Source organism: Neoroseomonas terrae (assembly GCF_018129025.1).
Taxonomy (GTDB): Bacteria; Pseudomonadota; Alphaproteobacteria; order Acetobacterales; family Acetobacteraceae; genus Neoroseomonas; species Neoroseomonas terrae.
On sequence record NZ_JAAEDI010000003.1, the window covers coordinates 1 to 57,148 of the forward strand.

At 66.0% G+C, this 57,148-nt stretch carries 53 protein-coding genes and 2 pseudogenes (1 of these 55 cut by a window edge); 16 read left to right on the plus strand and 39 right to left on the minus strand.

What is annotated here, in order from left to right; translation table 11 throughout:
• From GXW78_RS02710 to GXW78_RS02735, 6 genes are all read left to right on the plus strand, one after another.
• Positions 1-1,858 (plus strand): CHAT domain-containing protein (locus GXW78_RS02710; RefSeq protein ID WP_211865859.1); only part of this gene is annotated, 1,858 nt, incomplete at its 5' end.
• Positions 1,859-1,978: 120 nt separating this feature from the next.
• Positions 1,979-2,668 (plus strand): 5-formyltetrahydrofolate cyclo-ligase, encoded by a 690-nt coding sequence (locus tag GXW78_RS02715; RefSeq protein ID WP_211865861.1) that lies wholly within the window; start codon positions 1,979-1,981, stop codon positions 2,666-2,668.
• A complete protein-coding gene (locus GXW78_RS02720; protein ID WP_211865863.1) occupies positions 2,665-3,132 on the plus strand; it encodes a PAS domain-containing protein in 468 nt (155 codons plus the stop codon). The genes GXW78_RS02715 and GXW78_RS02720 overlap by 4 nt, the downstream gene beginning before the upstream one ends.
• Positions 3,133-3,389: 257 nt before the next feature.
• A complete protein-coding gene (locus GXW78_RS02725) occupies positions 3,390-3,692 on the plus strand; it encodes a hypothetical protein (RefSeq protein WP_211865866.1) in 303 nt (100 codons plus the stop codon).
• Between the two features lie 424 nt (positions 3,693-4,116).
• The gene (locus GXW78_RS02730) at positions 4,117-4,926 is read left to right on the plus strand and encodes a class I SAM-dependent methyltransferase (protein WP_211865868.1); all 810 of its coding nucleotides are present in this window, start codon (positions 4,117-4,119) and stop codon (positions 4,924-4,926) included.
• A gap of 4 nt (positions 4,927-4,930) precedes the next feature.
• Positions 4,931-6,097 (plus strand): acyltransferase family protein, encoded by a 1,167-nt coding sequence (locus GXW78_RS02735; protein ID WP_211865870.1) that lies wholly within the window; start codon positions 4,931-4,933, stop codon positions 6,095-6,097.
• A gap of 23 nt (positions 6,098-6,120) precedes the next feature.
• On the opposite strand, the gene GXW78_RS02740 is transcribed toward GXW78_RS02735, so the two are convergent.
• The 4 genes from GXW78_RS02740 to GXW78_RS02755 form a co-directional block, all read right to left on the minus strand.
• A complete protein-coding gene (locus GXW78_RS02740; RefSeq protein ID WP_211865872.1) occupies positions 6,121-7,128 on the minus strand; it encodes a hypothetical protein in 1,008 nt (335 codons plus the stop codon).
• Between the two features lie 2 nt (positions 7,129-7,130).
• Complete coding sequence (locus GXW78_RS02745) at positions 7,131-8,771, minus strand: hypothetical protein (RefSeq protein WP_211865874.1); 1,641 nt, start codon at positions 8,769-8,771, stop codon at positions 7,131-7,133.
• Positions 8,768-10,573 (minus strand): FkbM family methyltransferase, encoded by a 1,806-nt coding sequence (locus tag GXW78_RS02750; RefSeq protein WP_211865876.1) that lies wholly within the window; start codon positions 10,571-10,573, stop codon positions 8,768-8,770. Before GXW78_RS02750 ends, GXW78_RS02745 begins: the two co-directional genes overlap by 4 nt.
• Positions 10,574-10,652: 79 nt before the next feature.
• On the minus strand, positions 10,653-11,639 hold the full coding sequence (locus tag GXW78_RS02755; RefSeq protein ID WP_211865878.1) for a class I SAM-dependent methyltransferase: 987 nt from the start codon (positions 11,637-11,639) through the stop codon (positions 10,653-10,655).
• A 270-nt stretch (positions 11,640-11,909) separates the two neighbouring features.
• Here GXW78_RS02755 and GXW78_RS28570 point away from each other — a divergent pair, with 270 nt between their 5' ends.
• The 4 genes from GXW78_RS28570 to GXW78_RS02770 all read left to right on the plus strand — a co-directional run bounded on the left by GXW78_RS28570 (position 11,910) and on the right by GXW78_RS02770 (position 15,454).
• Positions 11,910-12,332, plus strand: coding sequence for a DUF2946 family protein (locus tag GXW78_RS28570; protein WP_408904164.1), 423 nt, complete (start codon positions 11,910-11,912; stop codon positions 12,330-12,332).
• Positions 12,333-12,459: 127 nt separating this feature from the next.
• Entirely contained in the window at positions 12,460-13,584 is a 1,125-nt protein-coding gene (locus GXW78_RS02760) for an ABC transporter substrate-binding protein (RefSeq protein WP_211865880.1), read from the plus strand.
• The gene (locus GXW78_RS02765) at positions 13,572-14,627 is read left to right on the plus strand and encodes a FecCD family ABC transporter permease (RefSeq protein ID WP_211865882.1); all 1,056 of its coding nucleotides are present in this window, start codon (positions 13,572-13,574) and stop codon (positions 14,625-14,627) included. The genes GXW78_RS02760 and GXW78_RS02765 overlap by 13 nt, the downstream gene beginning before the upstream one ends.
• 14 nt (positions 14,628-14,641) lie before the next feature.
• A complete protein-coding gene (locus GXW78_RS02770) occupies positions 14,642-15,454 on the plus strand; it encodes an ABC transporter ATP-binding protein (protein ID WP_246521808.1) in 813 nt (270 codons plus the stop codon).
• Between the two features lie 282 nt (positions 15,455-15,736).
• Here GXW78_RS02770 and GXW78_RS02775 read toward each other — a convergent pair whose 3' ends face one another.
• Positions 15,737-16,849: a LysR family transcriptional regulator gene (locus GXW78_RS02775; protein ID WP_211865884.1), complete on the minus strand. Its 1,113-nt coding sequence runs from the start codon at positions 16,847-16,849 to the stop codon at positions 15,737-15,739.
• A gap of 116 nt (positions 16,850-16,965) precedes the next feature.
• Between GXW78_RS02775 and GXW78_RS02780 the strand changes: the two genes are divergently transcribed.
• Positions 16,966-17,979 carry a TauD/TfdA family dioxygenase gene (locus GXW78_RS02780; protein ID WP_211865886.1) on the plus strand — a complete coding sequence of 338 codons (1,014 nt, stop codon included), beginning with the start codon at positions 16,966-16,968 and terminating at the stop codon, positions 17,977-17,979.
• A complete protein-coding gene (locus GXW78_RS02785; RefSeq protein ID WP_211865888.1) occupies positions 17,979-19,541 on the plus strand; it encodes an ABC transporter substrate-binding protein in 1,563 nt (520 codons plus the stop codon). Before GXW78_RS02780 ends, GXW78_RS02785 begins: the two co-directional genes overlap by 1 nt.
• Positions 19,542-19,833: 292 nt before the next feature.
• On the opposite strand, the gene GXW78_RS02790 is transcribed toward GXW78_RS02785, so the two are convergent.
• The 5 genes from GXW78_RS02790 to GXW78_RS02810 are packed head-to-tail and all read right to left on the minus strand — an operon-like array spanning position 19,834 to position 26,388.
• A complete protein-coding gene (locus GXW78_RS02790; RefSeq protein WP_338147668.1) occupies positions 19,834-21,243 on the minus strand; it encodes an LLM class flavin-dependent oxidoreductase in 1,410 nt (469 codons plus the stop codon).
• Positions 21,179-22,522, minus strand: a complete 1,344-nt coding sequence (locus GXW78_RS02795; RefSeq protein ID WP_211865891.1) for an LLM class flavin-dependent oxidoreductase — start codon at positions 22,520-22,522, stop codon at positions 21,179-21,181. The genes GXW78_RS02790 and GXW78_RS02795 overlap by 65 nt, the downstream gene beginning before the upstream one ends.
• A gap of 10 nt (positions 22,523-22,532) precedes the next feature.
• On the minus strand, positions 22,533-23,609 hold the full coding sequence (locus GXW78_RS02800) for an ABC transporter substrate-binding protein (RefSeq protein WP_211865892.1): 1,077 nt from the start codon (positions 23,607-23,609) through the stop codon (positions 22,533-22,535).
• Between the two features lie 17 nt (positions 23,610-23,626).
• Entirely contained in the window at positions 23,627-25,312 is a 1,686-nt protein-coding gene (locus GXW78_RS02805) for an ABC transporter permease (protein WP_211865893.1), read from the minus strand.
• Positions 25,309-26,388, minus strand: coding sequence for an ABC transporter ATP-binding protein (locus tag GXW78_RS02810; protein ID WP_211865894.1), 1,080 nt, complete (start codon positions 26,386-26,388; stop codon positions 25,309-25,311). Before GXW78_RS02810 ends, GXW78_RS02805 begins: the two co-directional genes overlap by 4 nt.
• Positions 26,389-26,585: 197 nt before the next feature.
• Between GXW78_RS02810 and GXW78_RS02815 the strand changes: the two genes are divergently transcribed.
• Positions 26,586-27,476, plus strand: coding sequence for a LysR family transcriptional regulator (locus GXW78_RS02815; RefSeq protein WP_211865895.1), 891 nt, complete (start codon positions 26,586-26,588; stop codon positions 27,474-27,476).
• Between the two features lie 259 nt (positions 27,477-27,735).
• Here GXW78_RS02815 and GXW78_RS02820 read toward each other — a convergent pair whose 3' ends face one another.
• The 15 genes and pseudogenes from GXW78_RS02820 to GXW78_RS02890 all read right to left on the minus strand — a co-directional run bounded on the left by GXW78_RS02820 (position 27,736) and on the right by GXW78_RS02890 (position 41,468).
• Positions 27,736-28,977 (minus strand): ArsB/NhaD family transporter, encoded by a 1,242-nt coding sequence (locus GXW78_RS02820; RefSeq protein WP_211865896.1) that lies wholly within the window; start codon positions 28,975-28,977, stop codon positions 27,736-27,738.
• A gap of 96 nt (positions 28,978-29,073) precedes the next feature.
• The gene (locus GXW78_RS02825; RefSeq protein ID WP_211865898.1) at positions 29,074-30,315 is read right to left on the minus strand and encodes an ammonium transporter; all 1,242 of its coding nucleotides are present in this window, start codon (positions 30,313-30,315) and stop codon (positions 29,074-29,076) included.
• 37 nt (positions 30,316-30,352) lie between these two features.
• Positions 30,353-31,348, minus strand: coding sequence for an urea transporter (gene yut, locus GXW78_RS02830; RefSeq protein ID WP_211865900.1), 996 nt, complete (start codon positions 31,346-31,348; stop codon positions 30,353-30,355).
• Between the two features lie 7 nt (positions 31,349-31,355).
• Positions 31,356-32,291 (minus strand): urease accessory protein UreD, encoded by a 936-nt coding sequence (locus tag GXW78_RS02835; RefSeq protein WP_211865902.1) that lies wholly within the window; start codon positions 32,289-32,291, stop codon positions 31,356-31,358.
• A 4-nt stretch (positions 32,292-32,295) separates the two neighbouring features.
• Positions 32,296-32,946, minus strand: a complete 651-nt coding sequence (gene ureG, locus GXW78_RS02840) for an urease accessory protein UreG (protein ID WP_211865904.1) — start codon at positions 32,944-32,946, stop codon at positions 32,296-32,298.
• Between the two features lie 9 nt (positions 32,947-32,955).
• Positions 32,956-33,636: an urease accessory protein UreF gene (locus GXW78_RS02845; RefSeq protein ID WP_211865906.1), complete on the minus strand. Its 681-nt coding sequence runs from the start codon at positions 33,634-33,636 to the stop codon at positions 32,956-32,958.
• Positions 33,637-33,683: 47 nt separating this feature from the next.
• Positions 33,684-34,307 carry an urease accessory protein UreE gene (locus GXW78_RS02850; RefSeq protein ID WP_211865908.1) on the minus strand — a complete coding sequence of 208 codons (624 nt, stop codon included), beginning with the start codon at positions 34,305-34,307 and terminating at the stop codon, positions 33,684-33,686.
• Between the two features lie 25 nt (positions 34,308-34,332).
• Positions 34,333-34,704, minus strand: a complete 372-nt coding sequence (locus tag GXW78_RS02855) for a CrcB family protein (protein ID WP_272876784.1) — start codon at positions 34,702-34,704, stop codon at positions 34,333-34,335.
• Between the two features lie 23 nt (positions 34,705-34,727).
• Positions 34,728-35,111 carry a FluC/FEX family fluoride channel gene (locus GXW78_RS02860; protein ID WP_211865912.1) on the minus strand — a complete coding sequence of 128 codons (384 nt, stop codon included), beginning with the start codon at positions 35,109-35,111 and terminating at the stop codon, positions 34,728-34,730.
• Between the two features lie 61 nt (positions 35,112-35,172).
• Positions 35,173-36,891, minus strand: a complete 1,719-nt coding sequence (locus GXW78_RS02865) for an urease subunit alpha (protein ID WP_211865914.1) — start codon at positions 36,889-36,891, stop codon at positions 35,173-35,175.
• Between the two features lie 117 nt (positions 36,892-37,008).
• Positions 37,009-37,326: pseudogene (locus tag GXW78_RS02870) on the minus strand (urease subunit beta); the annotation flags it as partial.
• A gap of 18 nt (positions 37,327-37,344) precedes the next feature.
• Entirely contained in the window at positions 37,345-37,647 is a 303-nt protein-coding gene (locus tag GXW78_RS02875; RefSeq protein WP_211865918.1) for an urease subunit gamma, read from the minus strand.
• Between the two features lie 645 nt (positions 37,648-38,292).
• Positions 38,293-39,192 (minus strand): alpha/beta hydrolase family protein, encoded by a 900-nt coding sequence (locus tag GXW78_RS02880; RefSeq protein ID WP_211865920.1) that lies wholly within the window; start codon positions 39,190-39,192, stop codon positions 38,293-38,295.
• A gap of 66 nt (positions 39,193-39,258) precedes the next feature.
• Positions 39,259-40,041, minus strand: a complete 783-nt coding sequence (locus GXW78_RS02885) for an SDR family NAD(P)-dependent oxidoreductase (protein WP_338147677.1) — start codon at positions 40,039-40,041, stop codon at positions 39,259-39,261.
• Positions 40,042-40,241: 200 nt separating this feature from the next.
• The gene (locus tag GXW78_RS02890; RefSeq protein ID WP_211865922.1) at positions 40,242-41,468 is read right to left on the minus strand and encodes an MFS transporter; all 1,227 of its coding nucleotides are present in this window, start codon (positions 41,466-41,468) and stop codon (positions 40,242-40,244) included.
• A gap of 152 nt (positions 41,469-41,620) precedes the next feature.
• On the opposite strand from GXW78_RS02890, the gene GXW78_RS02895 reads away from it, so the two are divergent.
• Positions 41,621-42,565 (plus strand): LysR family transcriptional regulator, encoded by a 945-nt coding sequence (locus GXW78_RS02895; RefSeq protein ID WP_246521811.1) that lies wholly within the window; start codon positions 41,621-41,623, stop codon positions 42,563-42,565.
• Here GXW78_RS02895 and GXW78_RS02900 read toward each other — a convergent pair.
• From GXW78_RS02900 to GXW78_RS02925, 7 genes and pseudogenes are all read right to left on the minus strand, one after another.
• Complete coding sequence (locus GXW78_RS02900; RefSeq protein WP_211865923.1) at positions 42,533-43,042, minus strand: LysE family translocator; 510 nt, start codon at positions 43,040-43,042, stop codon at positions 42,533-42,535. The genes GXW78_RS02895 and GXW78_RS02900 overlap by 33 nt on opposite strands.
• Positions 43,043-43,145: 103 nt before the next feature.
• Positions 43,146-43,400 (minus strand): DUF1127 domain-containing protein, encoded by a 255-nt coding sequence (locus GXW78_RS02905; protein WP_246521812.1) that lies wholly within the window; start codon positions 43,398-43,400, stop codon positions 43,146-43,148.
• Positions 43,401-44,320: 920 nt separating this feature from the next.
• On the minus strand, positions 44,321-44,971 hold the full coding sequence (locus tag GXW78_RS28695; RefSeq protein WP_456307071.1) for a zinc-binding dehydrogenase: 651 nt from the start codon (positions 44,969-44,971) through the stop codon (positions 44,321-44,323).
• A gap of 122 nt (positions 44,972-45,093) precedes the next feature.
• Positions 45,094-45,492: pseudogene (locus GXW78_RS28700) on the minus strand (alcohol dehydrogenase catalytic domain-containing protein); the annotation flags it as partial.
• Positions 45,492-46,406, minus strand: coding sequence for a hypothetical protein (locus GXW78_RS02915; RefSeq protein ID WP_211865925.1), 915 nt, complete (start codon positions 46,404-46,406; stop codon positions 45,492-45,494). The gene GXW78_RS02915 and the pseudogene GXW78_RS28700, both read right to left, overlap by 1 nt.
• 23 nt (positions 46,407-46,429) lie before the next feature.
• Entirely contained in the window at positions 46,430-47,353 is a 924-nt protein-coding gene (locus GXW78_RS02920; protein ID WP_211865927.1) for a manganese catalase family protein, read from the minus strand.
• 954 nt (positions 47,354-48,307) lie between these two features.
• The gene (locus tag GXW78_RS02925) at positions 48,308-49,528 is read right to left on the minus strand and encodes an MFS transporter (protein WP_338147669.1); all 1,221 of its coding nucleotides are present in this window, start codon (positions 49,526-49,528) and stop codon (positions 48,308-48,310) included.
• Positions 49,529-49,710: 182 nt separating this feature from the next.
• Between GXW78_RS02925 and GXW78_RS02930 the strand changes: the two genes are divergently transcribed.
• A complete protein-coding gene (locus GXW78_RS02930; RefSeq protein WP_211865931.1) occupies positions 49,711-50,304 on the plus strand; it encodes a TetR/AcrR family transcriptional regulator in 594 nt (197 codons plus the stop codon).
• Positions 50,305-50,972: 668 nt separating this feature from the next.
• Here GXW78_RS02930 and GXW78_RS02935 read toward each other — a convergent pair.
• The 6 genes from GXW78_RS02935 to GXW78_RS02960 all read right to left on the minus strand — a co-directional run bounded on the left by GXW78_RS02935 (position 50,973) and on the right by GXW78_RS02960 (position 55,937).
• On the minus strand, positions 50,973-51,371 hold the full coding sequence (locus GXW78_RS02935) for a GFA family protein (RefSeq protein ID WP_211865933.1): 399 nt from the start codon (positions 51,369-51,371) through the stop codon (positions 50,973-50,975).
• A 436-nt stretch (positions 51,372-51,807) separates the two neighbouring features.
• Complete coding sequence (locus GXW78_RS02940) at positions 51,808-52,479, minus strand: NapC/NirT family cytochrome c (RefSeq protein ID WP_246521813.1); 672 nt, start codon at positions 52,477-52,479, stop codon at positions 51,808-51,810.
• Positions 52,479-52,955: a nitrate reductase cytochrome c-type subunit gene (locus GXW78_RS02945; protein WP_211865935.1), complete on the minus strand. Its 477-nt coding sequence runs from the start codon at positions 52,953-52,955 to the stop codon at positions 52,479-52,481. Before GXW78_RS02945 ends, GXW78_RS02940 begins: the two co-directional genes overlap by 1 nt.
• Complete coding sequence (gene napA, locus GXW78_RS02950; protein ID WP_211865937.1) at positions 52,952-55,468, minus strand: nitrate reductase catalytic subunit NapA; 2,517 nt, start codon at positions 55,466-55,468, stop codon at positions 52,952-52,954. The genes GXW78_RS02945 and napA overlap by 4 nt, the downstream gene beginning before the upstream one ends.
• Positions 55,441-55,746: a chaperone NapD gene (locus GXW78_RS28575; RefSeq protein WP_211865939.1), complete on the minus strand. Its 306-nt coding sequence runs from the start codon at positions 55,744-55,746 to the stop codon at positions 55,441-55,443. Before GXW78_RS28575 ends, napA begins: the two co-directional genes overlap by 28 nt.
• A gap of 5 nt (positions 55,747-55,751) precedes the next feature.
• Positions 55,752-55,937, minus strand: coding sequence for a periplasmic nitrate reductase, NapE protein (locus GXW78_RS02960; protein WP_211866232.1), 186 nt, complete (start codon positions 55,935-55,937; stop codon positions 55,752-55,754).
• 338 nt (positions 55,938-56,275) lie between these two features.
• Here GXW78_RS02960 and GXW78_RS02965 point away from each other — a divergent pair, with 338 nt between their 5' ends.
• On the plus strand, positions 56,276-56,683 hold the full coding sequence (locus tag GXW78_RS02965; protein WP_211865941.1) for a DUF6525 family protein: 408 nt from the start codon (positions 56,276-56,278) through the stop codon (positions 56,681-56,683).
• Between the two features lie 261 nt (positions 56,684-56,944).
• Here GXW78_RS02965 and GXW78_RS02970 read toward each other — a convergent pair whose 3' ends face one another.
• Positions 56,945-57,148, minus strand: the 3' portion of a protein-coding gene (locus GXW78_RS02970) for an extracellular catalytic domain type 1 short-chain-length polyhydroxyalkanoate depolymerase (protein ID WP_211865943.1). The gene runs 1,020 nt beyond the window's last position; only the last 204 of its 1,224 coding nucleotides appear in the window; its start codon lies off the right edge, out of view — the gene reads right to left on this strand; its stop codon occupies positions 56,945-56,947.

Genomic DNA, 57,148 nt, shown 5'->3' on the forward strand with positions numbered 1-57,148 from the left:
GGCGCAGCTCGCGGCGGTTGCGCCCGGCCTGCCGAGTGCGGATGTGGTGGCCGCGCGCGTGGCGCGGACCAGCGGCGCGGTTGCCGACAGCGCCGGTTCGCCCGGCCAGGCCAGCGGCTATTTCGCGCGGTCCGCGGCGCGCTTCGCGCGGGGGGTGCCGCGGTCGCGACCCTATGCCGACACGCTGCTGCTGCAGGCGGCAGCGGCGACGGATGCAGGCGCCAGCGCGGGATCGGTCCTCGACCCCTGCCGGCGGGCGGTGAGCGTGCTGCGGGACCTGCGCGAAGGCACCAGTGCCCGTGCCATGGCGCCCTGCGTCGATGCCTTCGCGCGCAGCGCCGGCGGCGATGGCCAGGCGCTGCTTGCGGAGGCATTCGAGGCCGCGCAGCTGGCCCAGGGCAGCGTGACGACGACGCAGATCGCCCGCGCCGCGGCGCGGCTGAGCGAGAGCGCGCGCAACCCCGCCGCGGCCGAGGCGATCCGCCAGCGCGACGAGGCCGGGCGCCGGCTGGCCGGGCTGTATCAGGCCCGTGACGAGGCCTCGGCCGCGGCCGGGCGCGGGGGCGGCCCCTCGGTGCAGGAGATCGACGGCCGCATCGCCGAGGCGCAGGACGCCCTGACGGACGCCGACCAGGCGGCGCAGAGCGCGGCGCCGGGCTTCGCGCAGCTGCTGCAATCCGTTTCCTCGGCCAATGAGGTGTTCGAGCGGCTGGAGCCCGGGGAGGCGCTGACCTCGATCTTCCTGCCGCCGGAAGGCCATGGCTGGACCTTTGTGCTGCGCGACGGGCGGATCGGCGCCGGGCGGATCGGCGTGACCGGCACGCAGATGGATGCGCTGGTCGAGCAGCTGCGTGCCACGCTGGAGGACGGCAATGGCGAGAAGCCCTTCGCCGCCGGCACGGCACACGAGATCTACCGCGCGCTGTTCGCCGGCGTGGCGGGGCCGGTCGGCGAGGCGCGGCGGCTGGTGGTGGTGCCCTCGGGGCAGTTGCTATCGGTGCCCTTCGGCGTGCTGGTGGATGCGCCGCCGCCCGCGCCGACCGGGTATGAGAACGTGTCCTTCCTGCTGGCGCGCATGCCGATCGCTCACGTCCCGGCGCCCTCCAGCTTCGTCGCCCTGCGGCGGGCGGGACCGTCCCGCGCGTCCCAGCCGTGGTTCGGCTTCGGGGCGCCGACGCCGGTGCCGCTCGCCCAGGCGCTGCGGACCTTCCCGGCCTCGGCGCAATGCGGGCGGCTGCTCGCTAGCCTGCCGCCGCTGGCGACGGCGGGGCTGGAGCTTCAGGCATCCGGGCAGCTCATGCGGGCATCGGCGCGCGATATCCGGACCGGGTCCGCCTTCACCGCCGATGCGGTGCGGCGCACCGCGCTGCGGGATTTCCGCGTGCTGCATTTCGCGACGCATGGGCTGATGCCCGGGGAGCTGTCGTGCCTGCAGGAAGCGACGATCATCGCATCCCCGTCGCCGGGTGCGCCGAATGCGGCGAATGCGCTGCTGACCGCGGGCATCGTTCTCGACCTCGAACTGGATGCGGATGTCGTGGTGCTGTCGGCCTGCAATTCCGGCGGCGGCAGTGCGGGCGAGAGCCTGTCGAGCCTGGCGCGGTCGATCTTCTATGCGGGGGCGCGGTCGCTGATGGTCACGCATTGGTACCTGAATGACGCCGCTGCCACGCGCATCATCGCGTATTCCCTGCGCAACCTGCAGCAGGGCCAGGGCATGGCAGAAGCGTTAAGGGGCGCGCAGCTCGACCTGGCGCGGAATGTGCCGGGTGGTGGGCATCCGGCGCTGTGGGGCGCCTTTGCACTGGTGGGGCCGGGGCCATCGGGACGTGCCGCGCAGGTCGAGGCGGCGCGCTAACGCGCTGCGCGACCGGCCGGCGTGGCCTGAGCGGTAGCGGCAACTCCTGCTCATAGGGCAGGGCAGTTTCGTGCGATCGTGCAGCGGCGCAGGCTGCTCACGCCCGGAAGGAGCTGCATCATGCCCGGCCGAACGCCCATCGCCCCGCCGGAGGAGGACCCGAATGTGGGGATCCTCTGCGCTTCTCCGCCCTGCTTCATGCATGAACTCGATCCGTACTGCATCGGCCCGGTCGGGTGGGAGGAAGTGCGCGCCTGGCGCCGGGCCGAGCGCCGGCGGCTGATCGCCTGCCGCGCCGCCGTGCCGCTGGCCGAGCGGCGGGCCCGGGACCTCCTCATCACCGGGCACCTGCGCGCGGCGCTGCCGGATCTCGCAGGCCGCCACATTGGCTTCTACTGGCCGTTCAAGGGGGAGTATGACCCGCGACCGCTGGTGCGCGCCCTGCACCAGGCAGGCGCCCGTCTGGCGCTGCCGGTGGTGGTGGAGCGAGCGCAGCCGATGCTGTTCCGGCCCTGGTGGCCGGGCGTCCGCATGATGAAAGGCATCTGGGACATCCCGGTGCCGGCAGAGGGGCGCCCCGTGAGCCCCGACATGCTGCTGGTGCCGCTGGTCGGCTTCGATGCGCGTGGCTACCGGCTCGGCCATGGCGGGGGGTACTACGACCGCACCCTGGCGGCGATGCCGCAGCGGCCGCGCGCCATCGGCATCGGCTTCGAGAGCCTGCGCCTGCCATCCATTCATCCGCAGCCGCACGACATCCCGATGGACCTCATCGTGACCGAGCATGGCGTGAGGGAGGCAATCGCATGACCCCCGAGGACCGCAGCGCCGTCTGCGAGGCGCTTCTCGCCTCGACAGCCGATGCGATCGTGATGTGCGCCGGCGATGGCGTGATCCGGTTTTGGAGCCCGGGCGCAGAGCGCATCTTCGGCTTCACCGCCGAGGAGGCAGTGGGCCAGTCCCTCGACATCATCATCCCGGAGCCGCAGCGGGCGCGGCATTGGGTCGGATTCGACAGGGTGATGGCGGGCGGGCACTCCCGCTTCGGCGAGGGCGAACTGCTTGCGGTGCCGGCGCTGCATCGTGATGGGCGGCGCATCTCGGTCGAGTTCACCATCGCGCCGGTCCATGACGCGAACGGCGCCACGACGGCCATGGCCGCGATCCTGCGCGACGTGACCGCGCGCTTCGAGGAGCTCCGCTCGCTACGACGCCGCCTGGCGGCGTCTGGAGGCGCTCCGCCGGCTGCCGGAGCCGGCCAGCCGGGCGGGTGATGCCGACCCGGCCGCTGCACGACCAGGCGAGCGGGCGCGGGGCGGATGTTGCGCGCCAGTGTGGCCGCCGCGGCGGGTGGCCGCGGTGTGCGGCGCCGCTCACGAAGAAGGTACTGGCCACCCGGTGCTCAGAGATTCAGCGTGGTGCTGAGTCCTCGAATCGGGAGGCGCTGATGAGCAGAGCCACATGCAAGGCGGGCAGGAAGCGGCGTTCGCGTCCTCAGCATGGCGCCGGAAGTGCGCGCAAGCTGAAGTTGATGGACGTGCCCGCTGTCCTGACGGGTGAGAATGACGCCGAGATCGCGCGCCTGAGGCGAGAGCTGGCCGAAGCGCAAGCGAGACTGCGCGAGATCGAGGAGAAGGGCACCGACGTCTACTCGGCGCGAAAGATTGAATCCCTGTTGGAGGCTGCACAGATCGCGCGCGGTCAGGCATTCGATGCGTCGCTCGCCCGGAACAGGGCCGAGGGTGAGTTGCGAGCCCTTCAACGGGCGATCATGGAGGGGCGCGGTCCATCCGGCTGGCTCCTCCGCCGCGCAGCGCGGCGCGTGCTGGCATAGGGACCGCACCCCTGTCTCGGTGCTGACCGCGAGACTGGCTGGCCACTCTGACCTGAAGGTCTGCTTGGGGGTCCGGGGCGCGGCCTCGGCGGCGGTCATCGTGGTCATGCATGACGCCTGTCCCCAACGAAGGAGAGCCCGATCCACTGCCGTCCTGCGCGCCCGACTTCCACGCCGTCGAGAAAGTATTGGCAGTACTTGGGAAACGGCCACCTGTAGGACGGCTGTTCGGCACCCAGACGCCTGCGGCTCCACCTGGAACAGCCTCCTCGCGGAGATTGGCCGCATCCACACCGTCACCGACTTCGCATCGGCACGGCCAGCCATCCAGTAACGCGTTTCGCATGGATACGAAGGCTGCTGTCATGGGCACCGCGGGTCGACTGAGATACGATGGCAGGGCGCGATGCGGCGGGGGATGCAGTTGTCAGGCTACGATGTCATTTCGGACAAGTTCCCAGACCGCTATGTCCTGGACCTTCCCCGGGACGCCAATGCGATTGCGCTGCAGCGTGGCGGTTGGAAGTTCTCCTACGAGACGAAGAGCGAAGCTGAAATCCGAGAAAGCATCGCTTCGGATGGAAGGCCGCTTTTCTGCTCCATGTTCTTTCCGAATTTCGCAGATAGCGACTACCGCGTTCTCGAGTTGGGGCCGAGCGACGGCTACAACACCGCGGGGCTGGAGTTCCACGGCGCGTCGAACATCCTGTCCATCGAAAGCAATGTAGACGCGTTCCAGCGCTGCCTCATCCTGAAGAATGTTTTCGGCCTGAAGGCAAAATTCCTCCTCGGGGATTTCCTCAAATACCTCCATGCGGATATCGAAGCGCCCGACCTGATCTACGCCTCGGGCGTCCTGTACCACCTGACCGACCCCGTCGCCTTCCTGCGACGCTGCGGTGAGGTTTCGCCGGATCTGTTCCTCTGGACCTTCGTCCACGATGAGGAGGCCATCCGGGCGCATGAATACGAAACCCGCCTCTTTGTTCCGCAGGACGACGAGACCGTGCACATCTTCGGCCGCGCCATCACCTGCCACCGCCGTTACTATGACGCAGAGCTGGTTCAGGACCGGAAATTCGCCGGGGGGGTTCGCGCCTACGCCAATTGGCTCTCGCGCCCGGACCTTTTGGCCGTGCTCGAAGGTCTCGGTTACCGTGTCCTGCGCATGATCGACGATGGCTACTCCGGACTTCCCGCGGTGAACATCTTCGCCACCCGCCGTCCGGCTTAGACGCGTGCGATCCCAGGAGGCCCCCGGTAAGGGCAGCCGCAGCGGTGAAGCCGTCTCGGCCTACTATCCGCTTGTCGATGTCCTGCGCGGCTTCGCGGCCGTCTCCGTTATCGTTCTGCATGTCATACACCACACCAACTGGACCGCTTTTCCGACGACCGGCCCCTTATCGTGGTTCCGTGCGGGCGATCTGGGCGTGGATCTGTTCTTCGTGATCAGCGGCTTCGCCATCGTGCACAGTGCGATCCCGCTGCTGGCGCAAGAAGGCTACCTGCGATTCCTCGCGACGTTTTCCGTCCGGCGTCTTGCACGAATCTATCCGCTTTACCTGCTCACGCTGGTCGCTGCGCTGTTCCTGGTACACCGTGATCTGCTATCGGCGCCGGGAGGAGCGATGCATATCGTCTCCCACCTGTTTATGTTCCACACGTTCGATTTGTACTGGTTTTCTTCTATCAACGGCGTGAATTGGACGATCGCCATCGAGATGCAGTTCTATCTGCTCGTGGCGCTCATCCTGCCCTTGTTGATCAGGTCGGGCGGGTGGCCGGTCCTGCTGGCCTTCGTCGTGATCGCATGGGGCTGGCGCTGGCATGCCTTCCACACCGTCACCGATCAGGCCGACCCGCTCTACTTCTTCAAGCTCTTCACGCTCTCTGTGCAGCTGCCGGGCCGGCTGGACGTCTTCGCGGCCGGGATCGCCCTTGCGCTACTTCTGCGACTTTCCGCCTTCCGCAAGATCGCCGCCTCGCCTCTTTTCTTCCCCGCATGCAGTGCGATGGCACTGGCGCTCGGATATGCGTTCGTCTTTCCCGGCTTGAATGTCTGGCCCTCGCAGGAGATGGCCTTCGTCTTCCACAAGACGCTCATAGCGGCGAGCTTCGGCGGTCTGGTCCTGGTCGCCTGTCTCATCCGTGCGCCGTGGATGATCCGGGCAACGACACCGCTTCGCTACTTGGGCACCATAAGCTACGGCCTGTACCTGTGGCATTTGCCCGTACTGCTCCTGCTGAAGGATCGCGGGCTTTCGCCTCTGTTCACATGCCTGCTCACACTTTCCGTCACCATGGGTCTGGCCGCGATGAGCTGGCATGTTCTCGAGAAGCCGATGGCGGCATTGGGCCGCCGGTGGCAGGTCAGGGCTCGACCACTGGAACCGGCGACGACCTGACCGAGGCTTCGTCGTGCGGTCCCTTAGGTCGGGAAGGCGTCGGTGCCGGCGGCGAAGGGATCGGGGAAGGAATGCTGCAGATCGGGCCGATCCCGGTACAGACGTCGTTGGGCTCGCGAGATCGGCGTGCCGTCGGCGAAGTTCGCGAAGGCCCACCATGTCTCCGGCAGCCCCGGCACGCGGTGCGCCGCAAGCCGGCGCCGATACCATTCCAGCAGTTCGAAAACCTCGATTCCTCCGCTGGCATAACGTTCGAGCATGACCTCCCCGACCCATCCGACCTTGGTGAAGTGGAAGAATCGCAGCTCGCTTCCCGCCGCGCGGATCGTGCCGTCCACCCCGATCGAGATGGGACGCCGGCTCAGGTTCCAGCTCGCGACGTTGTAGCCGGGGTCCCGCAGAACATGTACGCCAGCGAAGAGGGCTGGTGCCAGGTCGCACCAGCGTTGGTCGGTGAAGATTCCGTTCGGCACGTCGTCGTAGCAATGGTCCTGAAGCCGCTGCCGCCACCAACGGGCAAAACGGCGGCCGCCGGGACGGCCCGACACGGCGAGGAAGCCGAGATTGTAGATCCCGTATTTGAGGGATCCCATCTCATTGTCCCGGATTGCGCCGGGTTCGTCGTCGGGCTCGACCTGGTGCGGCGTGAGCAGGACGTCATGCTCATCGAGCAGGCGCTCCACTCCAGCGAGGCTTCCGAGCACCGCGATGTCGGGGTCGAGATAGACGACCTTCTCCCGTCCTTCCTGGAGCAGCCGTTCCAGCATCGCGCCCTTTACGGCGGTGCACATCTCGACCACGTCATGGGTGAAGAGCTGCCGTCGGAGGTCGGGCAGTCCGAGCTCTGAGACGCGCACCACCCCAGCGAGTCCCTCCTGCTTCGGATCGAAGGTGAAGCCGTGCGGCTCCTGGTCGACCAGGCAGAGCCAGAGCCGCCATCCCGGCTGATGGCGCCGCAACGTCTCGGCCAGGACCCGCACCCGGTCGAGATAAGCGAAGGAGGCGCTCGTGAAGCAATGGACCTCGGACATGCTCAGGCTGCCTCCAGAGCCTGGATCTGCTGTCGCAGCACTGCGCGTGAAACCGCGCGTCCCTCCGTGCTCCGGATTAGCCAAGCCGCGGTGCCGCCCTGGGGAAGCAGGCTTCCTCGCTGCGGTGGCGCCGCCGCCAGCGCGGCAGCGAGGCCCTCGCCCTCCAGCAAGGCGTGCAACGCCTCCTCCGTGGGGATCACGCGCGCCGAGGCAGGGTGCGCCTCGGCAGCCGCTGCGACATTCCCGGTATCGGCTCGAGTCAGGAGAAAGGCGCCTCCGGCCAGGGCCTCCAGCGCGGCGTAGCAGAAGGTTTCGGGCCAGGAAGCCCAATTGACCACGACGTCGATGCCGTGCCGCGCGACCGCCTCGATCATCGCATCGGGCGCATCCGCGGTTACCTTCACGGGGATCGGCCGGATGCCGTCGGACACCGAGCCGCTCAGCGTCGCCATGCCAAGCTGGAAGAAGGCATAGCGCGGGTCGTTGCGAAACCGCCGCGCCAGCTGCTCAAAGACTGGCCATCCCTTGGCGTGATACCGCGCCCCGAGATGCGCGATGCGAATTGGCCGTCCCGTCGTGTTGCGCGGCGTGGCCTCATGCAGGGCGAGGCGGACCAGCGGCTGAATATCGAGGGAACGGTGCGGCAGGCCAGCCCTGCGCCAGACCCGTGCCGCCGTCTCCGACGGCGCGATGACAAAGGGGCGGTGAGCCTGAAAGAAGGATTGGATACGTTCACGCGAGGCGGCTCTCTCTTCGCCATAGATGCAGACCTCGCAAGCGGTCGAGCCGACGGGTGGAGCACCGCAGAAACGCACGTCGTTGCGCAACAGCTGCACGCTCGGGCAGACCGTAAAGTAGTCGTGCGTCCATACGATCGGAGGAAAGCCGGAGGTTGTGGCGAGGAGCGAAAGCGCTTCCGTCGCACTTCCGAGCAAATGATGCACGACCAGCAGGAGCGGCGTTCCGGTCGCGCGTGCCGCCGATGCGAGCGCGGCGGCGAGGTCCGCGGTCCGCATCTGGCCGAGTTGCCGCCCCTGGAGCCGCAGCCGGAAAAGCAACTCCTCGGGATTGCCGCGTGGCGCGAGCATCGGCAGCGGCTGCACCGGCGACAGATGGAGGTAGATTGCGTTCATCGCCGCGAAGGAACCTGCTTCCTCACGAATCAGGTTCTGCACGCCGCCCCAGTGACACGTGTAGTCGTCGTGGCTGATCGAGACCACGAGACAGGGCGCATTGGGCAGATCGGCATCGAGGGCGAGGCCGAGCGCGGCTCGATCCAGGGCGGGCAGGCCGACATTCGCGTTCTGCCACTCGCGTGCCCGCTCGGCCGGCGTGCGCGCCCGCTCGATTATGCCACGCTCCGCATGCTGCGGGCGGCGCGGCAGGCGGCCCTCGCTCCGGCCGGCGAGCACATAGTGCAGGAAAGGATTGATGCCGCACGCCGCGACGTCCGGATTGGCGCGCAAATAATAGCGCACGTCAAAGTCCGCGCTCGGGTCACGCCCCTCGCGCCAGCCCTGGTGAAGAAAGTGCGCCATGGGATCTACGCCGGCCGCACCCACATCCGGGTTCGCCGCGAGATAGTGGAAGCGATCGAAGTGCGGCGCGATGGAGCGAAGCGCAAACTCGTCCGGTTCGCTCACTGCCTGCGACCCAGGGCGGTGCCGATGGCAGCACGAAGGCTGCGCAGCACCCGGTGGAGACGTCCATGCCGGCTGATGAAGCGATGGACGCGGTTGGCGGCTCGCCAGGCGGGGGTCAGTTGGATGGCGCGAAGCCGGTCCTCGAGGTCGTGGGCCGCGAGGCGGATCCGCTCGGCTTCGGCGATCTGCTCCTGCATCGTCTCCACTTCGGCGAGCCGGTCGAGCGCGAGGGCCTGCGCCTGGGCGAGGCCTGCCTCCGTAGCCAGGCGCGTGGCTTCGGCCGCGGCGCAGAGCCGTTCGGCTTCGGCGATCTGCTCTGCCAGTGCCCCCACTTCGGCGAGCCGGTCGAGCGCCACGGCGCTGGCCTGAGCGAGGCGGGCCTCAGCAGCCCGACGCATACGGCGCTCGTGGTCGAGCTCCGCGAGATGAGAGATGGCGATGTCCTGCGCCTGCTCCAGCCCATTCTGCGTCTGCTCCCGGAGGCGCTTCACGGCTTCCAGTTCGGCACGGCGCGATTCAGCGAGTTCCTTCGTCTCCTGCAGGGCCTTTTGCGTCCGTTCCTGGAGCTGTCCCGCGGCGCTCAGTTCCGCGAGGCTCGATTCCGCTAGCGCCTGCGTCTCCTGCCGCAGCGTGGCGATCTCCGTGCTTTGGGAGGCGACGAGGCCTTGGGCGTGCTCCAGGGCCTCCTGCGTCCGCTCTCGGAGCTGCTTCATGGCTTCCAGCTCGGCGAGACGCGATTCCGCGAGATCCTGTGCTGCAGGTTCTGACGGGTCAGCCTGCCGCCCTCTGCCCACGGTGCGATCGCGGCTCAGGAAGTCTTCGCGTGAGAGACCCTGAAGGGCATGACTTGCGACGCCCGCGAGCGTCAGTTCATCGGCGTCGTCGAGTTCGGGCGGAAGCCATCGGGGCGTCCGCCACATCGCCTCGGCCAGATCATCCAGCGAACCGATCGGGCGCAGAATGCAGCGATGCGAGGCCAGCGTGGAATCCAACACCGGCGTCCGACGTGGAGCAGCCAGAAGCCCGGCTTCGTAAGCCCAGCGGAAGAGCGGCTCACGGCGCCCGCGGAAGTTGTCGGGGTTGTGCGACGGGAAGGCGAAGTACCAGACATCCAGACCCCAGGAGAGTAGGAGCTCTGCAATGGCGGGGGCGGCGGGGCCTTCGTTGCACTCGATCCAGAGAGTGGTCGAACCGCGGGCGAGATGGGAGGCGTCGGCCTCGAGCACCTCGCGCTCCATCCCTTCGATATCCAGCTTCACCAGGTCGAAATCGCCGTGACGGGCGCGCAGGGTCCGCAGGGTGATGCCGGGCTTCTGTAACGTGACGACGCGGTCACCGACGGCACCCTCGGCGAAGGAGGTGGCGCCGAGGTTGCTGGGCTCACCATGGCCGAGACGCTCCTCCCCATCACGGACGCCGAGGAGCGCGCCGAGGGCGACGGATGGTCCCGTCGCGTTGCGGCGCAGATTGGCTTCGAGGAGCGGGAGGATGCGCGGATTGGCCTCCACGCAGCACAGCAGGTCCAGCTTGCGGAACTGTGCGAGGCCCAGGCCGAAGGTCCCCAGGAAGGCGCCGCCGTCCAGCACGCGGGCGCCGTCAGTGAGCAGGCTGGCGACGAAGCGCGCCTCGTCCAACGCCCACTCGCCGGTCTCGGCCAGGAAGCGGCCGATCAAATCGCCTTCGGGACGCGGGACATCGAGGAAGCCGTAACGGGTCTCGATGAGGGTCGGTAATCCGTGATCCCCGGAGTCGGGGTGGATGGGGGTCGGCAGGACGGTTGCGCGGTTGCGGCTTAGACTCATTTTGGGTCCGATTCCGGGCGTCCGAAGGCAGCAGCGAGGGTGCGGAGAGGGGTTTGCGACAGCAAGGAGAGGTCCAGCCTCAGGTGAGGAAGGCGATGCCGCTTTCCAGCGTCGCTTCCCCCTTCATATCGTCCGAGAAGCAGGCGTCGAAGGTATCGACGATGTCCCAGGCCCATCCAGGGAGGGCCGGGCCTTCATACGGCCCGCCCATCGCGAGAAGGTTGGCCACGCCCTGTCGATATTGTCCGGCGGGCGCATACATCGGAATGACCTCGACAGAGCGGAACCCGGCCTCCTTCGCGGCCTCTGCAATATAGGTCCGGGTAAAGAGCCACTTGTCGTCGAGATGCAGATACAGCGGATCGCTCTTGTCGCGCCCCGCGCGGACTTCATGGTCCCGCACCATCGCGCGCAGAAACGCCGCGGTTGAGGGCGCGAGGCCGGGCTCACCCGCCGCGGAGCGGTTGAGGATCAGCGTGAAGGCCGCGCGGATCACGCCGTACCCCTCGAAAGGCTCGAAGAACACGGCCATTCCGCCGGGCCGGAGGGTGCGGCGCACAGCCTTCAGCGCCCGGATCGGGTCGATCAGGTGATGGAGGATCGAGCCGCCGGTCGCGAAGTCGACACTCTCAGGCCGGAAGAAGTCGCGGGTAGCGTCGGTGCAGATGCAGGCCACGCGGTCGGCGAGGTCGTGGGTCAGCACGTATCCCCGGAGCATCGCCAGAAGCTGCGGCGAAAGATCGGTGCCGACGATCCGGGCGTGCGGCAGTAGCGCCAACAGCGGCACAACCGTATTGACGCCGGAGCCGGTGCCGATGTCCAGGATGTCGGGATCGACGCGCCTCGGCATACCGACATGCGCGAAGACTCGCTCGAACATCGTTTGCCAATGCGCGGATGCGGCGTAGCGCTCGTGATAGGCGGCTGAGTCCTCCAGAAACTGGGCAGTGATCCCTTCGCGGGCGGCATCCAGTTCCGGTTCCGGCGTGTAGATCCCTGCATACCGCCGGTCGCGTGCGCCGAGATCCACCAGAGGCACCGCGAATTTGGCCTGAACGTCCAGCAACCGTCCTGATATCCTCGCTATTGGCGCCGGTTGTGCATGCTAGACAGGAATGCAACCAGCGAAAAGTGTGCTGGCTGGCCTTACCCGCCAGGGAACGAAGATCGGCCGAGGGCCGCCCACGATGCGCAGGCCTGCGGCCCCGCCCGGACCGCCGTGTCGGGTTGGCAGCAGGCGAGCCTGGCATAAGAACAGGGTCTGACGGCAGCGCTCCTGTATCTGCCGTACTCGGAGCTTCGTCGCGATCCGCTTCGCGCGATCGTCCGGATCACCATGCTCGACGGTGATACTTGCGACCTATCCCGGCGGCCATTAGACAAAGCGACCGTGAAACGAGCGCTTCACGCCGTCGGGCCTTTCCTCAGCCTCCTCCTGCTTCTGCAGGTCGTGCTGGCGCCGCTGCATTGCCTTGCCATGGCGCGCTCGGCAGATGGCTTCACGGCAGTCATCTGCTCGCCGGACGGCATGCGTGTCGTCCAACTGGATGCAGATGGGCGGGAACAGCCCGGGACGGACGGCGCCGCCTGTTTCGTTTGCGCCGATACCGCGCGCGCAACATTGCCCGAACCGTTGCTCCTGTCGGAGCCCAGCCCTCAGCCCGTCGGCCTTGCCTGGCATACCGCTGCCGCGGCAAGCCTGCCCCCGCCGGGTCGCGCGCCGCCCTACGCGCCACGAGGTCCCCCACCCTACGCCTGAGGTCCAGGTCGCCCGCGTCACGATGACGCGGCCATGCGGCCTGTGCGGAGCGCACGACGACGGCCGCAACGCGTCCGGCATCGTGCCGCGCCCGCTCCTGCCACCGCACCCTCAGGAGTGTTCCGTCATGGAACGTCGTGTTCCGTCATCCACGCGCCGCAGCGCGCTGTGCAGCGCCCTTGCGGTACTGCCGCTTCCCGCCTTGGCCCAGGCACCACGCATCATCGATGCCGTCGGCCGCGAGGTGCCGCTCGCCGCAGTCGCCCGCCGCGCCATCATGGCCTTCAACTACGAGGAGTTCACAGCCATCGCCGGCGTCGAGGGCTGGCAGCGCCTGGTCGGCATGAATCGCGTGGTGTGGGAAGGCTGGCGTCCCGCGATCTTCTCGAAGTACCTGCCGCTGATCCCGAACCTCGCGACGCTGCCCGACATCGGCAACACCGATGAGGGCACCTTCTCCGCCGAGAAGGTGATCAGCCTGCGCCCCGACCTGCTGATGGTCCCGGCCTGGCTGTGGCGCGCGGCCCGGACAGCGCATGACCAGATCGCCGCTGCCGGCATCCCCGTGCTCGTCTTCGACTACAACGCCCAGACTCTCGACGCGCACATGGCCTCGACGCGCGCAATCGGCCTGGCGATGGGGACGGTGCCGCGTACCGACGCACTGATCGACCGCTACCGCCGCAACGTCGAAAGCATCCGCGACAGGGCCGCGCGGGCGGCCGGACCATCGAGGCCGCGTGCCTATGTCGAGCTCGGCCAGGGCGGGGCGGAGGTGATCGGCAACTCCTATCCGCCGAACAACATGTGGGGGCGCTTCTTCGAGCTTCTCGGCGCACAGAACGCGGCGGCCGGGCGCATCCAGGGCGGCTATGGCCCGATCGCGGCCGAGGCGGTGCTGGGCTTCGATCCGCAATTCATCTTCATCGGCGCTTCCTCCTGGGTGAACCGGCCGAAGGCCGTCCGCACCGGCTACGACGTCGCCCCGGAGTCGACGCGAGCAAACCTCGCACCCTATGCGCAGCGGCCGGGCTGGCCTGGTCTGAGCGCCATTCGCGCCGGCGAGCTCCATGCGCTGGAACACGGCCTCGCCCGCACGCTGTTCGATGACACCGCACTGCTCTACATGGCCAAGCGCTTCTACCCCGGCGCCTTCGAGGCCGATGACCCGGTCGCGTCGCTGGCCGACTACCATGCGCGCTTCCTGCCCGTTTCCTTCTCCGGCACCTGGATGCTCCCATGGCGGCGCTGAGCGCGGCCGGGGCTGCCGCCCGCGATGGCTGGCGCCGCCTCGCCGCCCGCAGGGCAGCGATGCTCGCAGGCGGCGTCGCATTCCTTGCCGTTTGCGTCGTGCTCGATGCGGCGACCGGCCCCGCCATGCTGCCGCCGGCCGTCGTGGCCAGATCGGTTCTCGGTCTCGGCGACGACCCGATGGTCAACGCCATCGTATGGTCGATCCGCCTGCCGGTCGCGCTGATGGCGGTGCTGGTCGGCGCCGCGCTGGGGCTGACAGGGGCGGTCATGCAGACCATCCTGAACAACCCGCTGGCGTCGAGCTACACGCTCGGCGTGTCGGCCGGTGCCGGGTTCGGTGCGGCATTGGTGATCGTGGTCGGCACGGCGCTGCCGCTGCCCGAGGCGCAGGCCATCCCGCTCTCGGCCTTCCTGTTTGCAGCGCTGGCCTGTGCGGCCGTCTGGCTTCTGGGCGGGCTGCGCGGCGCGACGCCGGAGACGCTCGTGCTCGCCGGCATCGCGCTGATGTTCCTGTTCCAGGCAGCGCTGGCGACATTGCAGTTCCTCGCCTCGCCGGAGGCGTTGCAGCAGATCGTCTTCTGGCTGTTCGGCAGCCTGCAGCGCGCGACATGGTCGAAGCTCGGCATCGTCGCAGCGGTCCTGGTCGTGGCGGTACCGATGCTGATGCGTGACGCCTGGTCCCTGACGGCGCTGCGCTTCGGGGACGATCGTGCCGCCGCCCTCGGGATCGGCGTGCGGGGGGTGCGCTTTCGCGGCTTTGTCTTCGTCTCGGTCGCGACGGGCGTCGCGGTTGCCTTTGTCGGCACCATCGGCTTCGTTGGGCTGGTGGCGCCGCATGTTGCGCGCATGCTGATCGGTGAGGATCAGCGCCTCATGCTGCCAGGCGCGGCGCTGACCGGGGCGGCGCTGCTGTCGGTCGCCTCGGTCGCGAGCAAGACCATCTCGCCGGGTGCGCTGTTTCCTATCGGCATCGTCACGGCGCTGATCGGCGTGCCGTTCTTCGCCTGGCTGATCATCATTTCCCGCCGGTCCCATTGGTGAGGGGGATGACGTCCATGATCGCATCCCGACATGCGTCGCCGTCTCTGTCGCTCGGCCCGTACGGCACTGTATCCACCATGGGCCGCATCGCGGTCGACAGCGTCACGGTGCGCTATGGCGATCGGCTTGCGGTCGACGGCGTCTCCTTCACGGCACGTGCCGGCGACGTGGTGGCGCTGGTGGGGCCGAACGGCTCCGGCAAGTCCTCGCTGCTGCGCGCGGCGGCAGGGCTACTGCGCTGTGGCGGCCAGGTCCGTTGCGACGGGCGCATCGCCTTCCTGCCGCAGGACAATGGCGCGCGCGCCGCACTGACGGTGATGGAGACGGTACTGCTGGGGCGTATCCGCGCACTGGGCATGCGGGTGCCGGAAACCGAGGTCGCGCACGCGGTCTCGACCTTGGACCGGCTCGGTATCGCGGACCTGGCGATGCGGCTGGTACCGGAGTTGTCGGGCGGGCAGCGGCAGCTGGTGTTCCTGGCCCAGATGCTGGCGTCCGAGCCGGCCATCCTCCTGCTCGATGAGCCGACGAGCGCCCTGGACCTGCGCAACCAGCTATCGTTGCTCTCCTTGCTGCGCGGTCTCGCGCGCGGCTGCGGCCTCCTCGTCATTGTCGTGCTCCATGACCTCAACGCGGCAGCGCGCTTCGCCGATCGCATGCTTGTCCTGTGCAACGGCAGGCTAGTTGCCGACGGTCCTGGAGGAGAGGTGCTGACGGAGACGATGCTCGCCAACGTCTATGGCATCCGGGCAGAGATCGGGCGTTCGAACGAAGGCGTCCCGCTGGTGGTGCCGATCTGCCCGATCGGGTGTGGGGACGACCCATGACGCGCCGGGGAGGCACGCTCGCGGGAACTGCTTGCGTTGCTCGCGCAGGATCGATGGGCGGGCACCGGCCTCTCTTCGGTGATTGTCGGAAACAACTATTCATCTCAGCGAGTGAAGGAGCGGTCTGAGAAGGGGGAACCCGCCGCGGCCGTTCCCGGCATGGATCGCATCCGGCAAGTTACGCGGAGGCGGCATCAGGCAGTGATCTCAGGCACGGGTCGCGTGTGTCGAGGGGAGTTCCGGCCTCCTTTGAGGCTCCGATGCCAGCGAAGCGGTTCCGCTTCAGCCAGTGCGGCGCCTGTCATCGCGAAGCATGGCCAACCGCCCCAGCAACAACCGCATGAACGCCGCAGCCGGAGCCGGCAGCCGTCGGCCCCGTCGTGTAATGAGGTGAGCCGACACGCCCTCGGAGAACATTCCGTCCAGCTCAACGGCGACGATCCGCCCCTCGTCGATCTCCCGCTGCACTGAATAGGCGACGCCGAAGGCGACCCCGTCCATGTGCTCGACGAACTTCAGCATCGAGGCGATGGAGTTGCATACCAGCCGTGGCGCCAACTGCATCCGCGCCTGCAACTCGGCCGCGATCAAGGCCTGGCGCACACCGGATGTGGAGGGTGTCATCACTACTTCGTAGCGCCCGACCTCCGCGATGGTGACCGGCCGACCGAGCGCGGCCAGCGGGTGTCCGGGCTTCACCAGCGCGCTGACGGCATGGTGTTTGGCGGCGTGGGATATCACCGCCGGATCCGCCGGCAGGTTGTACAGGAGCCCGAAGTGCGAGCGGTCCCCGCGTACATCGCTCAGGATCTCCTCGACCGAGCCGATGTAGATCTCGAAGCGGATGGCGTCGTTCTCGCCCACGAAGCTGACCATGGCGTCGCGGATGAGGGATTCCGTGAAGCCCTCGCCCGTCGAGATGATCACCTCGCCGGACCGCAGCCCCTTGATGTCGCTGATGCGGCCGGCGACGTGGTCCAGCGTTTCACGCTGCTGCAGGTAATATTCGGTAAGCAGCGTGCCGATCGCCGTCAGGCAAATGCCGCGGCCATGGCGTTCCATCAGCGCGGCGCCGATCTCCTCCTCCAGATGCGCGATCTGGCGGCTCAGCGCCGAGGGGTTAAGGCGCAGGAACTGCGCCGCGCTGCGGATCGACCCGGCGCGCCCGGCCTCGAACAGGTAGCCCAGCCGGCGGTCCAGCATGCCCAGCATGCGGCGGCCCAGCGCGTCGCGCGGCGTCACGGCCCGGCCGGGCGCATCACGGGTTTCCATGGGCCTTCCTCGCGCGGTGTTGCCGAGTCGGCAACACTTTAATCCCGCGAGCTCACTTCTCCCGCCCCGGCGGCCGTGGAACGGTTCGTGCAAGAGGCACGCCGGCACCAGCACAGCATCCACGGAATCCCTTCGCACCCAGGCGGTGCGGGGCTCCCCGGGTGGCCGCGCCGGGACCAACCACCGCGGTCGGCAGGACGCATCGATGCGCCCTGTGCTCACCACTGGAGGAACGTGCCATGTCCACCTCTCAGACCGACCCCGCGCTGTGGCGCGGCACTGATCTGCCCGCCGATGCCGGGCTGCTGCATCTGGAGCCCGATCATGCCGCGCGGCTCGCCGCCTTCGCCCGCGCATGGTTGGCCGCCGGCAGGGGTTATTCCGACGCGACCCTCGCCGATTTCGACTTCGACGGCATCGCGCCGCTCGCCGCGCGCGCGCTCGACCAGATCCGCGCGGGCATCGGCTTCGCCGTGGTGCGCGGCATCGATGCGCGGGCCGTGACGCTCGAGGAATCGGAGGTGATCGTCTGGCTGCTCGGCCAGCATCTCGGCCTGCCGGTCAGCCAGAATGCGGCGGGCGACCTGGTCTGCCATGTCGTCGACAAGGGCGTCGCCAAGGGTGAGCTCGACCGCCGCGGCTACGCCGGGCGCGGCGCGATGGATTTCCACAACGACCGCACCGACATCGTCGGCCTGTTCTGCTACCGCAAGGCCAAGCGCGGCGGCGAGAGCACGCTGGTCAGCGCGATGGCGCTGCACGACATCATCGGCCGCGAGAGCCCCGAGCTGATGCCCGTGCTGCGCCGGGGCTTCGAATACGACCGGCGCGGCGAGCAGGGCCCGGGCGATTCACCGATCGGGCCGCGCGTTCCCGCTTTCGACGTCACGGGCAACACCGTGAGCTGCCGCTTCGCCCGCGCCCATATCGACGCCGCCTATCGCCGCCGCGGCGTGGAAGCGCCGGCCGAGGAGAAGCAGGCCCTAGACGCCATGGATGCCGTGCTGGCGCGGCCCGAGCTGCGCTTCACCACGACCTTGCAGGAAGGCGATATCCAGTTCCTCAACAACTACACCGTCCTGCATGCGCGCAACGACTACGAGGACCATGAGGAGTTCGCCGAGAAGCGGCGCATGCTGCGCCTCTGGTTGGTGACCGAGGATCTGCGCGACTTTGACCAGCCCAAGGTCATGCGCTTCGGCCGCATCTACGGCAATCTCGGCGTCAGCGCCGCCGGCCTCCAGGTCGGCTGATGCGGCGCCTGGTCCTCGCGGCAGCGGCCGCATTCCTCTCCTGCGCCACGGCCGTGGCGCAGGAAGCCCGCATCGGCGTCGCGGCGCGGCTGACCTCCCTCGATCCGCATTTCCACAATGCGGGCGAGAACAACGCGATGGCCTTCCACTTCTTCGACCCGCTGGTGGGTACGGACGCGCATCAGCGGCCGGTGCCGGCGCTCGCCGAATCCTGGCGGGCCGTGGAGCCGACCGTGTGGGAGTTCGTGCTGCGGGAGGGCGTGACCTTCCATGACGGCACGCCGCTCACCACCACCGATGTCGCGTTCAGTGTCGCGCGCCTGCCGGAGGTGCCGCGCAGCCCGGCATCCTTCGCGCATTACGTGCGCCCGATCACGCGGGTCGAGGTGGTGGATGATCGCCGCATCCGCTTCCACACCGCCGAGCCCTTTCCCCTGCTGCCGACCTATCTCTCGGTCTTCGGCATCGTCTCGCGAAGGCACGGGGAGGGGGCGCAGACCTCGGACTACAATGCGGGCCGCGCGATGATCGGCACCGGGCCCTATCGCTTCGAGGCCTATGTCCCGAATGAGCGCATCACCATGGTGCGCAACTCTGACTACTGGGGGCCGGTCGAACCCTGGGCGCGCGTGAACTTCCGCGTCATCGCGAATGATTCCGCACGGCTGGCCGCGTTGCTCGCCGACGATGTGGACCTGATCAGCAACCCGCCGCCCGTCGATGTGGAACGGCTGTCGCGCGATGCGCGCTTCCGCGTCGCGCGCGCGCCGGCCTCCTCCGTCTACTACATCCATCTCGACCGCCATCGCGCGGTCAGCCCGTTCTTCACGGACAATGCGGGCCAGCCGCTGCCGACCAACCCGCTGAACGATGTGCGGGTCCGCCGCGCGATGAGCATGGCGCTGAACCGCGAAGCGCTCGTCTCGCGCATCATGGGCGGCCTCGGCGAACCTGCCGCGCAGCTCCAATCCTCGGGCTTCTTCGGCACCAGCCCGGATATCGGCGTCGAGCGCTACGATCCGGAAGGGGCGAAGCGCCTGTTGGCCGAGGCCGGGTATCCCGACGGCTTCATCATGACCATGCACGGGCCGAACGACCGCTATCCGAACGTCGACCGGATGCTGCAGGCGATCGCCCAGATGTTCACCCGCGCCGGCATCACCACGCGGCTCGAGACCATGCCCTCGACCGTGCTGTTCCCGCGCAGTGCCAACCTCGAATACAGCGTCGTCTATCTCGGCGCGGCGAACTTCACAGGCGAAGCGAGCGGGCTGCTGAACGCGCTGCTCGCGACCTGGGATCGCGCATCGGGCGCCGGCAGCACCAATCGCGGGCGATACAGCAATCCGGAGCTCGATGACCTGCTGCGGCGCGCGGTGACGACGATGGATGACGCCGCACGTGAAAGAACGCTTGTCCAGGCACATGAAGTCGGCATCCGCGACGTGGGCCTGATTCCGGTCATGTTCCCGGTCAATGTCTGGATCACGCAGCGCCGGATGACCTATCAGCCGCATGCAGAGGCCCGGACCTATGCCATGCAGTTGCGCCCGGCACCGTAGTTACGACGAAGATCCCTCGCCTCCCCTTGGGCGGGCGTCTGCTGCCGACATGACGTGTTGCCCGGCCCGTAGCCGAGGCAGCACGGCGTGCGTCACCTGTCTTCCATCGAATCAGGAATGGATGGCTCGTGCCGCAGCCGCACGCCCTTGGTGCAGGCCGTCGTACCGATGGTCCTAGACATATCGGAGGAGGCCTGCCGCCGAAGCCTTCGGCGCCTTCCCGCAGGAGGCCCGCTTCGGGGTCCCCCTCTGCTCATCGAGGCCGGAGCAGAGGGAGATGTGCTAGGCAGGACTACTCCGGCATCGGGAGACCGAGATTTTCCCTCAGTGTTGTACCTTCGTACTCGCGACGGAACACGCCGCGCTTCTGCAACTCCGGCACGACGAGCTTCACAAAGTTCTCAAGTGGTGTCGGGAACCAGGGCTGCAGCAGCATGAAGCCGTCTGCGGCACGCTCCATCAGCCAGGTCTCCATCATCTCTGCCATCGCCTTGGGCGTGCCGACGAAGACCTGATGGCCGTTGGCGGTCGCGAAGTGACGCGCGAGCTGCCGAATGGAGAGGTTCTTCTCGCGCGCCATGGCCACCAGCATGTCCTGCCGACCATGCGCCGAATTGCTTTGCGGCAGCGGCGGTAGCGGACCGTCCAGCGGGTACTGCGTCAGATCGACGCCGCCGGTCAGCCGCGCGAGAGTCGGCAGCACGATGCGGTCCACCATCATGGACATGAGGTGTTCGTGCTGCGCGCGCGCTTCGCTTTCCGTTTCGGCAACGATGAAGTTGAGGCCTGGCATGACCTTGATCGCGTCAGGCGAACGGCCGTGGCCGCGAGCGCGCTCGCGCATCTCCTCCCGATGCGCGCGGGCTGCCGGGATCTCGGTCTGAGCAGTGAAGGTCAGATCGGCGATGCGGGCGGCGAGGTCCCGGCCAGGCCCTGACGTGCCGGCCTGCGCGACGATTGGGCGACCCTGTGGCGATGCCGCGACGTTCAGCGGACCACGTACCTTGAAGAATCGACCTTCATGCCGGAGCACATGCATCCCGGCGGGATCGAAGTAGCGGCCGCTGTCCTTGTCGCGCAGGATCGCATCCGGGTCCCAGCTCCGCCACAAGCCGGCGACGACCTCGAAGAACTCGGCGGCACGTTCGTAGCGAAGGCCGTGTTCCATATGGTGGTCGGCGCCGAAGTTGAAGGCCTCGTCCTCGAACTGGGACGTCACCAGGTTCCATCCTGCCCGCCCCCGGCTGATGGCGTCGACCGAGGCGAAGCGGCGGGCGATGTGATAGGGCTCATTGTAGGTGGTGGTGGCCGTGGCGACGAGGCCGAGATGCTTCGTCACCATCGCGAGCGAGGCGAGCAGCGTCAGCGGCTCGATCCGTACAACGCGGGCGGCACCCGTCTGTACTTCGGGGTCGTCGGTTCGGTTGACGGCGGCAGAGGCGACCGCGGCGCTGTCCTGGAAGAACAGCATGTCGAGCTTGCCGCGCTCGGCAAGCTGCGCCATGGCGACGTAATCGTCGATCTCCATGTCGGCCGAGCGGGCGTCGGGCATTCGCCACCCGGCATAGTGTGACCCTGGGGGCGTGAAGAATGCGGCAAGCCGAAGCTGCCTCGGTGCTGTCGTCATGTGGCGCCCTTCAGGCGGCGTAGCGGTTGCGCGGCGTGGCGAGACCGAGATTCTCGCGTAGGGTCGTGCCCTCATAGGCGGTCCGGAAGATGCCGCGACGCTGGAGTTCCGGGATCACCATCTCGGTGAACTCCACGAATGGCACCGGGTAGTGATTGCAGATGACATTGAAGCCGTCGGCGGCATCGGCCTCGAGCCAGGCCTGCATCTCGTCGGCGATGCTGGTCGGCGTCCCGACGATGACGCGATGACCGGCGGCCGAGGCGACGTGCCGCGCAATCTGGCGCAGCGTCATGCTGTGCTTCCTGGCCAGATCGATTGCAAGTTGCTGGCGGCTCTTGCCGGAGTTCGTCGGTGGCAGCGGCGGGAGCGGGCCGTCGAGGGGAAACTGCGTGAGATCGAGGCCGCCGGAAAGGCGCGCAAGGGACGACAACGCAACCTCGTCGGGCATGAGCTCCTGCAACTGCTCGTGCTTCTCGCGCGCCTCGGCCATCGTCGGCGCGACGACGGGCGTGAGGCCCGGCAGCACCAGGAGATCGCCCGGCCCGCGCCCAAAGCGGTGGAGGCGCGCCTTCAGATCGCGATAGAAGGCCTGTGCTTCCGGAATCTCGATCTGCGCGGTGAAGACGAGATCTGCCGTGCGCGCGGCGAGGTCCATGCCGGGGCCCGAGGATCCGGCCTGAGCCACGATCGGCCTGCCTTGCGGCGTTCGCGGCAGGTTCAACGGCCCGCGTACCGAGAAGTGCGGTCCCTTGTGATTCAGGAAGTGCATCTTGTCGAAGTCGAAATACTCGCCGGCCGCCTTGTCGTAGAGGAAGGCGTCTTCCTCCCAACTGTCCCACAAGCCGGCCACCACATCGAAGAACTCGCCGGCCCGGGCATAGCGGTCGGCGTGGTCGGGGTGCTTGTCGAGGCCGAAATTGGCCGCCTCATCCTCGAACTGCGAGGTCACAAGGTTCCAGCCGGCGCGCCCGTCGCTCATGTGGTCGAGCGTCGCGAAGCGGCGGGCGACATGATAGGGCTCGTTGTAGGTCGTGGTCGCCGTTGCGATCAGGCCGATGTTCTTCGTGACACTCGCCATGCCGGCCAGCGCCATGACGGGTTCGAGCATGACGATGCGCGCAAGGCGGGATCGGCTGCGATCACCGGCGAACATGGCATCGGCGCCAGCGACCGCGGCCGTGTCACGGAAGAAGATGGTATCGTAGAGGCCTCGTTCTGCGATTCGGGCAAGCTCAAGGTAGCGGTTGAAGTTCGTGTTCGCGTCGGGGGACGCGTCCGGGTGCCGCCAGCCGCCCAGATGATTGCCCGGAAGCGAGAAGAAGGCGCCGAGCCGCAATTGACGTTTGGCCATGGCTGCTCTCTCAGCGCGTGCCGAAGATGCTACGCCAGTCGGCGATGTAGGCGTCCCGTTGCGCGGCCCAGCGGTCGAGCGACATGGTCCAGACATCCGCGACAGGCGGGATGGCGAGATCCGGGACAGCCGGCGTGTTGGCGCGGGGGTTCAGCCCATAGATGCCCGAGGCGGCGACGCTGTTGCTGCCATGCAGGCTCGCCATCCAGTTCAGATAGAGGCGAATCGCATTGGGATGCGGCGCGCTCGTGGTGATGCCGCCGGTCGTCGCATAGGCGCTGACGCCCTCCCGCGGCAGGATGCCCTTGAGCGGCGCACCCTGATCCATCTGGTTGCGGATGGAGGCCGGCGCCATGATCGTCACGCCGACCTCACCGCGCACCAGGTCGGTGAGCAGTGGCGTGGAACTCGGATAGATGCGCGGCCGCTGCGCCGCGAGGCGACGCAGGTAGTCGATGCCGAGCTTCTCGCGCAGGAAGGCATAGGCGTTGAAGAAGGCGCCGCCGCCATCGATGCTCGGCAGTCCGATGCGGCCGCCGCGCCACTTCGGGTCCAGCAGATCCATCCAGCTCGCCGGATTATCGCGCTCGTCCACCACGCCGGTGTTCACCGCGATGAGGTAGGGCGTGCGGAAGATCGAATACCAGTGGCCGTCCGGATCGCGCAGCACCGGGTCGAGGCTGTCGAAGTTCGGTACCTTATACGGCTGGCGCAGCAAGCCGCGTTCCATCCAGTCCTTCGCCATCAGCACCTCGGTCGTGTCGACCCAGTCGGCGGCGAGGCGGCCGGCGGCGAACTCGGCATTGGCACGGGCGTAGATGCGTGGCGAGATCAGGTTGATGTAATCCACCCTGATGCCGGTCTCACGCTGGAACGCCTCGCCGGCCGGGCTCCAGTTCCGGGTCGGGAGGGAGCCGTAGATGCTGATGGTTCCTTCCTGCTTCGCCTTGGCGAGCAGTTCGGCGTCGGCGATGGTCTCGCCGCCGATCGTCAGCGCCTGGGCGTTGGCGTGGCGCACCAGCGCCGGGGCGGCAAGCAGGCCGAGGGCGGCACGGCGGCCGAGGCGGGATCCAGCATGGTCGGTCATGGCAGCGGCCTCCAGGGTCAGAACGCGGTGCGCATCCAGCGGCGCCCGATCAGCGTGAGTACCAGCAGCAGCACGGTGTAGATCAGGCTGATCGAAGCGACGAAGCTCCAGAGCCCTTGCTCGTAGGCTTCGTAGATCACCACGGACAGGACGCGCGTGTTGGTGGTGTAGAGCAGCAGCGAGGAGGTGAGCTCCCGCGTCGCAAGGATCAGCGTGAGGAAGGCGGAGGATACGACCGCGCCGCGCATCAGCGGCAGGGTGATCCGCCGGATGGCACGCGGGCGCGTGGCGCCCGAAACCTGCGCCGCATGTTCCAGGTCATCGTGGATCTGCGCGATGCTCGCGCTGATCGCACGAACGCCCTGCGGCATCAGGCGTCCGGTGTAGGCGATGATCAGCACCAGTAGCGTGCCGTAGATCGGCAGGGGGATGGCGAGCCAGGTCCAGAGTACGCCGATGCCCATGACGAGCGCGGGCAGGGCGAGCGGCACCATCGCCATGTATTCCAGTATCTGCCGGCCTGGCAGGTCCGTCCGCGCAATGACGTAGGCGATGATGAAATACAGTGTCGTACCGATCACTGCCGCGGCCGTGCCGGTGAGGAGGGTGTTCACTACCGCCTGCTGGACGTGCGGGTCGGTCACGACGCTGCGCAGGGCGTTCAGGCTGAAGAAGGCAGGGTCGAACAGTGCCGCCGCGTCGCGGATGAACATGCCCTGCCGCAGCGCGCCGATGACCAGCGCCATAATCGGCAGGCCGAGGGCGATGAAGGCGTAGAGCAGCACGAAGCCGAGCGCGAGCCAGCGGAAGCTGCCGAGCGGCAGCAGTTGCGGTCGCATGCCCTTGCCGGTCACCGTCCGGAAATCGCGTCCCTTCAGCAGGCGCCGCTGCAGCCAAACCAGCACGGAGACGATGGCCGTAAGGAGAATCCCGACCGCGGCGGCCTGGTTGGGCTCACCGGGCACGCGCGTCATCAGGTTGAAGATGCGGGTCGACAGGGTCTCGATGCCGACCGGGCCGCCGAGGATGGCGGGGACTGGGAACTCCTCGGCCATCGCGACGAAGGTGAGGAGCGACGCGCCGAGCAGCGCCGGGCGTACCAGTGGAAAGGTGATGCGCAGGAGCACCTTCGACATGCGCGCCCCGTGCACGCTCGCCGCCTGCTCCAATTCCGGATGCACCAGCGACAATGCGCCGAACAGCATGATGTAGGCGTAGGGCACATAGTACAGCCCGTGGACGAGTGTGATCCCGGCGAGGGAGCGCACTTCGAGCTGCAGCGGAATGTCCAGGCTGCGGAGGATGATGTTGAGATAGCCGCTGCGCCCCGACCCGAGCACCGACCAGGTGACCGAGGCGACGACCAGGGACACGAACAGCGGCATCAGCCCGACGAGGTGCACGAGCGGCTTGCAGGGAATGTCGGTCCGCGCCGCGAGCCAGGCGAGGATCGCGCCGATCGTCACCGCTATGATCGTGCCGAGCACCGACACGACCAGCGTGTTCCAGGTGGCCGCGGCAAGGTCCGGCGTGAACAGGGCGGTGTAGTTGCCGAACGTGAAGCGAGGCGCGTCGCCACCGGAGAAGGGGACCGTGGTCGAGAAGGACGCCATCACGGTCATCAGCAGCGGCGACAGCACCAGCACGGCGCAGACGCCGAGCAGCAGCGCCATCACGGCGAGACGGGCAGGACGGAGCATCATTGCGTCGCCAGCAGCTTCATCGCCGCCGGGCGCGCCTCGATCACGACGCGCGACCCGACGACGAGTCCGCTCAGCACATCATGGCTGATGACTTCCCAGATCTCGCCTTCCGGCAGGCGCACGCGATACAGCGTGAATGCACCCATGAAGCTCGCCAGCGTGATCTCCCCGACGAGTCCCGTATCGTCCGGCGATGCGAGGCGCAGTGCGAGATCCTCGGGCCGGACGCAAACCGCAGCCGCGGCTCCCGCCGCGGGCGTCTCCCCGGAGCCCGCCAAGACGCGACCGGAGGCCAGCCTGGCGGTGAAGCCACCGTCGGTCGCGCTCCATTCCTCGGCAGGAAAGATATTCGAGTAGCCGAGGAAGGCGGCGATGGCGCTGGTGGCGGGGGATGCATAAAGTTCGACCGGCGTGCCGGATTGCCGCACCAGCCCGTGGTCCATGACCATGATGCGGTCGGCAAGCGCGAGCGCCTCCTGCTGGTCATGCGTGACGTAGATCCCGGTGATCTTCAGTTCGGCCTGTAGCTCGCGAAGCTGGACGCGCAGGCGGTCGCGCAGCCGCGCGTCGAGGTTGGAGAGCGGCTCGTCGAACAACAGGACCGAGGGGCGCATGACCAGGCTGCGCGCCAGGGCGACACGCTGCATCTGCCCACCGCTGAGCGCGCTGGATGACCGGCTCGCGAAGTCGGCGAGCCCGACCTTCTCCAGCATTTCCATCACGCGCGTCTTCAGGTCGGCGGATGGAATCTTCTGCATTTCCAGCGGAAAGGCGACGTTCTGGAACACCGTCAGGTGCGGCCAAATCGCGTAGGACTGGAACACCATGCCAACATTGCGCTTGTGCACCGGCACGACGACGGAGGCCGCGCGATCGAAGACGGTTACCCCGTCGATCGAGATGATGCCCGCATCCGGCATCTCGAGGCCGGCGATGCAGCGCATGGTTGTCGTCTTGCCGCAGCCGGACGGCCCGAGCAGCACCAGCATCTGCCCGTTGGGCAGCGCGATGTCGACGCCGGCCACCGCCGTGGCGCCGCCGAAGGCCTTGCGCAGGCCGGTAACATTGATGCTCACGAGGCGAATTGGCGGGCGCAGCGCCGCCGGCAGTCAGTCTCAAACAACACGAACCGATCTTTCCCAGGTTGCCGCGCGCGCGTCCCGCGGCGGCTGACGCCGCACTCGTTGGCGCTGATGCTGTAAGACCCGGCCGCTTCTTGACAAATTGCAATATCGTGCTGGCCCATAAGCAATGCTTATGCGAGACGTCGCGCATGAATCTGCGTCAGCTCGAGATCCTCCACGCCGTTCTCCGTACCGGTTCCGTGACCGAGGCCGCGCGCGCGCTGAACCTCTCTCAGCCCGCTGTCAGCATCGCCTTGCGCCACTACGAGGACAGGCTCGGCGCGCCGATCTTCCATCGTTCGAAGGGTCGGCTCACCCCGACCGCAGAGGCGCTCGAGATGTTTCCGGACATCGAGGATCTGCTGGTGCGGGTCACGGCCGTGAACAGACGCCTGCACGATCTGCTCGAGAGTCGCGGTGGGTCGCTTTCGATCCTCAGCACCGCGACGATCGTGAACAGCAACCTTGCCTCGGCGATAGGGCAGTACAAGAAACGCTACCCGGACGTCCGCATCATCCTGAGGCGCATGTCCACGCAACAGATCATCGACCAGATCGAACGTGGCGAAGCGGAGCTCGGGCTGGCGCATCAGGACCTGCCGGAGGAGAATCTCGAGGTCGAGCGCCTTGCCGAGATCGCCGTCGTTTGCGGGTTGCGGACCGATCACCCCCTTGCCCGCAAGCCTTCGATCCAGGTCGGCGACCTTCGGGGCGAACCTGTCATCACCTATGGACCGGCTGCTCCCATTGGCCGGCCGATCCGGGCGGCCTTCGCCGCGGCAGGCATCGAGATCCGGGACGGCGTCATCGTCAACGACGCGCTCACCGGGTTCCATCTCGCAAGTGCTGGTGCGGGCATCGCGCTCGTCGGGCATCTCGGTACCCGCGCTCCGATGATGTTCCCGGACCTTCTCGTGCGGCCGCTGCGGCCGAAGATACTGGCACCGGTGCTGCTGCTAACTCGCAAGGCCAGGCCCCTGTCTCGGAATGCGCTGCGTATGATTGAGTTTCTGCGACGTAGCGGGGGGGCGCGAGGTTGACGGCCCCGCTCAGCAACCAGGCGGAACGAGTCCGGCGTTTGCTGCCGGGCGCGGCATCCGGTCGATCCGGACCATGCTCCACCGCTTCCTCGCAATCAGAACTTCCCTGGTGGGCTCCAAGAACCGGGCAACGAGGGTCCTTTAACGACATCAAGGGATGTCCACAGCCATTGTCCCACCGGGCCAAAACGAACCGCCTCAGTGGGGTGCAATGCCATCGGGGGGCCACGGTTCGGCGCCTGCATAATCGAGTTGAATGTTACGAGGTTAGATAGGCGACCCAGGCTCCGGCGCCGATTAGCGTAAGCACAGCGATCGGCACGCCCGCCTTAGCGAACTCCATGAACGTGATCGACACGCCGCGCTTCCGGCCTTCTTCGGCGACGATGATGCCGGCCAGGCTGCCGAACAGCACGGCATTGGACGAGAACCCGGTGCCGAGAGCAATGGCCGCGCCCAGCGCCTCGGGGTCCGGCGCGCCGTCGATGAAGGGGATCGCCAGCATCACGGCGGGATTGTTGCCGACGATGTTGCTCAGCACCGCCATGACGGCGAGCATCGACATCGGATCATGCAGGTCGACGCCAATGCCGCGCATCGCGGCGAGAAGCTGTGCCGGGACGCCTGTGGCACTGAAAGCGGCGTTCAGGATGAACAGGCCAAAGAGCAGCACCAGAAGGTTGCCGTTCACATGCGCCAGCACGGTGGTGGACGAGACCCGGCGGCTCGCCAGCAGAGCACTCGCGCCGAGCAGCGCGATGAGCATGTGCGGCCAGTCCGACAGGATGAAGGCCGCGATGACGGCGACCAGGATCAGGATGGCCTTGATCGATCCAATGGTATCCAGCGCAACGTCCGGTACCGAAGGCTGATCCGCCACGCTTCCCGAGGCGGCCGGCAGATGCCACTTGCCGCGATAGCGCAGGACGAGTGCGGCCCAGATGACCGGCAGGCCGAGCAGCGACGGCAGGGCCGCGGCACGAACGAAGTCGGTGAAGGACAGATGCAGCGTTTCCGCCACGATCATGTTCTGCGGGCTGCCGGTGAGCGTGCCGACCGAGCCGACATTCGTCGCGAAGCAGAAGCCGAGCAGGAAGGGCACGGGGTTCAGCCGCCGCGACACGCAGATGGAGCAGAAGACCGGCGTCATCGCGACCGCGACGATGTCCTTGGTCAGTAGGGACGACATGCCTGTCGCGACGAGGATGATGATGGCGAGCAGCGCTTTCGGGCCGACCTGCAGGTCGCTCACCTTCCGCGCGACCCAAGCGTAGAAACCCGCCACCACGAGCGCGGCGGAGATGACCATCAGGCCGAACAGCAGGCCGATGGTGCGGTAGTCCACCGCGTCCCAGGCAGCGTCCGGCGAGATCCGGCCGAGGGCGACGAGCAGCATCGCCCCGATCAGCGCCGCACCCGTCCTGTCCACGCGCAGGCCAGGCAGGTGACCGACGCCCATGGCGAGGTAAACGAAGAAGAAGATCGCGAGCGTCAGGTCCATGGCCGTCCCGTTTGCCGGTCGCCGCTTGCCCGCGGAGCGTGGCCGCGTATCGCGGGAGGGGGCGACGTGGGCGTCGTCCCCTCCCGAGCCGGAGGGCTACTTCGAGAGCTTCCGGTCCATGTTCCAGAGATTGTAGGCGTGCTCACCGATCAGCGAATCGTCGAGGCCGCGTTCCTGGATGTCTTCCGGCACGCGCAACGTACCCACGGCGTCGAGGATCTTGAGCAGAATCACTGTCACAATCGAGGCGTAAACAGCGATCACGGCGACGGCGATTGCCTGGACGCCGAGCTGATGAAGGCTCGCCTCCACCTGGTTGATCGCCGAGCTCGCGGTCACGCCGATCAGCAGCGACCCGGTCAGACCACCGACACCGTGGGCGCGCCACACCTCCAGGGTGTCGTCGATGCCGAGCGCGCGCTGAACGTGCTTCGCATTGTAGCAGACGCTGGCACCGACTGCGCCGATCAGCAACGCAGCCATCGGCTCGACATAGCCCGACGCCGGCGTGATGGTCGCGAGGCCCGCAACGGCGCCGACGAGGCAGCCCGAGAAGCTGGCGCGACCGGTCTCGCGCCACTCCCACATCATCCACACCAGCATGGCAATGGAACCGGCGAGCATGGTGTTGTTGAACGCATAGGCCGCCAGCGCATTCGCTGCATAGGCGCCGCCGGCATTGAAGCCGAACCATCCGAACCAAAGCAGGCCGGCGCCAAGGGCAACCAGCGGCAGGTTCGACGGCTCATCCTCCCTCACGCCAGGCGGCAGCCGCCGCTTCCCGAGATAGGCCGCGGTGACGAGTGCCGAGAAGCCTGCCGCCGTGTGGATGACGATACCGCCCGCGAAATCCACCGCGCCGAGCTGAGCAAGGAAACCGCCACCCCAGACCCAGTGCGCCGCCGGCAGATAGACCAGGATCGTCCAGAACGCGATGAAGGCCAGGTAGGCACCGAAGCGGAAGCGGCCGACGAAGGCGCCCGTCATCAGCGCCGGGGTGATGATGGCGAACATCATCTGGTAGGCGAAGACCATGATGAAGGGGATGGTCGGCCCGTAGGTCGGGTTGGGCTGGACGCCCACATGGTACATGCCGAAGAAGGGTCGGATATCGCCGATCAGGCCGTTGATGGTGGGGCCGAACACCAGGCTGAAGCCACCGAACACCCAGATCAGGCCGATCACGCCCATGCAGACGAAGTTCTGGATCATGATCGACAGCATGTCGCGCTGCTTGACGAGGCCGCCGTAGAACAGGGCGAGCGCCGGCGTCATCATGCACACCAGTGCCGTGCAGAGCAGGATGAAGGCGGTATCGCCAGCGCTTATTCCTTGCATCGGGGGGCCTTTCGGGCAGGTCGGGAGCGTTGCGGGATCATCGGCCGGTCGCCTTGCCATCGGCGATGGCATGGTCGGCGACGGGCTGGTGCGGATGCGGCGCGATCAGGCGCCTCGGCGCGATGAAGAGGTACATCGTCAGCACATAGGGGGCGGTGAAGGACGGCACGCCGACGGGGGCGACCATGATGTCGAGAGCGCCCTGCACGAAGACTGTCATCACCGTCCCAAGTGCGGCGTAGATCGCGACCCGCACCGACGGCCGCAGGAAGATCACGCCGAGCGCCAGCGCGGTGAGCACGGCGCTGTAGCCGTAGAGGCCGGCATGGATCGCGGCGGGGCTGGCACCCATGGCGATCGACACGGCGGTGGCGATCGCCGAACCCGCCACCACGGCGACCCCGGCACGGACCGACGCGATGAAGATGCCGAGCAGGATGATCGCCCCGCTGACCCACGATCCCAGCAGATAGACCTGCCCGATGTTGCGGAAGAAGATGTGCAACAGGTCGATGGCGTGCGGAATGTCCGTGGCGTGCGCCTGCGTCAGCGTCGGCAGGCGCGGCGAATCACCCGTGACATCAAGTCCGCCGAAGGAATAGGCGCCCGCCACCATCAGCCAGCCGGTCAGGACGAAGGGGCCGGTCGAGCCCGGAATGCCCCAGCTTTTGGTCAATACCGCGCTGAAGGCTGCGGTAAAGACGGTGCTGGCCGCCGCGCCCACGACCACGTAGCCCCAGAGCTGCGGGGACGCCGCGATGAAGGTCGGCAGCGCCGCGCCGACGAGAATGCCGTTGAAGCCGTAGAGCCCCTGCCCGATCGACTCGTCGTCGAGGTCGAGCAGACAGGCTGTGGCCGTGGAGACGACGATGCCGACGGCCGCGCCCATCGTCGTCGCCCAGACGCCGGAGACATGGGACGCAAAAGCCATGGCGACGAAGAAGAGCGCGCCGGTCAGCGCGTTCTCCATGAAGAAGACCTGGCTGGTGCCACGCAGGCACATCGTCAGGAAGTTTGTCTTCGGCGTCGTCATGCGGCCATCACCGTGTGAGGAACTCGGGGGGCAGGGTCCGGCCGCGGGCTTCCTCGCGCACGATGCGCCAGAAGCGGCGAACCTCCTGCCGCACGTCATAGGATTCGGTCCCCGCCGCACGCAGCATGAGCCCAGCGCCGTTCGGTAGCCGCGATACGCCAGAGATCGCTCGCGGAGCGCCGGTCTCGAAGTTCGTCCCGAACCGTTCCTTGATGCGCGCGGCGATCTCCGGCGGCGTCACGCAGAGGATGTTGGCGAAGGCGTCGAAGCCGCGCATGACCGCCGGATGGTCGATCATGCCCACACCCTTCTCGATCAGCAGCTTCTCCGCGAAGATTTTCCGCCCGTCCGGGCGGCGCACGGACACGGCCATGGATAGCAGGTCGAGACCGAAGCGTTCTTCCGCATGGTGGTGCTTGCGGCCGGCCAGGACCATCTCGCCATAGAGCAGCGTCGCATCCGGGGCGACGGTGATCTCGGTGCGGTTGATGAAGCGCGATCCGCGATAGGGGATGGTGAAGTCCGGCAGGTACTCGAGATAGGCACCGGGACCGACCGTGACCACCTGATGCTGGGAGGCATAGTTCGCATCCATCCAGTGGATGCGATTGGCGCTCTGCGACGTCACCTGCGCGCAGGCACCTTCCTCGACCGAGATGGCGATGTGGTAGCGGTCGCCCTGAAGCACTCCACCGCCCACCGAGATGATGGCGCAGATCGGAAGCTCCGGCATCGCCTCGTCCCAGTACAGCGCCTGCTGCACCAGCAGCGGCGCGACCCGGTATAGGTCGTGCAGGACCGATCGGCCGTGTCGCATGGAGAAGCCCAGACGCAACTCCCCGACTTTTCCCGGGCCGGCGGCGCGCATCTGCGCGGGCTGCGTCTGGAAGCCCCGGAGCTCCCGCGCAGCGTCGAGCCGGGCGAGCTGGTCGTGGAGCGTCACGGCTTCATTCCGCGGCGGTAGCGGTCGGCGTCGTCACCTTCACGTCGAACAGCGCCATGTCGAGGATGAGGCGGATGAGCTCATCCACGCCTTCGCCCGTCTTGCAATTGGTGAAGACGAAAGGCTTCTTGCCGCGCATCAGTTTCGAATCGCGGTCCATCACCTCGAGGCTCGCGCCGACATAGGGGGCCAGGTCCTTCTTGTTGATGACCAGGATGTCGGACTGGCAAACGCCGGCGCCGTTCTTGCGCGGGATCTTGTCACCGCCGGCGACGTCGATGACGTAGATGTAGAAATCCGCGAGCGCCGGGCTGAAGGTCAGCGTCAGGTTGTCGCCACCGGATTCGATGAGGATCACGTCGCTGTCGGGATACTTTTCCTCCAGCTCCTCGACCGCGGCGATGTTCATCGACGGATCCTCCCGCACCGCCGTATGCGGGCAGGCACCCGTCTCGACGCCGACGATCTTCTCCTCGATCAGGATGCCGTTCAGCGTGCGCCGGACCTGCTTTGCATCCTCGGTCGTCACCACGTCGTTGGTGATGATGAGCGGCTTGATCCCCATGTCGATCAGGCGTGGGGTGATGACCTCGATGACCGCCGTCTTACCCGATCCGACGGGGCCGCCGATGCCGATGCGGGTGATCTTCTTCATGGCCGGGTCCTAATTCATGAACAGGCGGAGGTGCGTCGTCGTGTGGTGCGCCACCAGCACGTCGAAGACCGGTGCGAAGGAGGCGATCTCGTCCAGGGACAGGTCGCGCACCGCGGCGTAGTCGTCCTGCACGCGCTGCTGCGCGATGAACAGAATGCGCTGGGTGTCGAGGTGGTCGATGCGCATCAGCCGCAGCGCGGCGCTGAGCAGCATCGAGGCGATGCCGTATTGGTGCATGACGAAGGCCTCGACCTCGTCGGCACCCAGATGCGCCAGCGCCATCGCCTGGCCGACTGGGTAGCAGCCGGGCGTCGCCCCTGCCTTGATGTCGGTGAGCCAGCGCTCGAGCATCGGCACCGGTTCGATCTTAAGGACCAGCTCCGCGAATTTCCGCCCGATGCGGGTCAGCATGAGCTGCTGTTCCTCGCCCACCCGGCGGCACAGCAACTCGGCATCCGCATCGAGGATGCCGTCATAGTTGCCGGCCAGCGCCGCGCGATGGGCGTGCAGCAGGGCAACGCCATCGGCCCGCGCGGCCTGGCTGAGGATCACCTCGACATAGCGCAGCAGGCTTTCGGCGTCGGAGACGACGCCGGTCTGTGTGGCGGATTCCAGTCCATTGGAGAAGGCGAAGGAGCCGACCGGCAGCGTCGAATCCGAAAACTGCAACAGCCGCGCGAGACGCACCATGTCATGGCAACCGGGCGAGGGTCCTGCGTCGTCCCGCGGCATTCGCGTCACGAATGGTGCTTGTGGTCGTGCGAATGACCATGATGATCCTGATGGTCGTCATGGTCATGCGCGTGGCCACTGTGATGATGGTGCGGCGTCGCGTCGGCACCCGCGAAGAGCAGCCGGACCTCCTTCGCGTCAAGCAGGGCCGCGATCTCCTCACCGGGCGCGAAACTCGTTTTCACATGCTTGAAGGCGTGGGTCCGCATGACGGAGGTCATGACCTTCCGGTCCACCGACAGCGGCACATAGACCGTCGTGCCCTTGATGACCGCCGGCCAATGCTGGTTGCCGAGGCCGTGGCCGAGTTCGAAGCAGTTGCGAAGGATCTCGGCGGGGGACAGGCTCTCCAGCCCCTCCAGCTCGATCACCAGCACTTCCTTCAGCGCGATCCGCGCGACGACGATGACGGCCGTCGCCTCATCGTAGTGCAGAACGTCCCCGTCATGCAGATGCTCGGACCGCGGCAGGGAGATTGCCAGTTCAATGCCCCCCTCGCTCGCCTTGCGCAGCCGGTTCTTGGGCGCTTCCCACTGTTCAAGCGCGAGGTGATCGACATGCCCCGTCCGGGCACGCTCTGCCCAGACTGGATCCCGGAGATTTCCGAGCGTGCTCTCGACAAGGATCATATGGCGCTCCTGGCAGGCCACCGCGTCAGGCGGTGCGCGGCCGCATGGCGACGCGCAGACCGACCCACATCGCAATGAAGCCCAAGACGAGGCTGGAGAATAGATAGACGATAGACAACACGAAGTCGCTTGGCTCCATCATCCCTGAATAGGCACCAAAGATGAAGGTGGAGAAGGTGGACATGCCACCCGTGAAGCCAGTGCCGATCAGGAGAACGGCGCGGGCCGAAGCGCGGTCGGAACGCTTCAACCCGGTGACGAGACCGAGGAGCAGCGAGGCAAGCAGATTCGCCGCGAAGATGTCGACCGGAAAGGCGGTACTGTCGCGCGCCAGCAGCATCATGAAGGCTTCGCGAGCCATCGCGCCGAGGCCGCCACCGAGGAAAACCAGGACCATCTGCAGAGCCACGATCCGCGCCCTTACCACCGCGCCAAGGCGACGCCGGCCGCAGCCGCCGCCAGGCCGGCGGCGGCCGAACCCAAAAGATAGGCCGCGGGCAGGATCGAAGGACGGCCGCCGGCCATCTCCAAGGCATCAAGCTGCATCGTACTGAAGGTGGTGTAGCCGCCGATGATCCCTGTGAGGACGAAGGAGGCGACGAAACTCCCGTACCGCTCTTCCCAGCCCATCGCCAGCAGCGCCGAGATATAGGCGATGACGAAGGCGCCCGTGACGTTGATGACCAGCGTCGCCGCCCAAGACGGCAGGCTGAAGCGCCGCCCGACGAGCTTGCCCGCCTGCCATCGCAACAGTGACCCGAGGCCGCCGCCCAGCCCGACCCAGAGGAAATCAATCCCGCGCATGATACCTGCCGCCATCTGGCATCGCCGTGGAGGGTAAGTGCCCCCCCCGGCGATGTTTGCGTCAGCTGAAGAAGTAGAGCTGATTCAACGGAATACTCTTCGCCGGCTCGATCGTGGCGTGCTTGCCATCGACCGTCACCGCGAAAGTCTCCGGATTTACCTCGATGGTCGGCATGGCGTCGTTGCGGACCATCGAGCTCTTGGTGATGGTGCGCGTACCATAGACCGGCATCACCTTGGACTTCAGCTCATAGCGATCGACGATGCCGTCCTCGACGGCCGCCAGCGAGGTGAAGGTCACGCGTGTCTTGGTCAACGCGGAGCCAAAGGCGCCGAACATCGGCCGGTACATCACCGGCTGCGGCGTCGGCAGGGAGGCGTTCGGGTCGCCCATCAGCGCCCAGGAGATCATGCCGCCCTTGATCACCAGCTTCGGCTTAACGCCGAAGAAGGCCGGTTCCCACAGCACCAGATCGGCCATCTTGCCGACCTCGACCGAGCCGATGACGTGGCCGACCCCCTGCGCGATGGCCGGGTTGATGGTCACCTTCGCGACGAAGCGCAGCACGCGCTGGTTGTCATTGCCGGAGGTGTCTCCGGCATAGGCGCCGACCCGCTGCTTCATCAGGTCGGCGGTCTGGATGGTGCGCACCCAGTTCTCGCCCACCCGGCCCATCGCCTGGCTGTCGCTCGACATGATGGAGATGGCGCCGAGGTCGTGCAGCACATTCTCCGCGGCGATGGTCTCGGCACGCACGCGGCTTTCGGCGAAGGCCACGTCGGTCGGGATCTTCGGGCTGAGATGATGGCAGATCATCGTCATGTCGAACAACTCGGCCTGGGAATTGATCCCGTAGGGCAGGGTCGGGTTGGTCGAACTCGGGATGACGTTGGACAGGGCGGCGACGCGGATGATGTCCGGCGCGTGCCCGCCGCCCGCACCTTCCGTGTGGTAGGTGTGGATGGTTCGGCCTTCGAAGGCGGCGATCGTGTTCTCGACGAAGCCGGCCTCGTTCAGCGTATCGGTGTGGATGCAGACCTGCACGTCCATCGCATCCGCGACGGTCAGCGAACTGCGAATTGCCGCCGGCGTGCTGCCCCAATCCTCATGGATCTTGAGGCCCATCGCCCCGGCGCAGATCTGTTCCTCGATCGGCACCGTGCCGGTGCTATTGCCCTTGCCGAGCACGCCGGCATTGACCGGCCAGCCATCGAAGGCCCGGAGCATCATCTCGATGTTCCAGGTGCCGGAGGTGATGGTGGTGCCGTTGGTGCCGTCCGTCGGGCCGACGCCGCCGCCGAACAGGGTTGTCACGCCGTTGCTCAGCGCGGCCTCGGCCTGCTGAGGGGCGATGAAATGGACGTGGGCGTCGATGCCGCCGGCGGTCAGGATCAGATGCGCGCCCGAGATCGCGTCGGTCGCGGGACCGATCGCGAGGCCGGGCGTCACGCCATTCATCAGCGACGGGTTGCCCGCCTTGCCGATGCCGCAGATCAGGCCGTTCTTGATGCCGACATCGGCCTTGATGATGCCGAGCACCGCATCGACGATGGTGACGTTGGTGATGACGAGGTCCGGCGCGCCGGCCGCGCTGGTCAGTTCACTGTCATAGCCCATGCCGTCGCGCAGGCTCTTGCCGCCGCCATAGACGGCTTCCTCGCCGTAGACGCGCAGGTCCTTCTCGATCTCGATGTAGAGACCGGAATCCGCGAGGCGGATCTTGTCGCCCGTCGTCGGTCCGTAGAGATCCGCATATTGCCGCCGCGAGATCGTCGCCATGTCAGGATTCCCGTTCTCTCAGCGTCAGGACTTGGACTTGAAGCCGTAGCGGGCGGCCCGCTCCATGGCATCCACCAGGCGGGGGCGATAGCTGTCATAGGCTTCCTCGCCGACCCAACCATCCACCAGGTTGTTGAAGCCGATGACGCGCTGCTTGCCCTGATAGGGCACCAGCGTGACCTCCTTCTCATCGCCGGGCTCGAAGCGGATCGCGGTCGAGGCGGGGATGTCGAGGCGCTTGCCGAAGCTCTTCTCGCGATCGAATTCGAGAAAGGAATTGACCTCGAAGAAGTGGTAGTGCGATCCGACCTGGATCGGCCGGTCGCCCGTATTGCGGACCTTCAGCGTCGTGGTCGGGTAGCCCGCATTGATCTCGATGTCACCGGCGGCGAGCACCAGCCCACCGACCGGCGCGGTCTTCGCTTCGTCAGCCATGGCCCAGTTCCTCGCGCGTCAGGTGATGGGGTTGTGGACAGTGACGAGGCGGCTGCCGTCGGTGAAGACCGCCTCGACCTGCACATAGGGGATCATCTCGACCACCCCTTCCATCACGTCGTCCCGCGTGATGACCTTCGCGGCCTCGGACATGACTTGCTCGACCGTCTTGCCGGCACGCGCGCCGTCCAGCGCGGCGACGGTGATCAGGGAAACGGTTTCCGGATGGTTCAACTTCAGCCCCTGATCCTTACGCTTCTGCGCGATCTGGGCCAGCATATAGATCAACAGCTTGTCGATTTCCCGGGGGGTGAAGTGCACGCGCGACCTCCTCAAGCAAGCTGCGGCTCAACCACAAGTGCTACACGATTTCGAAGCATGCGCCAGACTGAAAGTGGCCAAACTGACCAGCGACGGCGCGTGGCCGCGTATCGTAACAACTGCTCGCCATCCGTCGAACCGGTCGAGGCGAAATCATCCTGCCGGTCATCGCGACCGCCGCAGGCGTTGGGCGCTGAGCACTGCTGGCGATCCAGGACGGCGCCCACCCCGCGCGACACATTGGGAATTCGTCAGACTAAATTGAGGAAGGGCGACCGCACTGCCTCGCTGCGTACTCGCTCGTTCACCAGGATTGCTGCACTACCAACCTTCGCCGATACTCGCTTTTTCGGGAAAGTCGGAGGCTTCGAATAAGCACGTGGAGCTCTCGTCCCGACGGACCCGCCGGCAACCGCCCGAACGACAGCTTGGCGCCGTAGTTCACCGAAATCGACCAGCGATCTGGCGGAAGAGCCCGGTCATCCGCGCGATGGCATCTTCATGAACACCGCTGCTACGTGGATACGAGCCAACCGCCTGAGTCGTCTTGCCTCCCGGCGGTGATAATCGGCCTCAAGGGTCTCGTCACATCGCGGCGTGGTTGCTGTGCCGGTGGCAAGGCCACTATCCGTGCGACCGATCGCGTCAGGTCGCGGATGGATAGGGGCATGATTGCCAGGGATTGACGCCATCTCGGAGCCAGCGAAGCGTGGAACGCCAGAACGTCGCTTCGTGGCGCGCATGGAAGAGGTCGAAGTGACCTATTGCTGTCACGCCGAGATCCCTTGGGCGAAGGACGGCTCGCATCTTCGGTGCGTTACAATAATAGGCTAGGCCCCGTTCAACAGCCGCGGGCGTCGCGAATTCATCGTCCTCGGCCGCTACGGCCAGGATTGGTGCTGTCACGCTGGCGAAGCGATCGAGGACAGTTCGCTGATCGGTGCTGGCGTAGCGCTCCTCGAACCTGGAGCGTCGAAAGCTCCATTCCATCGCGACGCCACTTGGCAAATCTTCCAGCCATCCAAGACGCCGACCTGGGAAGTAGCCCCACGCGGCTGTCACCACGGGCATTACGACATGCCACTTGGCCAGTAGCGTCAGCCGCCGACGCGCCTCATAGTCGCGCCAGTACGCGTACTGAGCGCCGACCGACAGGATCCGCGTGATTGCCGAAGCCATCTGCGCATAGCCTGGCAGGAAGCCGCCGATACTGTGACCAACCACGAGCAGTGGTAGATCGGGCCACTTCGCGCGAGCGAAGCGAAGCATGGCATCGAAGTCGAGCATGCCCCAATCACGCCATCTGTAGCCGCAGCCTCGCAAGCGGGGCGGACGCGAGTCGCCAATTCCCCGATAGTCGTAGGTAGGGACGACGAAGCCGTGGCCGGCGAGAAAGCGGGCGTAGCGGTGATAGTAGCGAGCCAGGACGCCGGTCGCAGGGTTGATGACAACGCAGCCCCGTGGCCGTTTCGTCGTGTACCAAACATGCCCGTTGATCTTCAGCCTATCGGCACATTCGATAGCGACTGCCAGCTTCTCACTCATCTCGGCCGGCATTCCGGAACTGGGGGATCATGCGGGAACTACCGAGGGCCAGAAGTCGGATGCATTCTAGAGACCGCCGGTCACGCGCAGGACTGCGCCGGTAACGTAGCTGGATGCCGGCGAGATCAGCCAGGCGACCGCATTGGCGATCTCCTCAGGTCGTCCCACCCGCCCCATTGGTACGCGCTGCGCCACCCGTTGGGGGCGGTCAGGATCGCCGGCCATGGCATGAATGCCGGTAGCTATGGTGCCAGGCGCAACGGCATTGATCCGAATGCCCTCCTTCGCCACCTCCCGCGCGAGGCCGATTGTAAAGGCCTCGATGGCAGCCTTCGTAGCTGCGTAGTGAACGTACTCGCCCGGACTGCCGGTCTGCGCCGCTACGGAGGAGATGTTGACAATGCTGCGCCCGGACCCGGGCGTCGCCGCGAAGTGGAGCAATGCTGCTTTCGCGCATCCCATCGTGCCGAGCATGTTGACCTCGGCGACGCGCCGGACCCAGCTCAGATCGGCCTCGACGAAGCGCCCGAGCGGACCGGTGATTCCGGCATTGTTGACCAGGGCGTGGATCGGGCCGAAGCGGTCTTGAACAGCGGAAAAGAACTCGTCGATCGACCGTTGATCCGCAACGTCGAGCCTGATTGCGGCCGCCGTGCCGTTCCCGTCCCGGACGCCGGCCAACACCTTCGAAGTCTCCTCCTCATGCCGGCATCCGACAACAATTCGATAGCCGTCCTCAGCAAGGCGCCGCGTCACAGCCAAACCGATTCCGCGACTGCCGCCGGTGACGACAACAAGGCGAGGCGGCTGCGAGCCTCCGTCCAAGACCATGGTTCGTCTGACCCTCATTTTCGATGGGTTGAAAGGTTGAACGCCTCCAGCTCCCCGCAGATCATGGCCTGCGATGTGAGACACGGGTAAAGACCCATGGCCACATGCGCGGCTGCGATTCGTGCAGGAACCGGATGGCGCAGGCGACCGCGACCCGGCGCACGATCGGCGAATCGCATTGGCCGATCAGGATCATGATGAACCTCGACTTCGTACCATCACTCGGCCCCTTGCCTCAGCGCACCAGACCCGGCAGGCCCGGTGCGCGGCACCGCAGATTGCATCAGCAGGACTGAGCCGAAGCACAGAAGAGCGACCGTCAGCATGCCAGGCGAGTAGCTCGCCGCGTGTTCCCTGCTCCATGCGAGCGCGAGCGGACCGGCGGCGCGCGCGACCGCATGCGCGGCTGAGAGGACACCCGAGACTGAACCATAGATCGCCACGCTAAAGAGCTGAGCGGGCAGCGCGCCGCGCATGATCGTCAGCACCCCATTGGCGGCGCCGAACAGAAGCAAGGCACTTCCGAGCACGGCAACGGAGTGGCCGACGGCCAGCCCCACGAAGGATATGCCGAGCAGCATCAGCGAGACCGCGGTAACTGTGCGCAGCGAAGCGCGCGACCCGACGGCAAACTCGACGATACGGCCAAGGACCTGAGCGACCCCCACCATCGATGCCAGTATGACCGCGGAGGCGCCGAGACCCTTCTCACTCAGCATTGGAACCAGATGCACGGCCACAATGCCGCTCGCGAGGCCCATCGTAGCATAAGCGACCAGGAGCAAGACGAAGGCAACGCGTGGCGGGGACTGGTCGGCACGTTGCTGTCCCCGTGCCTTCATTCGCTTTGCCGCCGGACCTGGCATGAGGAGGTGAGGCAAGGCGCAGGCGAGATTCAGCGCGGCGAGTGTGGCGCAAGCGCCGCGCCACCCTAGGCTGTCGACGAGGAAGGCGGTTGCAGGCCAGAACACTGTGCTTGCGAGCCCGCCGGCGAACGACACCACCGTCATGCCGCGTCGGGCGGAATTGGGCGCGGACGATGCAGCCACTGCGGCAAATGCTGCCTGATATAAGGCAGCGGGCATCGTTGCTCCAATGAGAATCCAGACGGCATAGAACTCCCAAATCGTCTCGACCTGCCCCGCCAGCCAAAGGCCCAGTGCGGACACCACCGAACCAGCGGTCATAATCCACCTGGCGCCTACGCGATCGAGCAGCAAACCGATCACCATGGCGGTGCAGGCTTCTGCGAGAAGGGCGGCAGAGAAAGCGCCGACGACAATCCCGGATCCCCACCCGGTGTCGCGAACGATCGCTGGCATCAGAAGGGAGAAGCTGTAGAAAAGCGTGCCCCACTGAACGATCTGTGTCAGTCCCAAGGTCGCCGGCACGTGCCAGGACAGGTTGCGTGCAGATGTGTCGCCACTCGGCGAGGTCGAATTCATGGCGTTGCGATCTCAACGGACGCTTGACGCGATTGCGATGTCATCACCAGACGAGCCACAATGACCTCCGAGTCATCTGGGCATTGTGGCGGCAGCTATCCGACGCAAAAAGAATATCTTTTCAATGCGTCGCATTCGAATAAGTTTTGCCTATGAGTCTGCCTGCACTCACGCTGCGTCAGCTGCGAACCTTCCTGACCGTTGTCGAGATGGGAAGCGTCTCCGCCACCGCTCGAGCGCTCGGCCTGACACAGCCTGCCGCCAGCCAGCAGCTCAGGGAGATGGAACGTCGTCTTGGTGTTCGGCTTCTGGAGCGTGCCGCGGGCCGTTCCATTCCGACGGCAGCGGGTGCCGCCCTGGTCCCCGCCGCCAAGCGTGCACTCGCTGCGGCTTCGGACGCGGAGGAAGTGGTGGCTGCGCATCGCGAGGGCGCAACCGGCCGCATTCGGCTCGGGACCGGTGCGACGGCGTGCATCCATCTTCTGCCACCAGCATTGGCGGGATTGCGTCGCCGCGTCCCCGGCGTCGAAGTGATCGTGGAGACGGGCAACACACCGGAGATCGTACAACGCGTAGACGAAGGTCTTCTCGACATCGCCGTGGTCACCTTGCCGGTTCCCCGACGCAGAAGCCTTCAGTTTACGCCCTTGGTCACAGAACGCTTCCTCGCTCTGATTCCGGATGCGCTCGCGCAGGCCCGCGGTCCTGTAAGCCCGGCGTCGCTCAGCCGTCTGCCTCTGATCCTCTACGAACCAGGAGGCACCATGCGGCGGCTCGTCGACGATTGGCTCGCCCGATCACGCACTGAAGTCCTGGTCGCTATGGAGCTCGACAACATCGAGGCAATCAAATCGCTGGTCTCGATCGGGCTCGGTGCTTCCGTGCTCCCAGGATTTGCGCTCAGGGAGCAGGTGCCCGGCACCCAATGCCAGCCACTCAGGCCTGCCCTTGAACGGCAGTTGGCCATCGTCCTACGAAAGGAAAAGACACGGGACCGGGCCTTGCGGGTCCTTCTCGATGAACTCGAGAAACTGCGATCGCCGCACGCGTCACGAGCTGCCGTCTCAACGAAGGATCGGGATGATGGACAGCACTAGCAGCACCGCCATGATCCGGTTTGCGCAACGTCGCCGCCAGGGGTTGGTCAGGGCGCGTTGCATGGCCTCGCCACCGACGGCCCAGACGGCGTTGCACGGCAGCCCGACCGCGACGACCGTCGCAATGGCGATCATGAGGTTCTGTGCATATGGCACGGGCGGAACATAGATGGTCACAGCACCCGCTGCCGTCACCCACGCCTTGGGATTGGCCCACTGCAAGAGCGCTGCGCCGATAAGCCCGATAGGAGGTCGCTCGGTCGGAGCAATCCGCGATGTGTCGCGTGCGAGCCCTGCGGCGAGCCATATCATATAGGCCGCGCCCCCGAATTTCACTGCGCTGTGCAGATGCGGGTAAGCCGTATGGATGGCACCAAGGCCGAGCCCCATCAGGAGCAGCAGGAGCGTGAAGCCCGCGACGAATCCGCCTATGGCCGGGACGGCCTCCCGCAGGCCGTGGCTGAGGCCGATGCTCATGAGCATCAGGTTGGAAGGGCCCGGAGTTCCGGTCGTCACCAAGGCGTAGCCAACAAGCCCCATCCAAATCTCTAGGGACATGGCATGATTCCGATATCAGGCGTTATCCACGCCAAAAGGGTTTGCGCGCTTCGTGAAATGCGTCGTACCGGGTGATGCCCATGTCCTTGAGGGCAGCGTCTGGCAGCGATTCCAGCTCGCGCCGCTCGGTCCAGCGGCACAGCCATCGGTGCAGCAACTGGCGAAGCGTCATGCGGCCATCGGCGCTTTCCTGCGACTTGGCGCCGTCTGCGATCATGCAGAGGCCCGCGGGGCTGGCGCGCATCGGATTGCAGCAGGACCAATGTTCCTGCGTCATGTCACTCTCCATCATGTCGGGGCAGTCGTTGACGCCGTGCGCGCTACGCGTCGTGTGGCGCGCCGTCTGTACGCGCGTATGGCCAGAACGCATTGGGGGCCGAGATCATGCGTGGGGTAGTGAACTTCGTCTCAGACGTTCTCGCACTAACCTGGCAATGGAGGCACGCTTGTCGCAGCCGTCATCCAGGAGATGGGCGCAGTCGCTCCCGCGAAAAGCGGTTACGCACCTCGGCATCGATTCAGCCCCTTGTCGCTCGCAAGGGTCGATCCGCTCGCTCGCTCGCTCAAGTAAGAATTTCGACTGCGCCGCATAAGTTGGTGTTTTAGTGTATTCGCAGCGACTACAGGCATCCGCTGGACGACTTTGCGTAGCCGCGTTCTCCGATCAAGAAGCTGGTGCACTTGGTTGAGCCGAGGGTCTCGACCAGTCTTCCGATGGAGAACGAGAGTCCTTCGACGGTTTGCGCACAGCGTTGCGCAGCATCGCCTTGGCCTTAGCGAAGGCGTTTAGGTCGGGACTGCAGTGCGGCAGGGCGAGCGCTGCACAAGCCGTATCGATCGCATCTGCTGCCCTCAGGCTCGGCGACCAAGCCTGTATTGCGCCGGGCGGAGTCGCGGCCCATTCGAACCGGGAAACCCGGGCTGACATTAATCCCGATCAGGCGCTCGCCCTTGCTGAACGGAGCATCGGTCGTGCCTCCACTTCGAGCAATGCGATTGTTGGCGGTATCCATGCTCCATCTGTCTGTTCTCGCACCGACCCGCGAGGAGGAACCAAAGGGCCTTGCGGGCCCTACCGAGATTCGTCTCGACCGCCCACACTGATGCTCCAGCCGGTCCGGCTACCGGCTGGCTCGTCAGACCGTCACCAGACTTTCGGGCACGGACCACCCGGATCGCCGAGGCCAACTGCACAGCCTAACCGTGCGATCTCATCACAACCTTGATGCACCCGTCCTTCTTGTCCCGGAAGGTGTCGTACATCTCCGGTCCCGCATCGAGGGAATCCTGGCGGTGTGTAATGATCACGGATGGATCGATCTCGCCCTTCTCGATGCGGTCCAGCAGGGGCTTCATGTAGCGCAGCATGTGCGTTTGTCCGGTGCGGAGGACCAGCCCCTTGTTCATCAGGGCGCCGATCGCGACCGGAACCGAGCCCATGTAAACTCCGGGCACCGACAGGACGGTTCCCGGTCGACAGGCAAGGATCGCCGCATTCAGTGCGAACGGACGCTCAACCGACGCCGTATGCGAGGCGACGAACGAGGCCGCCTTCTGCATCACGGTCTGTTGGCCATGACTCTCCATCCCAACGGCCTCGATGACGGCATCAGGGCCCAGGCCGCGGGTCAGCTGGAGGATGCGCTCCTGCACATCCTCCTCGCCATCGTCGATCGTCTCCGTCGCCAACCGACGGGCGAGCGCCAGGCGTTCCGGCACGGCGTCGATCGCGATAACGCGCTTGGCCCCGAGTAGGAACGCCGACATGATGGCGAATAGACCGACGGGGCCGCAGCCAAAGACGACGATGGTGTTACCCGGTTGGATGTCGCAATTTTCGGCCGCCATGTAACCCGTGGGATGTCGGAGAGAAATAGCAGCTGCTCGTCGGGCACCCCTGCCGGCACCTGCAGTGGCCCGACATCGGCGAACGGCACGCGAAGATACTCGGCCTGGCCACCGCTGTAGCCGCCTGTCAGGTGGCTGTAGCCGAACAGACCCGCCGTCGGGTATCCCAACGACTGCGACTGCTCGCCGGCGTTCGGGTTTGTCGTTTCGCACAACGACCACTGTCCCGCTTGGCAGTACCGACACGCACCGCAGCAGATGGTGAAGGGCACAATCACCCGATCGCCGGGTTTGAGCTTCTTGTTGTCGCGGCCGACCTCGCCGACCTCGCCCATGCACTCGTGGCCAAGGATATCGCCACTCTCCATCCGCGGGACGAAGCCGCCGTACAAGTGGAGGTCCGAGCCGCAGATGGCGCAGGAGGTCACTCGGATGATCGCATCGCGGCCATCCTTGATCTCGGGGTCGGGGACGGTCTCGCAGCGGATATCGCCACGGCCGTGCCAAGTGAGGGCCTTCATCAGTAAGCCCTCGTCCGAGGCGAGGTAACTCGCACGGCAATCATGTCCCTCGCGCCCTGCACAGCGCCAAGCACCGCTGCTCCTGCGCCGATAAGCAGCGTGGCAAACATCCAGAAGGCGGAAATGGCGGCGGCCGTTGCCGCGGCATCCGCGGCCTCTCGCGCCCGCTGTTCCGCACGCGCCGCCGCTTCTCGCGCCTGCTGCTCATACGCTGCGATGCGCTGGTCCGCCTCAGCTGGCGAGATCCCGGCCTCCGCAGCCGTCAGCGCGGAGAGACGTTCCCGCTGACCAGGTGCGAATGAGCCATCGGCCACCCGGCGCCCGATGATGGCCGTGATCTCGACACCACGCTGCTCGGTTGTCATGGCTGCCACGTCATTGGGCGCCGAGAGGGCGGACCGAACGCGCTGCGCCAAGGCGTTGAGATCGACCTGGTCGGTAGCTGCCCCGGCCGCCGTTCCCGCGCCGCGCATTGCGCCGGCGAGGATACTGCCGGCGGCGTTGGTGGCGACAGTAGCCGAGCCTGCCGCCACCATGCCCGCTAGCGCCGCGGAGAGGGCAACAGCAACACCCCAAACGCCAAGACCTTGCAGAGCACTGTCCCAGCGATCGGTGTTGCCGGACAGCCGCGCAGCCACGTAGCCGCCCAGTCCGAGCGACAGGACGGCGGTCAGGAGGCTCCAGCCCCCCGCCATCAGCGCCATGCTCGTCGCGGACGGTGAATCGCGATCCACCGCATCAATCGTCATCAAGCCCACGGCAGCGCCAAGCAGATGCAGCAGAACACCTGCGCTGATCGCGACAAGCGTGCCAACGATGATGCTGCTTAGTGAAGTCCGGCTTCGGAGTTTCGTGGCATCGTCCACAACCACGTCCGTTGAACCATAGGACGATTGAAGCTGACTCTCAGACATGGCGTTCCCCCTTGCCCAAGCGCTTAGCGCGAGGCCTGATAGAGTTTGGTCGCGACTTCGAACATCTCCTCCGGCGCGTAGTTCGGCGTGAAGGCCGACGGCACGCCTTCGAGCTGGTGGATCTTGCCTCCCTCGGGAAGGCCCGGAACCACCTCCAACTCGCCTTCCGGGTCGCCCGGCAAAGCGCCCTCGCCATTGCCCCAGATGCCGGCCATCTCGGCATAATCGGTGGGGCTGAAGGTGTAGAGGCGGCGATGCGATCCTTCAGCGAGGTACTTTTGGCATTCCGGGATACTGCCGAGCGGAATATTCGGCACCGGGAGCATCTTCTCGATGTCCACGCCCGTGATCTTCTTCAGTGCTAGGGCATAGGAATGTGCATGGACCGAACCTCGGACGAGCAGGTACCCGCACACCTCGCGCCCGGTAGGATCCGACAGTGTTTCGTAGACGCGCAGCTTGTGCAGCCGCGCGCCGCATTCCAGGTGAAAGTTGTGCAGCAGGTCCAGCACGACGTTGCCCGTGGTCGTGACGAAGTCGTTGTTCCAGGAGGCGCCGTTGCCGTTGACTGGCGTTGCGCCGCCAGCATGCGACAGGAAGGCCGTAGCAAGCCGAACGTCCTTCATGGCCGCAAAGGGCGCGCCCGATATGTCGCCGCCGTCGATGTCCGGAACATCCGGGTCGGGGCCATTCGCCAGCATTGCCACGCCATTGGACACCAGTTCGACATGGCCGAGTTCCTCGGCCGTGATGCTGGCGACGAGGCTGTAGAATGGGCGGAGCTTGCTCTTGCTGCGGAAGTTGAAGCTCTGGAACATGTAGTTGCCGAGCGTCGACATCTCACCGTACTTGCCGCCGAGCAGTTCCTGGAGGGCTGCCGCGGCGTTGGGATCCGCGCGCTTCGGCGCGGGGATGTCGGTCTGCAGCTTATCGATGCGTTGAAACATGATTGCCTCGTTGCTGGGACGGAGAGCGGCACGTCTGTCAACCGCTTACGCGCCCGCAGGTTCACGAGCAGCAGGCAATACCTTCCCGCACGAGTTCTTTGAGGCGCGGCGCTGATGCTCGGCGCGCGGATGGCGCAGGAGGCCGCCGCCGGCGATGCAGTCACCGCTTCCATCAACCGTGCAAACCCTTCTTGGTTCGCGCACGTCACCCGCAACCGTTCACGAGCTCCTGCACAGCTCGACGGCAGGACGCCGCAACGGTGGCGGTGCCGATGCGGGCCGCGTGCTCTTTGTCGAGCGTCCATGTGCTATGCGCGCGAGCAGGCATCCAGCCCTCCACCCTGCGCGTTGTCCAGCGATGGCATTCAGCGCGGCCGGTTCGCTATTTTGGCGCCAGGTGAACGCCCCCATGACCCGGGCGCTGGCCTCCTGAGGTCTTCGCCGGGGGACCCAGGAGGCCGCAGCCGGAGATAAGCTGCGCGGCCCGCAGCAGAGAGACGAGCGGCAGCGGGGCCTGTTAGGCCCGCACCTCCAACCGCCTGGGCGGTAGCGGGTTCAACCACCCTGGAAAGAAACTTCCAAGAGTCGGTGTGGAAATCAACGGAGGGCGACGCGGCGGATCATCATGGCCTCGGACACGTTGAGGCGCTTCTCGTAGTCGCGGACCGGGCGGCGCCGGCGGATCCGCTCCTCGTCCGTCAGGTCCGACGGATGATGCTGGACACGTCCAGGCCCGCCAGCAGCGCATGCACAAGATTGCCCGCTTGCGTGCCAAACAGCGTCATCAGACCCGCGCTCGTTGCGCGGCAGAATGGGCACTGCGTCTGGCCCCGGGGAGAGCACCACCACGAGGGCGGTCGCCAGGAACAGAGAGTGGGTTTGCGGACCCATAATGGGCGCCTCGAAGGACAGCAATGCTTCCCTATTGTCACCTGGCGCTCGCGGCGTCCGCCGTTACGCCGGGACCGGCCGGGCCTTCCGGCGCACGGTGAGGATCGCGACGGCCGCCACCAGGCAAACGAGGCCAGCCATGAAGAAGGCCGGAAGATAGCTCAGCAGGACGTCTCGCGATGCGCCGGCCCCATAGGCGGCGATGGCGGAGCCGATCTGGTGCGAGAAGAAGATCCATCCGAACAGCACGGGGCCCTTCTCGCGGCCGAACGCGTCGTTCGCCATCTTCACCGTGGGCGGAACCGTGGCGATCCAATCGAGACCATAGAAGATTGCGAAGATCGTCAGGCCATAGATCGAGAAATCAGTGAATGGCAGCGCGAGCAGGCTCAGGCCGCGCAGCCCATAGTACCAAAACAGGAGCCAGCGGTTGTCGTACCGATCGGACAGCCAGCCCGAGGCAATGGTTCCGACGAAGTTGAAGCCCCCCATCAGCGCCAGGATGGTCGATGAGGTCATCGCGGCCACGCCGAAGTCGCCGCAGAGCGGCACGAAGTGGTTCTGCACCAGACCGGCCGTGGACAGCCCGCACACGAAGAAGGTGCCCGCCAGGACCAGGAAGGTGCGATTGGTGAGCACTTCCGAGAGAGCGGAAAAACTGACGGCCAGGGCGTTCGGCTGCGCGTGACGCGGCTGCGGATGCACGAGCTTCGCCTCGCCATAAGGGGGCAGGTCGACATCAACCGGATTGTTTCGAACGAACAGCATCACAAGGATGAAGCAGGCCACGCAGACGATTGCGCCTGGCAGCATTGCATAGCGCCAACCCGCCATGTCGGAGAGCCACGCCGCCAGTGGAAGGAAGAGCAACTGCCCCGTCGCGCTGCTCGCGCTCAGGATGCCGACGACCAGGCCACGCCGCGTCGAGAACCATCGCGTCGCAATGGTCGCCCCCAGGACGTTGGCAGTGACCCCGGTCGCCAGGCCGACCAGCAGGCCCCAGATGACCCAGAGCTGCCAGAGAGTGGTCATCTGAGACGTCACGGCCAAGCAAAGCACGATCGACGCCAGGGCGGACGCGACGACGGTTCGCACGCCATAGCGCATCAGGATCGCGGCGGTGAACGGCGCGACGGCCCCGTAGACCAGGAATCGCAGGCCCAAGGCCCCGGAGATGGCGCCGAGATCCCACCCGAACTCATTCTTCAGCGGCAGGATCAGGACGGCGGTCATGCCCATGACGGCCGATGTGGCCAGCATGGTCAGGAAGATCACGCCGATCACCGCCCAACCATAGTGGATGCCCCGCCGTGCAAAGGCGCGTGGCAGCCAGTCCGATGCGTGCATTGGGCCGTCCTTGATGCTCAGACCCATCGGCCGGGGCGAAAGGTCAGTTTGACTTTACCGACCTGTTTACCTAACGCTTCGGACTGGGCGGTCAAGGGAAAAGTATACAGGTCGGTGCAATGATGCTGCGCGCTGAGGCAAAATCGTTGATGCAAGAGCGGATCCTGCGGTCGGCCGATCGCCTGTTCTACGCGCACGGCATACAGGCAATCGGCGTCGATACCATCGCGGCCGATGTGGGGATCAGCAAGCGCACGCTCTACAACCACTTCCCCTCGAAGGCAGACCTGATCCGCGCCTACCTCGAGCGATGGAGCCAGCCGCCGGCTTCGACAGAACTGCCGCCGGCAGAGCGCATCCTGGCGGAGTTCGATCGGCTGGAGCGAACCTTCTCCCAGCCGAGCTATCGCGGCTGCCCATTCATCAATGCTGTTGCCGAGGCCGCCGAGCCTGCTGATGAGCTCACGAGGCTTGCCATCGACTTCAAGAAGGCTCGTCGACGGTGGTTCGCGAGCTGCCTCGCGGAGCTGGGCGTTCCCGACCCTGAGCGCTTGGCTACGCAGATGATGCTGCTTGTTGACGGCGCCGTTGCCACCATGCTGGTGCAGGGCGACGCGAGCATCGCTCGTGCCGCGAGAGACGCGGCGGAAGTCTTGCTGACCGCGGCAGGCGTTGCAGCGCGTCGCCCCAGGGTCTCCCACGGCGAGGCATAACCCGCACCGGATGCTGCGGAGACGACGAAAAGGTTAGTGATTGATCCTATCGGTCCCCATGGCGCCCGCACGCGCGCCGATGTTGGCGACGAGACTGCCAAGGGTCGGCATGTGGTGGTCGTGCTGAACTTGGTCTGTATTTGAACCGTGTCATCCCACTCGGCGCTTTACGACCTCAAACGGGAATGGCGATTCAGCAGGGGCCACTGTCGACGCGCTGACGTTCCGCGCCATCACGCGCACACTGTCGTTCGACCACGGAATGGGAGTCGAGCGCACTGCATTGGCGACATCGTGCTGCCTCGCCGCGGGCGTACTCGACGGTCGTTGATTTGTCGTGATGGGAACGCGGCCGCAGTGCTGGAAGTCTGCAGGAGCAAAACCACCGCCCCCGCGGCGCGTATCGCGTCCAACAGGGAGGGTCCGATCCATTCCGGGATCGCCCGGGACACCTTCAGCGCGGCGCGCGCCCGCAACGATAGCGCGGTCGTTGATGCCGACGAGGGGTTGCCCGGTAGTGGGCAAGTCCAGCGCTGAGCCCGCCGGTCCGCTCCCCCACCTCCCGCCTCATCGGCGGGTGGTATGCGATATCCTCCCCCGCGGGCTGCTTCGCGCGCGAAGCGACGATGATGGGCCAGTGGTCGAGGAGCCAGACGCTGCGCTGGGACTCAGCCTTCCGTCCGTAGTTCGGGATACGCCGGTAGCCCGTCGTCGAGGTGAACCCAACTCAGCTGGGTTGCAGTCCGCGTATGGTCAGCCGGTGGCATCGCCTCCGGGTCATCGAGGCTCACCGTCGTGATGTCGATTTCATCCGGCGAATACGCCGCCTCGAACGTCAGCGGCGTGCCGCAGCGGGGGCAGAAGGTCCGGAAGGCCTGCGGACTCGAGGCGAACCTTGTCGATTCACCGGCAACGACCCGATACTCCGCTCGAGGCACGCTGAACCATGCGACCATCGGCGCGCCGGCCACCCGCCGGCACATCGAGCAGTGGCAGACGGTCGAATGGAACGGTGCGCCGCCGGCTTCGTACCGGACGTATCCGCAGAAGCATCCGCCTTTGAGCATGCTGGGCGTCTCCCAGAGGGCCAGTGATCAGGTATCCGATCAGCGCGCCCACCGGGCAGCAGTTTCCGCGGCCACCCCCTGTTTGCGGGCGCTGCGGCCACAAAGCCGCACCGCGACCTCGAGGCCGGCGGAAAGAGTTCGCTACACTATTCCGGCCAGCAGAGCGCGCGTGCGGTCCTCTTGAAGAGGACCTCCGCATGACCCGCCCGATCAGCAGCTCCGGTGGCGTCGCACCGGTGGCGCGCTGCACCAGCGCCACCGTGCCCAAGGACCAGGTCCTGGGCAGGCTGGCCTGGATAAAGACCGCGCCCATCGCGGAGCTGAAGTCCGGCCGTGTCCGCCGTCTAGCGACCTCCCGAACTGACTGCGACGCTTGAGGATCGGGTGTCTCCATATCTGACGTGCTTCAGTCCGCCAGGGGCCTGGCGAACTGCCGCTACCGCTGCTGCCATCCTGGCACGCCTGTCATATCGGGAAGATGGTGTGCAATCCCACGGTGGCATTGAATACAGCTCATCTCGCCGGTGAAGAGGTATCGCTCATGGGCAGCGGCCGCGCGCGGGTTCTGCCGTGACAGGTCCATTCCTTCTGGCGAATGGCAGTTACGGCATTCGAGGCTATTGTTCGCTTCCATGCGCCGCCACTCGCGCTCAGCCATCTCTCGGCGGTGCGTCAAGAACAACTCGCGAGTGCTGATCCTACCGAAAATGTGCCCCCACACCTCCATCGACGCCTGCATCTTCCGTCCAATCTTGCTCGTCCATTCATGCGGCACATGGCAGTCGGGGCAGCCGGCGCGCACACCCGACCGGTTCGACTGGTGAATCGTGCCCTGTAGTTCCTCGTAGACGTTGCTGCGCATCTCGTGGCAGCTGATGCAGAAGGACGGTTGGTTGGTGGCCTCCAAGGCGGTGTTGAAGCCGCCCCAGAAAATCACGCCTGCGAAGAAGCCACCGAGCGTCAGGAATCCAAGACTCAGCGTGGTTGCCGGCGCGAGCGCCGTTCGGACGACCGGCAGCTTCCGGAACCAATTCCAACGACGCCTGATGAACCCGGGCTTTGCGTTGGCTATGTCCGGCATGGGCGCCGGTGTCTCGTCCCCGGACATTATCGGTTGTTCCTGCCGCCCGGCTGACGCTCTGGTTCGGTTAGCTCATCCATGTCGCGAAAGCGATTTGGGACAAGGGGCCGCGCCTCAGTCTGCGTAACGTGGCATGTCGTACAGACGTATCGCCTCGCAGCCAGCCCGCCGAGCGTATTGCCCTCACGATCCTGGTAATGCGTCACCGAGATCATTGGTGCCTGGCTCTGTTCGGTGAACCGTCGAGCGTGGCAGGACATGCACTTGTTGGCATTGAGATCCAGCGCGTACCCGTCGATGGAGTGAGGGATTATCGGCGGCTGATCTGGGTAGTTCCGCCGCACGCGCACATCATTGGTGATGGGCCGCGCCATCGGCGGCGCATCTTGCTCTTCAGTGAATGGTTCGGGCCCACGCAAGCGGGGCGCATCCTGGGCCATTAGCGCCCCCGCCAGAGCAAGTGGCGCCAGGACTACAGCGGCGGGGAGGAGGCGCTTCCTCATGGCGTACCTCGTGAAGTCGCGGATGCGACCAGAACCTTCACGGCGCACTTCTTGTAGTCTGTCTGCTTGGAGATCGGATCGGTTGCGTCGAGCGTCACCTTGTTGATGAGCTGGCTGGCATCGAAAAACGGCACGAAGACCAAACCGCGCGGCACGCGGTTGCGCCCGCGAATCTCTACGCGGCTTCGGATCTCCCCGCGACGTGAGACGATCCGCGCCTCCTGCCCGCGGCGAAGGCCCCGCTGTCGCGCATCTTCGGGGTGCATGAAGAGCAGCGCCCCTGGGAACGCGCTGTAGAGTTCGGGAACTCGGAGAGTCATTGAGCCGGAATGCCAGTGTTCGAGCACACGGCCCGTGACCAGCCAGAGGTCAAACTCGTCGTCCGGCACTTCAGCGGGCGGCTCGTACGGCGCACCGATGATATTCGCCCGCTTGTCAGCGTTGCCGTAGAACTGCACGCTGGTGCCGACTTCAACGAAGGGATCGTGGCCCTCGCGATACCGCCAGCGCGTCTCCTTCCCGTCTACAACCGGCCAGCGAAGGCCGCGAGCCTCATGGTAGGCATCGAAAGGTGCGAGGTCGTGGCCATGTCCGCGCCCGAAGCTCGCGTATTCTTCGAAGAGCCCCTTTTGCACATAGAACCCGAACTGCTTCGCCTCAAAGTTGTCGTAGCCCTGTTCGATGTCGGATGACGGAAAGCGGTTGGCACTTCCATTGGCGAAGAGGACCTCGAACAGCGTCTTTCCTCGGTACTCCGGCGCACGCGTCAGCACATCCGCCGGCCAGACCTCATCCGTGGTGAACCGCTTCGAAAACTCCATGAGCTGCCAAAGGTCCGAGCGCGCCTCACCCGGCGCTTCCACGAGCTGATGCCAGAAATGGGTTCGCCGTTCCGCGTTGCCATACGAACCTTCCTTCTCCACCCACATCGCTGCGGGAAGTACAATGTCCGCCGCCATCGCTGTCACAGTTGGATATGCGTCCGAGCAGACAATCAGGTTCTCAGGGTTTCGATACCCGGGGTACGTTTCGTGAGCGGTGTTTGGTGCCGTCTGGAGGTTGTTATTGCACATGATCCAGTAGGCATTGAGCTTGCCGTCCTTCAGCATCCGATCCTGCTGCACGGCGTGATAGCCGATCTCACCGGGCAGCAATCCTTCGGGCAGCTTCCAGATGCCCTCGGCCGTCTTCCGGTGTTGCGGATTGGTGACCACAAGATCAGCAGGAAGTCGGTGCGCAAATGTCCCGACCTCGCGGGCGGTTCCGCACGCTGACGGCTGTCCGGTCAGGGAGAATGGGCTGTTTCCCGGCTCTGCGATCTTACCGGTCAGCAAATGGATATTGTAGACCATTTGGTTCGCCCAGACGCCACGGACATGCTGGTTGAAGCCCATCGTCCAAAGCGACATCACCTTCGTTCCCGGGTCCGCATAGAGTCGCGCGAGCCCTTCGAGCTGCGACTTCGGCACACCGGACAGCTCGTGCGCCCGGTCCAGCGTGTAGTCTGCCAACTGGCGAGCATACGCATCGAAGTCGGCGGGTGATGAGGCGCCCGCGTCCTGCGCGTGCTGCGCTCGCATCTCGATCGGATTGTCGGGCCGGAGGCCATAGCCGATGTCGGTATTGGCCATGCGGAAGTTCACATGACGTGCGACGAAGTCGCGCTTCACGGCACCGCTTTGAACGATGTGGTTGGCGATATAGTTGAGGATCGCGAGATCAGAGCCGGGCTTGAAGATGATCGCTTGGTCGGAGAAGTCGGTAGTCCGATGCTCGTAGGTCGAAAGCGTGTGAATCCGGACATGGCGTGCGCTGAGCCGGCGATCCGTCACGCGGGTCCACAAGATCGGATGCATCTCGGCCATGTTCGAGCCCCAGAGCACAAAGGCGTCGGCATGTTCGAAATCGTCATAGCAGCCCATGGGCTCATCCATGCCGAAGGCGCGGATGAATGTCGTCGCGGCCGAGGCCATGCAGTGGCGAGCATTAGGATCGAGGTTGTTGGTTCGAAAGCCGGCACGCATGAGTTTCGATGCCGCGTATCCTTCCCAAATGGTCCATTGACCCGAGCCGAACATGCCGATGGCTTCCGGCCCCTTTTCCCGCAGTACGCGCTTCCAGTGCTCGGCCATTGTGTCGAAAGCCTGATCCCAGGTGACGGGCAGCAGGTTTCCGTCCTTCGCGAACCGACCGCCGCGCATGCGCATGAGGGGCTGCGTCAGCCGGTCGGCGCCATACATGATCTTCGAGAGGAAGTAGCCCTTTACGCAGTTGAGGCCCCGATTGACCTCGGCCCTCATATCGCCGTGTGTGGCCACGACGCGCCCTTCCTTCACGGCGACCATGACGCCGCACCCCGTGCCGCAGAATCGGCAGGGCGCCTTGTCCCACTTCAGTTGCAGGTCATCGGCGCCCAAAGTGGTTTGTGCAGAAGCGGGCAGGACGACGTTCGCCGCCGCGGCCGCAACCGCCGCGGCGTGCGCTCTCAGGACCTGGCGGCGTGAGACTTCCATGGTTGCATTTCCCCCGCAGTCCTATTGTCCAGCCTGTTCGGCTCGACATGATGAAAGACAAGGGTGGTGGCGAGCACGCCGTTGAGGCGCTGAATCGCATCGAGGTGAGCCACAATCTCGGACTCAGTCTCGCACTCAAGGGTGACGATGAGTTTCCCGGCCTCGATGCCGCCATGGACGTGCATGCCCGACATGGTCGAGATATCGGTCGCGGCTGACTCTGCTGCCTCGGGCCGGCAATGCACCACGAGGCTCGAAATGTGTGACTCGCTGTACATGTGGGTCAGCCAGGGCCCGGAGGGCCGTTGACGACGTGATACATCCACACGATGAAGCCCCAGCCGCCGACAACGGTGACCGCAATGAACGGCCAGATTACAACGGCGAGGATCATGAAGGTCAGCAGTTCACGCCAGCGCCGCGACCGGATCGCTGATACCGCTTCGCTGCTAACCCGCTCTGTGCCCATCACACGCGACCACCTCGCAATGGGACCTTCTAGGAAGCCATCGTCACTGAGGAAGTGGTAGGCGACGTTTCGGAAGCTTGGCACCGGAACGTCATGCGAGGGAAGCGATCTTTTGGCGGGCGTGCAACCGCTTCCCGCAATATTCAATTCTCGATCCTGGAAACGTCTGTCTACCGTCGCCCGCGACTGTGAGCGGCTCGCCTGCTATCGGCGACCACCAGCCTCGAGGGCGAAACTGGGCTAGGCCAACGAGCCGCATAGGTGCCGTGCACTGGGCAGTTGGCGCCACAATATCCCGCGCCTCGTCACTGGGTTAGAAGCGCGGAATGGATAACAGCATGGCGACTACGCCCCACAGCAAGCTGAAGGGCGATCCCTACCGGGCGTACGAGAAACTCCCCGTCGAGGTGCGCCTGGCCCTCCAGGAAGCACTCGTGGATTGGTGCCCTCTGCGTGCCCGGGAATGGCACGTCCATCTGCTGCGCGAACGGCGATTGTGTCCGGCACAGGCGGCGCACGTCCTCATCCAGACCATACGCAGACACGATCACGCCGAAGTCGCCGCATTCGCGAGGACCTGGCCGAAGGGCCCGAGCACCTATCCCCATCTCGCGGCCAGCGCGACGCTCCAGCGTTACGTCGGGACGGACGGCATCCCCGCAGCGGAGCCGATCCACAGCGGCAAAAAGGCAAAGAAGTCAAAAGCACCCGGGAAGAAAAAAGCAGGGCGCCGCGCCCGGCGCTGATCGCAGTTCGATTGTGGCGGCCGAAGCTCGACTGACGCCAGACTGCGTCGCCTACTTCCCGCATTCCGAAGAAGTAATGGGCCCGCGCTTCTCCCGCGCCGGCTCGATCGCATAGCCGCCGGCAAGCAGCGAGGCAGCAAGCGCCGCCAGCCGATCGAACCAAGCCAGCTTGTAGTCGAACTTCGGTCGCCTCAGCTTCGGCAGACCCCTTCGCCCGGTCTGTCAAAGCCGCGCGCGGGTCTGCCAACGGCCGGCGTAGCTTCAGTTGCGCCTCGGGTGCTGCAGAAAAAAGCGAACTATCTCGCGCGAGGCGTCAGGCCCAAGCGGATCGGTGTAGGACCCGAGAGAGCTACCACCTGACCATGCATGGCCACCTCCGTGAACACGCCACTGCTCGAGCACGCTGTTGCCCGTCGATGTGAGGTGAACCGTGCGAGTGTACTCACGTCCGCCGGGTACCTGGCC

Coding starts and splice junctions, on each gene's coding strand:
- GXW78_RS02825 (WP_211865898.1), bottom strand. CDS start 30,315: ATGCAAGGAATAAGCGCTGGCGATACCGCCTTCATCCTGCTCTGCACG.
- GXW78_RS02750 (WP_211865876.1), bottom strand. CDS start 10,573: ATGAGTCTAAGCCGCAACCGCGCAACCGTCCTGCCGACCCCCATCCAC.
- GXW78_RS02930 (WP_211865931.1), top strand. CDS start 49,711: ATGATGCTGCGCGCTGAGGCAAAATCGTTGATGCAAGAGCGGATCCTG.
- GXW78_RS02785 (WP_211865888.1), top strand. CDS start 17,979: ATGCGGCGCCTGGTCCTCGCGGCAGCGGCCGCATTCCTCTCCTGCGCC.
- GXW78_RS02805 (WP_211865893.1), bottom strand. CDS start 25,312: ATGATGCTCCGTCCTGCCCGTCTCGCCGTGATGGCGCTGCTGCTCGGC.
- GXW78_RS02965 (WP_211865941.1), top strand. CDS start 56,276: ATGGCGACTACGCCCCACAGCAAGCTGAAGGGCGATCCCTACCGGGCG.
- yut (WP_211865900.1), bottom strand. CDS start 31,348: ATGACGACGCCGAAGACAAACTTCCTGACGATGTGCCTGCGTGGCACC.
- GXW78_RS02795 (WP_211865891.1), bottom strand. CDS start 22,522: ATGGCCAAACGTCAATTGCGGCTCGGCGCCTTCTTCTCGCTTCCGGGC.
- GXW78_RS28570 (WP_408904164.1), top strand. CDS start 11,910: ATGCTCGACGGTGATACTTGCGACCTATCCCGGCGGCCATTAGACAAA.
- GXW78_RS02905 (WP_246521812.1), bottom strand. CDS start 43,400: ATGACGCAGGAACATTGGTCCTGCTGCAATCCGATGCGCGCCAGCCCC.
- GXW78_RS02935 (WP_211865933.1), bottom strand. CDS start 51,371: ATGCTCAAAGGCGGATGCTTCTGCGGATACGTCCGGTACGAAGCCGGC.
- napA (WP_211865937.1), bottom strand. CDS start 55,468: ATGGAAGTCTCACGCCGCCAGGTCCTGAGAGCGCACGCCGCGGCGGTT.
- GXW78_RS02790 (WP_338147668.1), bottom strand. CDS start 21,243: ATGAGGGCACGACCCTACGCGAGAATCTCGGTCTCGCCACGCCGCGCA.
- GXW78_RS02725 (WP_211865866.1), top strand. CDS start 3,390: ATGGACGTGCCCGCTGTCCTGACGGGTGAGAATGACGCCGAGATCGCG.
- GXW78_RS02945 (WP_211865935.1), bottom strand. CDS start 52,955: ATGAGGAAGCGCCTCCTCCCCGCCGCTGTAGTCCTGGCGCCACTTGCT.
- GXW78_RS28695 (WP_456307071.1), bottom strand. CDS start 44,971: ATGGCGGCCGAAAATTGCGACATCCAACCGGGTAACACCATCGTCGTC.
- GXW78_RS02855 (WP_272876784.1), bottom strand. CDS start 34,704: ATGGTCCTGGTTTTCCTCGGTGGCGGCCTCGGCGCGATGGCTCGCGAA.
- GXW78_RS02815 (WP_211865895.1), top strand. CDS start 26,586: ATGAATCTGCGTCAGCTCGAGATCCTCCACGCCGTTCTCCGTACCGGT.
- GXW78_RS02800 (WP_211865892.1), bottom strand. CDS start 23,609: ATGACCGACCATGCTGGATCCCGCCTCGGCCGCCGTGCCGCCCTCGGC.
- ureG (WP_211865904.1), bottom strand. CDS start 32,946: ATGAAGAAGATCACCCGCATCGGCATCGGCGGCCCCGTCGGATCGGGT.
- GXW78_RS02940 (WP_246521813.1), bottom strand. CDS start 52,479: ATGTCCGGGGACGAGACACCGGCGCCCATGCCGGACATAGCCAACGCA.
- GXW78_RS02770 (WP_246521808.1), top strand. CDS start 14,642: ATGATCGCATCCCGACATGCGTCGCCGTCTCTGTCGCTCGGCCCGTAC.
- GXW78_RS02760 (WP_211865880.1), top strand. CDS start 12,460: ATGGAACGTCGTGTTCCGTCATCCACGCGCCGCAGCGCGCTGTGCAGC.
- GXW78_RS02715 (WP_211865861.1), top strand. CDS start 1,979: ATGCCCGGCCGAACGCCCATCGCCCCGCCGGAGGAGGACCCGAATGTG.
- GXW78_RS02865 (WP_211865914.1), bottom strand. CDS start 36,891: ATGGCGACGATCTCGCGGCGGCAATATGCGGATCTCTACGGACCGACG.
- GXW78_RS02900 (WP_211865923.1), bottom strand. CDS start 43,042: ATGAGCATCGGCCTCAGCCACGGCCTGCGGGAGGCCGTCCCGGCCATA.
- GXW78_RS02820 (WP_211865896.1), bottom strand. CDS start 28,977: ATGGACCTGACGCTCGCGATCTTCTTCTTCGTTTACCTCGCCATGGGC.
- GXW78_RS28575 (WP_211865939.1), bottom strand. CDS start 55,746: ATGTACAGCGAGTCACACATTTCGAGCCTCGTGGTGCATTGCCGGCCC.
- GXW78_RS02860 (WP_211865912.1), bottom strand. CDS start 35,111: ATGCGCGGGATTGATTTCCTCTGGGTCGGGCTGGGCGGCGGCCTCGGG.
- GXW78_RS02885 (WP_338147677.1), bottom strand. CDS start 40,041: ATGAGGGTCAGACGAACCATGGTCTTGGACGGAGGCTCGCAGCCGCCT.
- GXW78_RS02920 (WP_211865927.1), bottom strand. CDS start 47,353: ATGTTTCAACGCATCGATAAGCTGCAGACCGACATCCCCGCGCCGAAG.
- GXW78_RS02740 (WP_211865872.1), bottom strand. CDS start 7,128: ATGTCCGAGGTCCATTGCTTCACGAGCGCCTCCTTCGCTTATCTCGAC.
- GXW78_RS02720 (WP_211865863.1), top strand. CDS start 2,665: ATGACCCCCGAGGACCGCAGCGCCGTCTGCGAGGCGCTTCTCGCCTCG.
- GXW78_RS02960 (WP_211866232.1), bottom strand. CDS start 55,937: ATGGGCACAGAGCGGGTTAGCAGCGAAGCGGTATCAGCGATCCGGTCG.
- GXW78_RS02765 (WP_211865882.1), top strand. CDS start 13,572: ATGGCGGCGCTGAGCGCGGCCGGGGCTGCCGCCCGCGATGGCTGGCGC.
- GXW78_RS02845 (WP_211865906.1), bottom strand. CDS start 33,636: ATGGTGCGTCTCGCGCGGCTGTTGCAGTTTTCGGATTCGACGCTGCCG.
- GXW78_RS02780 (WP_211865886.1), top strand. CDS start 16,966: ATGTCCACCTCTCAGACCGACCCCGCGCTGTGGCGCGGCACTGATCTG.
- GXW78_RS02850 (WP_211865908.1), bottom strand. CDS start 34,307: ATGATCCTTGTCGAGAGCACGCTCGGAAATCTCCGGGATCCAGTCTGG.
- GXW78_RS02890 (WP_211865922.1), bottom strand. CDS start 41,468: ATGAATTCGACCTCGCCGAGTGGCGACACATCTGCACGCAACCTGTCC.
- GXW78_RS02915 (WP_211865925.1), bottom strand. CDS start 46,406: ATGTCTGAGAGTCAGCTTCAATCGTCCTATGGTTCAACGGACGTGGTT.
- GXW78_RS02895 (WP_246521811.1), top strand. CDS start 41,621: ATGAGTCTGCCTGCACTCACGCTGCGTCAGCTGCGAACCTTCCTGACC.
- GXW78_RS02880 (WP_211865920.1), bottom strand. CDS start 39,192: ATGAGTGAGAAGCTGGCAGTCGCTATCGAATGTGCCGATAGGCTGAAG.